Annotated in this window: 40 protein-coding genes; 27 read left to right on the plus strand and 13 right to left on the minus strand. The window is 47.1% G+C overall.

The window, feature by feature from the left end; translation table 11 throughout:
* The first annotated feature begins 352 nt into the window (after positions 1-352).
* On the plus strand, positions 353-1,255 hold the full coding sequence (locus ACXAH1_RS22530) for a hypothetical protein (protein ID WP_475199821.1): 903 nt from the start codon (positions 353-355) through the stop codon (positions 1,253-1,255).
* Between the two features lie 463 nt (positions 1,256-1,718).
* On the opposite strand, the gene ACXAH1_RS22535 is transcribed toward ACXAH1_RS22530, so the two are convergent.
* A complete protein-coding gene (locus ACXAH1_RS22535) occupies positions 1,719-1,964 on the minus strand; it encodes a hypothetical protein (RefSeq protein WP_475199823.1) in 246 nt (81 codons plus the stop codon).
* A gap of 570 nt (positions 1,965-2,534) precedes the next feature.
* Between ACXAH1_RS22535 and ACXAH1_RS22540 the strand changes: the two genes are divergently transcribed.
* The 5 genes from ACXAH1_RS22540 to ACXAH1_RS22560 all read left to right on the plus strand — a co-directional run bounded on the left by ACXAH1_RS22540 (position 2,535) and on the right by ACXAH1_RS22560 (position 11,519).
* Positions 2,535-3,845, plus strand: a complete 1,311-nt coding sequence (locus ACXAH1_RS22540) for an ABC1 kinase family protein (RefSeq protein ID WP_475199825.1) — start codon at positions 2,535-2,537, stop codon at positions 3,843-3,845.
* A gap of 316 nt (positions 3,846-4,161) precedes the next feature.
* Positions 4,162-4,824 (plus strand): ABC transporter ATP-binding protein, encoded by a 663-nt coding sequence (locus tag ACXAH1_RS22545; RefSeq protein ID WP_475199827.1) that lies wholly within the window; start codon positions 4,162-4,164, stop codon positions 4,822-4,824.
* Entirely contained in the window at positions 4,815-7,346 is a 2,532-nt protein-coding gene (locus ACXAH1_RS22550) for an ABC transporter permease (RefSeq protein WP_475199829.1), read from the plus strand. The genes ACXAH1_RS22545 and ACXAH1_RS22550 overlap by 10 nt, the downstream gene beginning before the upstream one ends.
* Before the next feature lie 2 nt (positions 7,347-7,348).
* A complete protein-coding gene (locus ACXAH1_RS22555; protein WP_475199832.1) occupies positions 7,349-8,737 on the plus strand; it encodes an FG-GAP repeat domain-containing protein in 1,389 nt (462 codons plus the stop codon).
* Positions 8,738-8,912: 175 nt separating this feature from the next.
* Positions 8,913-11,519 (plus strand): serine hydrolase, encoded by a 2,607-nt coding sequence (locus tag ACXAH1_RS22560; protein ID WP_475199835.1) that lies wholly within the window; start codon positions 8,913-8,915, stop codon positions 11,517-11,519.
* A 47-nt stretch (positions 11,520-11,566) separates the two neighbouring features.
* Here ACXAH1_RS22560 and ACXAH1_RS22565 read toward each other — a convergent pair whose 3' ends face one another.
* Genes ACXAH1_RS22565 through ACXAH1_RS22575 form a run of 3 tightly spaced genes read right to left on the minus strand, consistent with a single transcriptional unit; the run spans position 11,567 to position 12,711 of the window.
* On the minus strand, positions 11,567-11,971 hold the full coding sequence (locus ACXAH1_RS22565; RefSeq protein WP_475199837.1) for a hypothetical protein: 405 nt from the start codon (positions 11,969-11,971) through the stop codon (positions 11,567-11,569).
* A 10-nt stretch (positions 11,972-11,981) separates the two neighbouring features.
* Positions 11,982-12,494 (minus strand): N-acetyltransferase family protein, encoded by a 513-nt coding sequence (locus ACXAH1_RS22570; protein ID WP_475199840.1) that lies wholly within the window; start codon positions 12,492-12,494, stop codon positions 11,982-11,984.
* Entirely contained in the window at positions 12,487-12,711 is a 225-nt protein-coding gene (locus ACXAH1_RS22575; RefSeq protein ID WP_475199843.1) for a DoxX-like family protein, read from the minus strand. Before ACXAH1_RS22575 ends, ACXAH1_RS22570 begins: the two co-directional genes overlap by 8 nt.
* A 22-nt stretch (positions 12,712-12,733) precedes the next feature.
* Between ACXAH1_RS22575 and ACXAH1_RS22580 the strand changes: the two genes are divergently transcribed.
* Entirely contained in the window at positions 12,734-13,951 is a 1,218-nt protein-coding gene (locus ACXAH1_RS22580) for a serine hydrolase domain-containing protein (RefSeq protein WP_475199846.1), read from the plus strand.
* Here the strand turns inward: ACXAH1_RS22580 and ACXAH1_RS22585 are convergent.
* Both ACXAH1_RS22585 and ACXAH1_RS22590 read right to left on the minus strand, forming a co-directional pair.
* Positions 13,935-14,510 (minus strand): FMN-binding negative transcriptional regulator, encoded by a 576-nt coding sequence (locus ACXAH1_RS22585; RefSeq protein WP_253047446.1) that lies wholly within the window; start codon positions 14,508-14,510, stop codon positions 13,935-13,937. The genes ACXAH1_RS22580 and ACXAH1_RS22585 overlap by 17 nt on opposite strands.
* Complete coding sequence (locus tag ACXAH1_RS22590; protein WP_475199848.1) at positions 14,507-15,082, minus strand: GNAT family N-acetyltransferase; 576 nt, start codon at positions 15,080-15,082, stop codon at positions 14,507-14,509. Before ACXAH1_RS22590 ends, ACXAH1_RS22585 begins: the two co-directional genes overlap by 4 nt.
* Before the next feature lie 129 nt (positions 15,083-15,211).
* Between ACXAH1_RS22590 and pdxR the strand changes: the two genes are divergently transcribed.
* The 3 genes from pdxR to ACXAH1_RS22605 all read left to right on the plus strand — a co-directional run bounded on the left by pdxR (position 15,212) and on the right by ACXAH1_RS22605 (position 17,838).
* A complete protein-coding gene (gene pdxR / locus ACXAH1_RS22595) occupies positions 15,212-16,651 on the plus strand; it encodes a MocR-like pyridoxine biosynthesis transcription factor PdxR (RefSeq protein ID WP_475199880.1) in 1,440 nt (479 codons plus the stop codon).
* A 327-nt stretch (positions 16,652-16,978) separates the two neighbouring features.
* A complete protein-coding gene (locus tag ACXAH1_RS22600; RefSeq protein WP_138551624.1) occupies positions 16,979-17,347 on the plus strand; it encodes a hypothetical protein in 369 nt (122 codons plus the stop codon).
* Positions 17,348-17,466: 119 nt separating this feature from the next.
* The gene (locus tag ACXAH1_RS22605) at positions 17,467-17,838 is read left to right on the plus strand and encodes a hypothetical protein (RefSeq protein WP_475199850.1); all 372 of its coding nucleotides are present in this window, start codon (positions 17,467-17,469) and stop codon (positions 17,836-17,838) included.
* A 66-nt stretch (positions 17,839-17,904) separates the two neighbouring features.
* Here the strand turns inward: ACXAH1_RS22605 and ACXAH1_RS22610 are convergent, their stop codons facing one another.
* A complete protein-coding gene (locus ACXAH1_RS22610) occupies positions 17,905-18,378 on the minus strand; it encodes a SixA phosphatase family protein (RefSeq protein WP_475199852.1) in 474 nt (157 codons plus the stop codon).
* A 432-nt stretch (positions 18,379-18,810) separates the two neighbouring features.
* Between ACXAH1_RS22610 and ACXAH1_RS22615 the strand changes: the two genes are divergently transcribed.
* The 6 genes from ACXAH1_RS22615 (at position 18,811) to ACXAH1_RS22640 (ending at position 26,186) form a co-directional block, all read left to right on the plus strand.
* Positions 18,811-20,067 carry an efflux RND transporter periplasmic adaptor subunit gene (locus ACXAH1_RS22615; protein ID WP_475199854.1) on the plus strand — a complete coding sequence of 419 codons (1,257 nt, stop codon included), beginning with the start codon at positions 18,811-18,813 and terminating at the stop codon, positions 20,065-20,067.
* A gap of 14 nt (positions 20,068-20,081) precedes the next feature.
* Positions 20,082-20,795 carry an ABC transporter ATP-binding protein gene (locus tag ACXAH1_RS22620; RefSeq protein WP_253047456.1) on the plus strand — a complete coding sequence of 238 codons (714 nt, stop codon included), beginning with the start codon at positions 20,082-20,084 and terminating at the stop codon, positions 20,793-20,795.
* A gap of 1 nt (position 20,796) precedes the next feature.
* Positions 20,797-22,110: an ABC transporter permease gene (locus tag ACXAH1_RS22625; RefSeq protein WP_475199855.1), complete on the plus strand. Its 1,314-nt coding sequence runs from the start codon at positions 20,797-20,799 to the stop codon at positions 22,108-22,110.
* 12 nt (positions 22,111-22,122) lie between these two features.
* Entirely contained in the window at positions 22,123-23,328 is a 1,206-nt protein-coding gene (locus ACXAH1_RS22630) for an ABC transporter permease (protein WP_475199857.1), read from the plus strand.
* 197 nt (positions 23,329-23,525) lie between these two features.
* Positions 23,526-24,869 (plus strand): sigma-54-dependent transcriptional regulator, encoded by a 1,344-nt coding sequence (locus tag ACXAH1_RS22635; RefSeq protein WP_475199881.1) that lies wholly within the window; start codon positions 23,526-23,528, stop codon positions 24,867-24,869.
* Positions 24,870-26,186, plus strand: a complete 1,317-nt coding sequence (locus ACXAH1_RS22640; RefSeq protein WP_475199858.1) for a sensor histidine kinase — start codon at positions 24,870-24,872, stop codon at positions 26,184-26,186.
* Here the strand turns inward: ACXAH1_RS22640 and ACXAH1_RS22645 are convergent.
* Positions 26,138-26,488 (minus strand): hypothetical protein, encoded by a 351-nt coding sequence (locus tag ACXAH1_RS22645; protein ID WP_475199859.1) that lies wholly within the window; start codon positions 26,486-26,488, stop codon positions 26,138-26,140. The genes ACXAH1_RS22640 and ACXAH1_RS22645 overlap by 49 nt on opposite strands.
* 115 nt (positions 26,489-26,603) lie before the next feature.
* Here ACXAH1_RS22645 and ACXAH1_RS22650 point away from each other — a divergent pair, with 115 nt between their 5' ends.
* Positions 26,604-28,424 (plus strand): ATP-binding protein, encoded by a 1,821-nt coding sequence (locus ACXAH1_RS22650; RefSeq protein WP_475199860.1) that lies wholly within the window; start codon positions 26,604-26,606, stop codon positions 28,422-28,424.
* 87 nt (positions 28,425-28,511) lie between these two features.
* Here the strand turns inward: ACXAH1_RS22650 and ACXAH1_RS22655 are convergent, their stop codons facing one another.
* The 4 genes from ACXAH1_RS22655 to ACXAH1_RS22670 form a co-directional block, all read right to left on the minus strand.
* Positions 28,512-29,000, minus strand: coding sequence for a low molecular weight protein-tyrosine-phosphatase (locus ACXAH1_RS22655; RefSeq protein WP_475199862.1), 489 nt, complete (start codon positions 28,998-29,000; stop codon positions 28,512-28,514).
* Positions 29,001-29,097: 97 nt separating this feature from the next.
* Entirely contained in the window at positions 29,098-30,276 is a 1,179-nt protein-coding gene (hmpA, locus tag ACXAH1_RS22660; RefSeq protein WP_475199863.1) for an NO-inducible flavohemoprotein, read from the minus strand.
* 82 nt (positions 30,277-30,358) lie between these two features.
* Complete coding sequence (locus tag ACXAH1_RS22665) at positions 30,359-31,576, minus strand: NnrS family protein (RefSeq protein WP_475199865.1); 1,218 nt, start codon at positions 31,574-31,576, stop codon at positions 30,359-30,361.
* A complete protein-coding gene (locus tag ACXAH1_RS22670; RefSeq protein WP_253047469.1) occupies positions 31,576-31,800 on the minus strand; it encodes a hypothetical protein in 225 nt (74 codons plus the stop codon). Before ACXAH1_RS22670 ends, ACXAH1_RS22665 begins: the two co-directional genes overlap by 1 nt.
* Before the next feature lie 130 nt (positions 31,801-31,930).
* Between ACXAH1_RS22670 and norR the strand changes: the two genes are divergently transcribed.
* The 9 genes from norR to ACXAH1_RS22715 all read left to right on the plus strand — a co-directional run bounded on the left by norR (position 31,931) and on the right by ACXAH1_RS22715 (position 44,790).
* Entirely contained in the window at positions 31,931-33,553 is a 1,623-nt protein-coding gene (norR, locus tag ACXAH1_RS22675) for a nitric oxide reductase transcriptional regulator NorR (protein ID WP_475199867.1), read from the plus strand.
* A 301-nt stretch (positions 33,554-33,854) separates the two neighbouring features.
* A complete protein-coding gene (bfr, locus tag ACXAH1_RS22680) occupies positions 33,855-34,325 on the plus strand; it encodes a bacterioferritin (protein ID WP_475199868.1) in 471 nt (156 codons plus the stop codon).
* Positions 34,326-34,328: 3 nt separating this feature from the next.
* Complete coding sequence (gene bfr / locus ACXAH1_RS22685) at positions 34,329-34,814, plus strand: bacterioferritin (protein ID WP_253047475.1); 486 nt, start codon at positions 34,329-34,331, stop codon at positions 34,812-34,814.
* Positions 34,815-34,960: 146 nt separating this feature from the next.
* On the plus strand, positions 34,961-35,797 hold the full coding sequence (locus ACXAH1_RS22690) for an ATP-grasp domain-containing protein (RefSeq protein ID WP_475199870.1): 837 nt from the start codon (positions 34,961-34,963) through the stop codon (positions 35,795-35,797).
* 40 nt (positions 35,798-35,837) lie between these two features.
* Positions 35,838-37,094, plus strand: a complete 1,257-nt coding sequence (locus ACXAH1_RS22695; RefSeq protein WP_253047480.1) for an adenylate/guanylate cyclase domain-containing protein — start codon at positions 35,838-35,840, stop codon at positions 37,092-37,094.
* Positions 37,095-37,172: 78 nt separating this feature from the next.
* The gene (locus ACXAH1_RS22700; RefSeq protein WP_475199871.1) at positions 37,173-38,393 is read left to right on the plus strand and encodes an ABC transporter substrate-binding protein; all 1,221 of its coding nucleotides are present in this window, start codon (positions 37,173-37,175) and stop codon (positions 38,391-38,393) included.
* Positions 38,390-41,713 (plus strand): response regulator, encoded by a 3,324-nt coding sequence (locus ACXAH1_RS22705; RefSeq protein WP_475199873.1) that lies wholly within the window; start codon positions 38,390-38,392, stop codon positions 41,711-41,713. The genes ACXAH1_RS22700 and ACXAH1_RS22705 overlap by 4 nt, the downstream gene beginning before the upstream one ends.
* A 142-nt stretch (positions 41,714-41,855) precedes the next feature.
* Positions 41,856-42,548, plus strand: coding sequence for a hypothetical protein (locus ACXAH1_RS22710; RefSeq protein WP_475199875.1), 693 nt, complete (start codon positions 41,856-41,858; stop codon positions 42,546-42,548).
* 70 nt (positions 42,549-42,618) lie between these two features.
* Positions 42,619-44,790, plus strand: a complete 2,172-nt coding sequence (locus ACXAH1_RS22715; RefSeq protein WP_475199876.1) for an exonuclease domain-containing protein — start codon at positions 42,619-42,621, stop codon at positions 44,788-44,790.
* Positions 44,791-44,896: 106 nt separating this feature from the next.
* Here the strand turns inward: ACXAH1_RS22715 and ACXAH1_RS22720 are convergent, their stop codons facing one another.
* Entirely contained in the window at positions 44,897-45,106 is a 210-nt protein-coding gene (locus ACXAH1_RS22720) for a hypothetical protein (RefSeq protein ID WP_054013308.1), read from the minus strand.
* Positions 45,107-45,165: 59 nt separating this feature from the next.
* Between ACXAH1_RS22720 and ACXAH1_RS22725 the strand changes: the two genes are divergently transcribed.
* Positions 45,166-45,564: a DUF1294 domain-containing protein gene (locus ACXAH1_RS22725; RefSeq protein ID WP_475199878.1), complete on the plus strand. Its 399-nt coding sequence runs from the start codon at positions 45,166-45,168 to the stop codon at positions 45,562-45,564.
* The last annotated feature ends 92 nt before the right edge of the window (positions 45,565-45,656 follow it).

Genomic DNA, 45,656 nt, shown 5'->3' on the forward strand with positions numbered 1-45,656 from the left:
CTCACGATGCGCTGGAAGACATGACTCCAGTTGGCTACCTTGAGGCAGCATAATTCTACTAATGAGCTGTACTAGGTTGGGTGGAGTTACAGATGTACAGAGTAGTTTGTATAAATGTATGACGGCTGGTTAGATTTCATCGAACGCTGTGCCGCATGATCTTCTTGCATTTGCTTTGGAGAGAGGATAGCCTTGATGTCGGAATGGCGCTTTTAGTTAGCGTCGGCAGGCAGGTAAAACTGGCTTGGTTGTGGCCGACCATCAACAAACATATACCCTCATGAAGTTTCATTCATTTTTTGAATGCATTGGAGTTTAAACGGCCACCGGAACTGATGCAGAGGAACAAAAAATGAAATTCGATAACGTATCTCTAAAAACGACCGCTCATGCTTTTCATGCATATACAGAAGAGAAATCTTTATCCCTGAAGTCAAAGTGCAGAACTTTTGATTTGTGGGCACAGATACTTGCTGGTAAAAATTACTCTTCACTTATGGCGCAATTGGCAGAATCCCCTGTGGAGCTCGAGCTATCTGTAGAAAGCGCTATCTGTATGTTTAAGGCTAGAAACCGTGTCATAGATGAAGGTTTGGCTACAGAAGTTTTCGCTAACACGATACAAACCTGTTTATATGATTTGTGTCCAGTTTCGTCGGCAGTTGTTGATGTGTTGAAGAACCAGTCTGACATGAGCCTAATGTGTGTCGATACTAACAGAGTTGCATTTATTAAAGAGAATAACCCAGGTTACGGACCTATAAGAGATTTGGAGTTCTCGGGTTATATTGCGGCAAGCGATCATCGAAACATTCTTTTGAAATTAGCGTCACAATCATTTGAGCGACAACTTACAATTTTCGGTTCAAATTTGCAGCAAAGAGCTCTAATAAATGAGCAAAGGTTCGAAAGCCGTGTTCGTGAAGATCGAGTTGGTTTCAGTGAGTTTTTATCTGGATATTTGTACAAAGAGCTTAAGTTAGACATGGAGTACGCAATTGTTGAAGCGTACGTATATGACGGTACTGTAGCATATTTCAATATGTTGCCAGAGGAATCGAGACCATTCGATTTTGAATTAATCAAAATTGCTGACTTTATTGAAAGTATTGCTGGTTCAGCTGCTTCTACCTTAGATGATTATTTAAGTTTTATGGAAGAACCTTTGGAAGCCAAAGATTTTGAAAATTTAATCATGAGAAAGCTCGATATTTACTTCCCGGACAATGTAAGTAACATCACCCCGAGTAAATAGGAGCGATGCGAGATAGTCACAGGGCGGCTTCCCAATCGTCAACTTCTTGTCGAAGGTAATGATTGGGTCTGCTCTGTATTTTAACCTTTGGGAATAATGCTCTGTTACCCTGCTTTTTAGTTTGCCAACGGTACAAGGTGATAGCGGTAATATCAAAGCGTTCCAGTATCTCTGGAGTTGTCATATATTTTTTATTAAACTCGCTTTTCTAAATTTTATGCTGCTATTTTGATGGCGTTTAGCCTCCAAAGGGTAAGCAAACAGGTTATTGGACCTTGAACTGTGGCATGGATGGACAACATGAAAGATCCTTCTATATTGCATGTTGGGTTCCATAAGCCAATGTTGGAATAGAGGCAGGCGCTCAACTCTGAACGCCTGTTGAGTATTTAAGCCAGGCGAGGGCGCCCACCCTGATCACCAGTCCCTGTTGTCGCGAGTGTTTCAGTCGTCGGCTTAATGATTATGCCGCCACTGTTTGAGATGCGAGGGCCAGGCCCTTGCTACCAGTCGATGCAACCATATTTGATGCAGGATCGCCGCCTTGGTTTCCACCGCCAGTTGTGGCTATTAAGTGTGTATCAGGTTTAATGATAACCCCACCCGTTGCGATAAGCACTGGAGGGCCGCCTTGAACGCCTCCGCCTGTTGTTGCAACTGCTGGGGTGATCATAACTGAAGCAGCAATAGCTAAAATCGTACGTTTCATTTATTTGCTTTTCCCTAAAATACGAATTATGAAATTTTACATATTGGTTACCATAACGCAAGTATAATAGCTGCTTGGCCTAGTGTAGGGCGGATTTACTCACAGCAAAGTCACAGAAACGGTGGATAACATCACATAAATTCTTTAGGTGTCTGGTGCATTGACCGTCCAGACTTTAATATCAAGCTTCTTGTCTTCGAAGGTTTTTCAATTCTACGTTAGTATCGCTATTTGGTGCTTTTCTTAACAATCAATAAAACGCCTGAGCCTTGTTGAGCGACTTACAGCCCGTAAGGTCAAGCTGGCCTCAATCGACAGCTTAGAGGAATGGCTAGATCGCTCTTTTCCGCCGTGATGTTACGTCTGGCGATAAGGGCTTTGTTTAATCACGCCAGTTAATGATACGCTTTTCTTTCAAAGTTCAGTCTTTTGCGATCTAATCAGACAAGGCTAAATGAGTTCAATGAGTTAGGAAATAATGCCAGGCGGTATACTCATTAGTTGCACCATCTGAACAAAATGTCGGTATCGTACGTAAAAAGAGTTACACCAAGACACAGGAGTGGAAATTTGAATAATAAATCGCGGCGCGTTCCATCGGGCAGGTTAAGCAGGCTCGCACATTTTGGCGGTCTGGCGGGTAAAGTTGCTTCTAATGTGATGATTGCAGGTGCCAAGCAGGCATTAAGTGGTCAAAAAGCAAGCCGCTCTGAATTACTGCTACAGCCAGGTAATATCCATGCGGTAGCTGAGAAGTTATCTCACCTGCGCGGTGCGGCTATGAAATTAGGCCAGTTATTGTCTATGGATGCCGGTGAGCTGTTACCTGCTGAGCTGTCTGTGTTACTTGAACGACTCCGCTCTGATGCGGCCCCGATGCCACACAAGCAATTGGTTGCGACCCTGGAAAAAGAGCTGGGCCCCGACTGGCTGGATAAGTTTAGCCATATTGAGTTAAATAGTTTTGCCCGTGCGTCAATTGGTCAGGTCCATAAGGCAACTTCTGAACAGGGTTTGCCGCTAGCGATTAAAGTACAATATCCGGGTGTCGCCGACAGTATCCACAGTGATGTAGACAATGTGGTTAGCCTGATCAAGCTCTCAGGTTTGTTGCCAAAAACTCTGAACATAACGCCGCTGGTTGAAGAGGCAAAGCAGCAGCTGCTGGTGGAGACCGACTATCATCAGGAGGCAAAAGCGCTGAGTGCATTTGAGCAGGCGCTTGCGCATAACCCACATTTTAAGGTACCGAAGAGCTATCCTGCGCTGAGTTCAAAACACCTGTTAACGATGGAGTTTGTTCAGGGTGAGCCGCTTGAAGCTATGACGTCTTTACCGCAGGCAAAGCGCAACCAATTAGCTTATCGCTTGATAGCCTTGTTTTTCACCGAACTGTTTGAGTTAAGAATGGTCCAGACAGATCCTAACCTGGCCAATTACCAGTACAACCGTGACACAGATCAGATTGTACTGCTCGACTTTGGTGCCACCAGGACCATTTCTTCCTCACTGTGCCTGGGTTACAAAAAGCTCCTTCAGGCCGGCGCTGAGCAGAACCGACAGAAACTAAAAGAGGCCGCTTGTGAGATAGGCTATTTTTCTGATGATATAGATCCACACTACCAAAATGCCGTGTTGTCTTTGTTTGAGCTGGCTATTTCACCGCTCAGAGCAAGTGGACCCTTTGATTTTGCCTCCAGTGGCCTGGCAAAGCAGATCAGTGAACAGGGTAGAGCGTTGAGCACTCAGTCCCGGCAGTGGCACACCCCACCGGTAGATGCCCTGTTTATTCATCGTAAGCTGGCTGGCTTATATTTGATAGCCTCGAGACTCAAGGCGAAAGTTGAGCTCAGTCCATTACTCAATGAAATTCAGGATTAACCGTATTATAAATTAGACTGTAATCGCAAACAGGAAGGTAAAAATTAACCACTCAGCTTATGGTTGGATAAAGCGTTGTACCAATGGTAGGGGGCAAGCGTGCAGCGCATTTTGCCTGTCACACAGGGACAGGTGCACTTGATTATGCTGATGAAACAGCTGACTGGGCAGGCTTGTCTTCCAAAGAGTATTGACTACTAAACGGGTATGAACCTTCGCACTGTGAGCGTGTAAAAAAGCGCGGTTGCAATTTCACGTTCCTTTCACACCTGAGGGCGCATGCTGGGTCCACGATTAATGATTCAAGGATTCAGGCATGGCTCTGTCACTCGAGGTCAGCGACCTAACCCACACCATACAGTTACATAATGGTACTCAGCTACCACTGATCAATGCATTGTCACTGCGCGTTGAAGCCGCAGAGCATATTGCTATTGTTGGTGCTTCCGGATGCGGCAAATCAACTTTGTTGTCCTTGCTTGCCGGTCTGGAAGCAACGCAATCGGGCCACGTATGCTACCGCTTTGAAAATCAGACTTTTAAAGCCTCCGAGATACTGTCCCGGTGTGGCTTTGTGTTCCAGCAATTTCATTTGTTGCCTGAGCTAAATGCCCTCGATAATGTCGCATTACCGCTACAGCTAAGAGGCCATAAAGATGCCACCAAGCAGGCCGCTCATTGGCTAACGCAGATGGGCCTGGCAAAGCGGCAGGATCAGGGGGTGAATCAGTTAAGCGGGGGAGAACAGCAAAGGGTTGCGATTGCACGCGCTCTGTGTGTCCAGCCGCGAATATTATTTGCAGACGAGCCAACCGGCAATCTGGATGAGACAACCGCAGAACAGGTGATCACGCTCATGCTGGCAGGCGCCAGGCAAAGCGGCGCGTCATTAATTTTAGTGACGCATGATATGGCTCTGGCAAGGCGAATGGACAGAGCTTATCGTCTCAGCCACGGGAGGCTGACACCATGTCACTAGCACAGACGATGACATCTGATCCCGCTGTTCGCAACCAGGCAATGTCTCCGATACATGCGCTCAGGGTGTTCAACACCTTGCTCTGGAGGCAGATTGTACAAGGTAAATATTGGCTAACGCTCGCTGCCCTGTGTGTTTTATTTGTTTATTTGCTACTCAGCAGCTTACTGGGACAGGGCGTCGAGCGGTTTTTAGCGCAAAATCTGCAATCGACGCTCGGTGCAGACACGCAGGTGACAGTAAGGCGGTCTTGGCAAAAGGCGGAGCTGGACTGGATAACAACACATGCGACTAAATACAGTATGCAGTCTCAGTACCGTGTGACGCTCAGCAATCACGCTCAGCATCAGAGCGCCATTCTAAAGGCCGTGGATAGCAGCTATCCGATTCAGGGAGACATTCACATCAGTGATAGTAAAGGGCTTGATGCGCGGCTTATGCAGCAAGGCCCGGGACTGGGGGAAATCTGGCTTGAGCCAAGGTTAGCAGCAGCTTTGGCGGTAGAGCTGGGAGATTCGCTTGAACTAAACGGCGTGCCGCTGCGTGTTTCTGCTCTACTGCTGCTTGAACCTGACAGGATCCTTGAGGGCCTTGGTAGTGATATGCGTGCTATGGTGTCTCAGTTAAGTCTGCCCGATGGCGAACTGACGCCGCATCTAAGCAGAGCACTGATGCTGCATGACAACGGGCTGCACGCTGCTATCAGGCAATTTCAGTCTAGCGCACCTAGCGTGCAGGTGATCAGTAAATCTTTGAACAATTATCCGCTTGCCAAAGTCTGGGAGCGGGTTCAGAACTTTCTTGGGTTACTCAGTTTGCTTATTGTGCTTTTGACCGTGTTGATCCTGTGGCTATGCAGCCAGGTACAGATCCAGCCACTCAAAAAAAGCGTCTCTGTACTGCTGGCCTGTGGTATGGAGCGTCGTATGTTGCCTGCTTTAGCAATCAGTGCTGGTGCAATCATTCTTATACTCAGTGTGGTCCCCGCACTCTTGCTCGCCTTGCTGGCAAGCTATGGTGTGAGCCATCTGGCGCAACTTTATGTTGACGGGTTCGCGCTGAACTGGCATTGGCAAGATCTGCTTAGTGCCCTTGCATTGGCGACCGCCGTGTACTTTTTCATAGCACTGCCTATGTGGCTGGTGTTGCTCAGAGGTGATATTCGTTCACTGATTGAACAGTGCACTGAGGAAAAGCATATGCGCTGGTTAGCGGTGTGCAGCCCGGCAGGACTGCTGGTTGCACTGATCCTGATTTATACCGACAACTGGCTACTCAGTGGCATGCTGTTGGGTGGATTGGGTTTGTGTGTGGTATTGGTCTTGTTTGTCACCTGGCTGGTGCTGAAATTCAGTGGCTATCTGATGCCAAAACGTTGGGTATTGGCGCATTTTAGCATGTTGCTGTTACGTAAGCGGATGTCGGTCAAGTTGGTACAAATCACGGCGCTAGGCCTAAGTGTGACTTTATTACTGCTGTGTATCAATATGGGCCGGGATGTGACCAATATGCTGGAGCTCTACCTTTATCAGAATCAGGGCAATGTGTTTGTCAGTCGTGCCAATGAGGAACAAAAAACAGCGCTCGAAGCGTTTGTTGATCGGTATCAGGGCAGTATCAAAGAAATGCAGCCCTTTCAGCTGGCTCAGGTGACCCACTTTAACGACGTTGCGGTGGCTGAACGAGATGTGCAGCCCAGTGATACACAGCGCCGTCTGGAACAGCCAATCAATTTGCACTGGCATGCTGATATGCCTGAAAACATCACTCTGACAGAGGGAAGCTGGGATACGACCCCTTCACAGGCGAGTGTTTCTGTTGATCATGAGGTATTCATTGAGTTGGCACTGTCGCTTGGTGACACTGTCTATTTCGATGTCGCTGGTGAGCGGGTTTCAGCCACAATTAACTCTGTACATCAATTTAAACCAGGTGGAAGCTCGGTGACCTTTTGGTTTGTCTTGCAACAAAGCAGAGCACCTCTGTCGAGTGGGCCTGTTTATCATATGGGTAGCATTGAGCTCAATACTGCGGGCACTTCGGCGATTGGGGAGTTATGGCGTGAACATCCTCAGCTCCGTCTTGTCACACTGGATGCGTTACTGGGTAAAATACGCAGTCAGGTCAGGGCACTGATTGCACTGGTCATGAGTTACAGCGTGTTTATTGCCTTACTTAGTAATCTTCTGATGGTTGCGGCCATTCGGACTCATATGGAAAAAGATCAGACCCGTAACGGATTGTTATTGAGCTTTGGCTTAACACCTGGCCAGGGCTTTAGGATCCTTTTGATTGAGTGGCTAACGGTCACTTTGATCCCCACCTTGTGTGCTGTCGCAGCGATATACAGCTTTGTTGATGCATTTTATCGGCAGAATCTGGCGATGTCCTATCAGGGCAGTGTATTGATGATGCTGGTGGAAGCGCTCTCCATCGCACTGGCCATTGCTGCCAGCGGTATCTTGCTTAGTCGCAAACAACTATGCCGCAGTCCCATTGGATTACTCAAAGAAGGACAATGAAAATGAACTTACCACTTTGGTTTTACTGGTTGTTGTTATTGCTTGCAGGTGCTCTGGGGTTCCCATGCCTGGCACAGGCACACATGCTGGGTAGTGCACTGCCGTTACAGTGGCAGCAGGGAGAATCCCGGCATTTGTGGGTAGCAGGGGAAGCGGGTGATGTTGAAACCTATCAATATGATAAAGCAGGCTACCAGTTTGTGAAAACACTCAGGACATCCGATATTAGCGCTGTGGCGATGGACTTAGCGATACTGGCCGGTGAATCTGCCCCTGTCCCTGTGGTGCTGGCACAAGATGGCATCTATCAATATACAAAAAACGGCATAACACCGCTTGTAAAAGCACCGCATTTATATCAGCAAAGTCCCCACTGGTTGCTGAGTACGCTGCGAGATATTCGTTTCAGTATGGATCTGGATGACAACGGCCTGAGTGATTTTATCCTGCCGCATTTTGGTCAGTTAACTTTGTTACTACAACAACAGGATGGCCGTTTTCAGCGGCAGCAGGTGAAGCTTGATCACACTTACGCCCTGAGTACACATCAGTCTGAAAATTACGCGCTGACGATTTCGTTGCCAGGACATTTTGCCCTACTGGATATCAATCAGGATAAGCTGGCGGATCTGACGTTTGCCATCGATGAACAAATATTTGCGCTCAGGCGCACCGAGACCGGATTTTCGGACAGCTTACTGAGCTGGTCATTTGCTACTGCAGATGAAGATAAATCTCGTCAGTTTGGTGCTCTGGTGGATGCCACTGGCGACGGAGTTATTGATTTACTCATTAAGGAATTGGGCGAAGGAGATCCCCACCGGATGCTGATATTGCCTGGGCTTTTTAATCCGGCAACCCGAGTTTGGCAAGTCTCAGATACAACCTCCACGATGTTAAAGATGGATGATGAGCTACTTCACTTTGGGTATGGAGATTTCAATGGTGACGGGCGTACAGATCTATATAGTGTCAGTGCATCGGTGGGACTTGGCAGTGTGTTGTCTCTGATGTCCAATAGAACGCTTGAGTTAGACTTTGCGCTTTATTTACAAGGACATGACGGGCAGTTTAAACGACAGCGCCGTGCCAATAAAACACTGCATATGGCATTGGACTTACAACAAATGTCACAAGATTGGTTATTCAGCGTGACCGATATCAACGGTGATGGGCTCAGTGACTTAATTTTCTTCGATGATGACCAAAAACTCATGCTCTCACTGGGTGAGCGTAAAAATGGTTTGTCACGGCGCAGCCAGCCACTGGCGCTACCTGTCAAAGGTAAACCACGAAAAGTCGTTTTACTCAATAGCACCGACAAGACATCGGTCTGGTTTTTACAGCGTAATGAACAGCGCGAGAAAGTTTATATAAAATACCAACTTTAAAACGGTAAATACCACATTAAGGCACACTTGCTGACAGTTAGCTACAGAGTTGAACAACCTTAGCTAAGCATTCTACAGAATTGTGCACCTCGTTCATTTAGCCTTAAGTCTCCTCATTAGGACCAGCCTGAATTAGCCGGGCTGGAAGACAATTAAAATGGTAAAGGACGAAGGTATGCTTAATTTGATGGGTAATAAGGTGACAGGATGGATGCCACTGAGTCTGGTAAGTGCGGCGTTACTGTTGGCCGGGTGTGGTAACAGCAATGATGATCACGCGCTTACAAAGCACAAGGGCATCTGGGTGCAACAGGGCACGGGTAACTTGTGGCAGTTTGATAGCGACAATTTACGGCGCTTTCAGTATAACCGTTTTGGATGTGTGCTGATTGAGACGCACCCCTACAAAGCGCTGGATGACCTCGACGAGTATATTAAGAGCGACAAAAGTACACTGACGCTTACCACCCATGCGACCAATGACTGGGTGTTTACAAAACAAACTGACATGCGTGAGCAATGTAAACCCAAACAGCGTCTCAGCGGTGTTGATCCGGTGGCAAACTTTGAGTACTTCTGGCACACATTTAACGACTATTATGCGTTTTTTGAGCTCAGAGACATTGACTGGCAGGCAGCCTATACGGCGTACCGGCCGCAGATCAGTGCCGACACATCACCAGAACAGCTTGCGAACGTGTTTGAGGCCATGCTTGAAGATTTCGACGACACGCATGTGTCACTCACAGATGACAAGCGTTTTGAGATCTCAGGTGAAGGTGGCACTGAGTTGTATGAAGATTTAGCCTGGCTTATGCAGCAACGTCATGGCGATGAGTGGGAAGATCATGTCGACGAAGCTTATGACGGACAGCTGAGTGCATTTGCCAGAATGACTGGCTTGTATCTTCTAGATAAAAAGCTGACCCGATACAAAGACAGTAATGCGCTGGGGTGGGGCAAACTGGAAGGCAATTTAGGTTATATTCGGATAGAGCGTGAGGCTGCGATGCTGGCGAACGAAGAGACTGAGGTTGATGAGTTCTTTGCGGTTATTCCGCATGCAAAGCAAGACATCGAAGATACCCGCACTTTAATGGCCGAAGTGATGAAAGACTTGGCTGACAGCGATGGGATCATCATCGATCTGCGAGTAAATGATGGCGGATTTGATGGTGTGTCATTGGAAATTGCGCGATTCTTTAATGACAAAGCACAGACGGTGGCATACAAGCAGATCCTTAATGCCGATTATCAGCAGGATAAGCAGGCGTTAACGCTCAAAGCGGCGCCCGACCAGGCTTATACTAAACCTGTGTATGTGCTGACCGGCGAGCTGGCCTACAGCGCAGGTGAAGTGCTGACTCAAACCCTAAAATCCCTGCCACATGTGACTTTGATCGGCGGTGCGACTAATGGCGCTGTGTCAGATGCACTGGACTTTAAGCTCCCCAATGGCTGGACGGGTTCATTGAGCCATCAAACCTATTCAGACCTTAACAACCAGGTGCTTGAAGTCGCAGGCGTGACGCCTGATATCTCTGTGCCCGTTTATGCGACCAAAGAAGTCGAATGGATGTCTGATAACGTGCTTGATTATGCAATGCAAACCTCGGGTGTGGTACCGAGTCGCGGCTTTGACTTTACCGGCGTAGACCAGATCTTCACTCAGAGCCTTACTGAGATGGACATTCCGGGTGTGGCTGTGGCTGTGATTAAAGATGGCCAGGTCATTTTCGAAAAGGGTTATGGTGTGTCGAACCTTGAGACCAATCAACCCATGACAGCCCATGCGCCAATGAATGTGGGTTCAACCAGTAAAGCGGTAATGGGCACTGGCCTGATGCAGTTGATAGAGCATGGTCAACTCAATTTGGACACTCCGCTGTCTCAAATGAATTTGCCGTTTGAGGTAGGTCATCCAAACTCAGAGCGCGATATCACGCTGAGACATTTGGTGACACATACCTCAGGCATCCGGGATACGTCGCAATACAACTGTAGCTACTATATTCACGGTACCAACTTGTCTTTATATGCTCAGGGAGGTCATGAAAGTTGTGAAGAGACCACACTGACAGATTCGACAGAGTTCTATCAGGCTTATTTATTACCAGATGGTCAGTACTATAGTGAGGATGTATATATAGGTGAAGGCAGTGTGCCAGCAGGTAGTATTCATAATTACAGCAATGTGGGCGCTGGCCTGGCGGGGTATGCCGTTGAGAAGCTACTCAATATCAGTTTGGTAGAGCATATGCAGCAGAACCTGTTTGCCCCGCTGGGAATGAATAATACCCACTGGGATCATACTCAGTTGCCAGAAGAAAATCCAAAATCACCTCAATACACCATAGATATCGAAGGTGTTGCGCATTATGTGCCTGAATTCAGCTACCCGACTTTTTTTGACGGAGACCTGAATTCCACCGCGCACGATCTGGCTCGTTTCTTAATTGCCATCAGTCAGGGAGGCACACTGGACAATGCCAGCGTATTGAGTGAGCAAAGTATTGCGACTATGCTGTCTGTGCAAACTGATGTGCCCACCTACTGGATGGACACACAAGGGCTGTTCTGGTTCTGGCAAGGCCCATTTGTGGGTCATGACGGCGGAGACCCTGGCACCCATACCATTATGAGCTACAACCCCTACACGAAGACGGGCATAGTTGCGCTTGCCAATGCGGAGGATGGTACCTTGGGCAATGGGTCAAACATGCAGCGTTTACAAACACACCTGGCTGCATTCTATCGTGCCGGTGTGGCGCATCAGGATTAACTTATCCTTGTGATACAGCAGAAGGAGGGCTTATGCCCTCCTTTTTGCTATAATAAAGTGAAGCCTTGTGGTGCTTTAGGTGCTTCAAATTGATACAAGTTTACATAAATCGTGACGGGCTTTTTCTGGCCCTCATAGCTAAGTTCATACTGATCCAGCATACCACCACCAAAAAGCATAGATTTATCTTCAAACGGGCAGCAGCTGCCTAGTCGTTTTACCTCGACGGGCTCGCCATTAGGGCCGGTCAGGCTCTGAAAATAGTCAATATGGCTGCCTTCATACTTGGAGCCACGCAAAAAGCCGCCCAGTTTGATTGGTTTGTGTGGCACAAAGCCATACTCAGGGTCGCTTGCGGTAAACTCGGCGTTGCCTGTAATACCTCGCTCAGATGATGTGGCCTGACAGCCGCTTAGCAGCGCGAAAAAGAAAATCAGGAGTATGTACTTCATTATATGTTCCTTATAGGGAAATTTTATAAACGTTGTTATTGATTGTACTACCGAATGCCTCGAAACTAAGAGTACCAATTTGCTGTGCGCCCAGCCGACGATAAAACTGATTGGCTGCATTTTCTGTCCAGGTGTAAAGCCACATAGGCTTGCCAAACTGCCGCGCGACCTGGTTTAGCAAAGCACGACCCAGCCCTGAGCCCTGAAATGGCTTGTCTACGTAAAGTTTTTCGACTTCATAGCCATTGTCTGATGTCTGATAGTGAGCGCTAAGGTTGAGTAGTACAAAACCTTGTAACACGCCAGCCTGCTCACTGACAAGCAGCCGGTAGTCAGGCCGCTCAAGCAAAGACCGAAAATAGTCAGGGGTGAAGGTGTTGTTCGCATACTCGATATATTCAGGCTTAACTTGGTCTTTGGCGTAAGTGTCCAGCCAGACCCGAGCAGCCAATAGAGCCAGGCTTTGACAGTCCTGGGTTTTTGCATGTCGGATCTCATAATTGTGTTTTTTATTTTTATTCACGAGAAGTTGTCTTTTTTAACGGCACTTTGGGCAATAATAAAGCGCTTAGCATTATCAGGGGAAGGTTGGTGGTGAGCGGATTAAATGCTTCAAACAAAATCACAGGATGCAATACGTCTACCGCCAGTAATAAGCCAACCAATGCAATAATATTCAAATGGATATATTGCTTAGTGTATGTATTTGTACCGAAATTTAAAGTAGTTTGTAGGCACAATAATAGACAAGGAAATCAACTGATGGGTATTAAAACGGGGCAACCAGGTGTGTGGCTTGCCATGCTGATCTGGTTAGTCAGCAGTTGTGGCGGGACGCAACGCGCTGTATACAGTGAAGTCAGGCAGCCTGAAAACGGTCTTCACAGGCAGATAGACCCCTTGCTGGTAGATTTAGTATCGGACTTTATCCCGGGTGTAAGCGTGTATATTGAAACATCAGGTGAGCGCTATTATGGAAGCGCCGGATATGCCGACCTCCAGACTCAGGCGCCCATGACCAGCCAGACCCGGATCCCCAATGGCAGTGCAGGCAAAAAGCTAGTGGGCTTGCTGGTGGCCATACTGGATGATAAAAAGTTGCTGAGTCTCGATGAGCCTGTATTGCCCTGGGTGCCGAAATATATGGTGGGCCGCATCCAGAATCTTGAAACCATGACATTGCGTCAGCTGCTAAATCACAGCGCCGGGATCGTTGAATACAATGATGTGGGTGAGCTGGATTTTATTCGAGCGCAACTGGCAGACGAGGCGCACCGTAAGGGCAACCGTTTTGCATTGCAGTTTGTTCTGGGACAGCCTGCTTATTTTGAACCAGGCCGTGGGTTTGCCTATTCAAATTCGGGGTATGTATTGGCGGGCGTGGTTATAGAAAACAAGTTAAAACAACCTCTTGGTCGACTATTGCACGAGCATGTCCTTGAGCCGCTGGGTTTGACTGAGACCTTTGTAAAAGGGTATGACGTCGCGGCAGATGACGTGGCATCCGGCTATTTCTTTAACATGGAGGAGCCCGACTTTGTGCTGCCATACCGTGAGCGTTACAACACAAAACAGCTGATTGTGAATACGGCACTGGCCGATGCGCCGGTTTCATCCAGTGCACGGGATATGGCAACGTTACTCAAAGCCATCGTTGTTAAAAAGCCCCCTGTTAATGAGCGCATTTATCGCAATATGGTCGGCGATGCACATTTACAAACAGCTCGTTGGTTGCCGAACTTTTTGCATGCTGAGCTGTATTATGGCTTAGGGGTGATGGTTGAAAAGCACGATGACGGTGTCTTGTATCATCATGGCGGCAATGAGTTTGGCTATATTACACAAAGTGTCTACCTGGCCGAGCAGGATGTGGCGATCGGATTGATCGCCAATTGTGGGGCTCAGGATGAGTGTGATGAACCGATTATTGCACTGACACAAACACTGATCGCGCATTTTGCTGCTAATAATAGCGACTAAGTGGGTTGCCCTGAGCTTCAAGCAGGTGCGCTATAGCTTGGCGGATGTCGCTATTTTTATTCTGGCTAAGTTTAAATGTGCCTGTAATTGACTCTATCTCTATTTTGAAAAAAAACAGCTGCGAGAATAGCTTAGCAATCTGACTTTCACTGAGTACCGACATATCCCAGGGATTAACGGGCGACTCAAATTGCTTTAGCTGGTGCAGTAACGCTGAACGTTTCTCCTCCGGATGTGTGATTTCCGAGAGTTGTCCGTGGACATGAACTGTGGCGTAATCCCAGGTTGGCAGCGGCAACCCCGTTACCTGACTGGGGGATAAATAAGCATCCGGTCCTCTGAACAAAACATGCAAGTGTGTTTTGTCCAGTCTGGTAAGTGGGTTCGCCGGGTTTGCATGCCCCAGCAGGTGGGTTTTTTCATTGTTCAGGCTTAAAGACATATGCACAAAAGGCGTGTCAGACTCCCCAACAACCAAAGTTGCGAGGGGATGCTCCGCTATCAGTTGCCACAGGCGCTCTGTGTTGTGTTCAGAAAATGCGGTACGTGGATAACTCATAACCAACCCTCCAGTTTGTTTTTTACCTGAGGCCACATGTCATCGGTGATAACGAACTGGGCGGTATTGCGAAATGCATCAGTTGCAATGCGTTGATCCTTCAAGATTAAACCTTCAAATTGCGCACCCAAACGGGCGATAGCCGACCGTGACTTTTGATTGTGTTCATGTGTACGCAGCTGCACGCGCACCAGGCCCAGAGTTTCAAAAGCATGCTTGAGTAGTAAGTACTTTGTATGTGTATTTATGTGGCTGCGCTGCCACTGTTCGCCAATAAAAGTATGGCCAATTTCAGCACTTAGGTTCGTCTGGTGCAGTCTGAATAAACGTGTGCTGCCCGCTATACTGTTAGTTGCTTTGTCGACAATCACCAGAGGTAACTGGGCATTGGGATCGAACTGAGCAGACTGTTCAAACCACTGTGTAAGTTTATCATTTGACTGACAATAATTATCCAGCACCCAGGTCCAGAGCGCGGTTTGTTCGCCAAAATTACGCAAGTGTGGCAGGTGAGCTCGTGTAAGTGGTTCCAGACGTACTTTTTCTGATGACAGAGTTATCAATTTCAACATCCGCTTTTCCTTTATTCACTGCTAACTATGTGTGATCAGAGTAGTGTTTTCTGGTAGGTTATAAACAACCAGAATTTTATTTTTGATTAGACCAGATGGGATTTCTCATACCTGGTGGGGAGTATGACTATGTTGACCGGACAGCCTCTGACGCAGGATAAACCCAAGCATTTACAATTGGCTGAGCAGATCCGGGTAGCCATCAGGCTGGGCCAGTTGCAACCGGATGATCCTCTGCCATCAGCCAGAAAACTCGCTCAGCTATATGGTATAAATCGTCATACAGTGATGACCGCTTTACAGAATTTGGTTGCTCAGGGGTGGTTATGTTCAGAGCAAAGACGGGGGTATCGGGTCAATCAGGCACTGCCGATTGAGTCCAGTCAGCATGTTGCTCTGCCTGCTCAGCATAGCATGCATATCGAGCCAGACTTTGCGTTATCTCTGACCTTGTCAGAGCCTGACATCAGGGGAGCTGTCAGTTATCAATATAGCTTTGCTGGTGGACTGGCAGACCTGTCCGATTTCCCCTACGATGAGTTTCGTCGCCATCTCAGTCAGGCCTGCCGTACCGTTAATATACCAAGTTTGCACTACAGCCACAGCACAGGGGAGCCAGCTCTGAAAAGCCAGCTACAGCGCTATCTGCGCCGTGCCCGTGCTCTGGATTGTGATGATTTGCTGGTGTGCAATGGGTCTCAGGAAGCATTGTTTTTAATCGCCAAAGCGTTTATCAGGCCAGGAGAAGGCATTGCCGTTGAATCTCTGGGTTATCCACCGGCACACCGAGCGTTTGAGGCATGTGGTGCAACGCTCTACGGTATCGCCCAGGATGAAGAGGGACTGAGCATTGACAGCCTGCGTGAACGCCTGCAGCAAACTCATATTAAATTGCTTTACTTAACACCGCTTCATCAGTACCCGACAACGGTTACTCTGTCTGTTGCACGGCGCATGGCAATATATCAATTGTGTGCTGAGCATGGTGTGTTTATTGTTGAAGACGATTATGACCATGAGTTTCACTATCGCTGCCCTGCGCTCCAACCAATGGCCGCCAGTGATCCGCATGGTATTGTGATCTATGTTTCTACTTTTTCAAAAATCATGTTTGCTGGTGCCCGGATGGGATATCTGGTTGCCAGAGCAGATGTGCTTGCTCAGCTGAGTGCGCTGAAACAGCTGATAAACTATAAGAATGACATTGTGTTACAACTGGCGCTGGCCAGCTGGATGGGATCCGGTGAGTTTGAGCGTCACTTAAGGCGCATGACAAAGCGCTATCATTTGCGCTGCGATGCTATGGCAGATGCGCTCACGCATTATCAGAGTGCAGGGCATCATCTGACATTTAATGTACCCGATGGTGGAATGGCTTTTTGGGTTAATACACATAGGGATGTATCTGGCCTTAGCGCTCAAGCTGCCGCGCAGGGCGTGTACGTTCAAACCGAAAATGCTTTCTGGCGTTTTCCGCAATCTCGCTACACACATATTCGTCTTGGCTTTGCAGGACAAAGTGAAGAAAAAATGCGCGAAGGGTTAGCAATAATTATGTCACTTCTGTAACCATTCTTAACCCTGAACGTTCTTTTTTAGGTGTCTAAGGTCGAGCAAATATTCAAAATCCTAATGTGCGAAATATTGCTATTTCTTACAGTGTGTTAGCTTTTTCCTATGATTTTTTTGGCATGTTTTTCAATCTGTTGTGCGAAATGAAGACGCCTCATAAAATAAATAATTTGTGACTTTTTGGTTTTTTATTTGTGTTTTTTTATTTCTTTAGTGTTGACATTGATCTTTTTAACTGGGTAGTTTAGTTAACAAATGTTGCATCGATAGCATCATTTGATTGTTGGTTTTTTTACATTTTTTGTATGTATAAGGATAATAACGATGAAAACTACATTAAAAGCTTTTGCTCTAATCGCGGGCACTTTTTTCGCGGGATCTGCATTTTCTGCTGAGATGGTATGTGATGTTTATCCCAAAAGTAACGGCTCTAGCTGGGGGAACGGTACAGCCAACTGTATGGGCTTTGACTTCTCATTCGGGCGCTCAACGAGCGGACGCTTCTATCTGAAAAATGTTAGCAAGCCAATCCAGGAAGTTCACTGGAGTGGTGCGAATTGCTCAGGTGGGACCAGCTGCAGTGTCACAATCAGAGCTTACACAACAAATTCTGCGTCTGCGCTGATCCTATATAAAGACGGAACATGGGAAAGGACGAACACAGCAAATGCTGAATACGAAACTGGTCACTAGTGAGCAGTCTAAGCCTTTTGAAAACCAAGAACTAAACACCAGCATATTTAACCTTAACAAGATTAATATGCAGCCTTTTATTGAAAATTTCTCTGAAAAGAGTGATAAGGATTATAACGATGAAAACACTAAAAGCACTGACTCTGGTAGCAGGTACACTATTCGCTGGCTCTGCATTCTCTGCACAAATGGTCTGCGATATCTACCCCAAAAGCGGTGGTCAAAGCTGGGGTAATGGCACCGCCTATTGTAGTGCAATTGACTTCTCATTTGGTAACTCTACAAGTGGGCGATTCTACATTAATAATATCACCAAGCCTGTTGAGGAAGTGCGTTGGAGTGGTATTGCCAACTGTAGCGGTGGCACAAGTTGTGGTGTGACAATCCGCGCATACTCGCCAAACAATAAAGCGTCTGCGCTAATTCTCTATAAAGACGGCACTTGGGAAAGAACCAATACTGCTCAGGCAGAATACGAAACGGGTCACTAACTTGCGACTCTGAGGCCTGCCTGCTGGCAGGCCTGCTGACTCTGAAATCCCATATACAGGTGCGCTTTAGTTTGAAACCAGTTCTTGCACTGACGCCTTACCATCACCCCGCCAGCTTACGATAAACACCTTGTGAAATTCTTTCTCACTGATGCTGACTGCCTGCCCGCTTAAGTGCTTAACCAGTTCAGGCGTTGTATTACTGTGGCCTGCAACAACTAAGGTACCGGAATAGCCTTTAAGCTGCTGAGCAAAACTCGCCAGCTTACTTGGATCATATACTTCTACAGACATTGAAGTAGCTTTGCTCAATGGGGCCAGTGTCTGCTTAGTACGGTAATAGTCTGTTGAAAACAAAGCGGTTGGTTTGTAAGGAATAAGTAGCGTTGCGAGCCGTTGTGCTCTTTTATGTCCTTGCTCGGTTAGCTCTGGGTCCGGGCCGGTCATTTTTTCTGCGTGACGGATCAGCACAATACGCTCAGGTAATGCATAGGAGGAAAGAGAGACCAGGGCTAAGAGCATCAGGATAATTGATTTCATTTTGTTTGTTATCATTATGATTTAAAACGGCAGTGTGTCTAAACTTGGGCCGGAATTCAAGCTATCTCGATGCCGGGTGTATTTCCTTAGCTCACTTATCTCGAAGCAACAGCTCGCCACCACTATCAGTTACACAAGACAAAAAGCACTGTTCAAGCGCGTGCAACCTGTCCGACACGACAAGGTGAGCGGACACTTTTTCTGTCCGCGGACACTTTTCACTCTATCATTAAAAAATAAAATCAATATAAAACAAAAGCTTAAAAGTTGGCACGAGTCTGGTATTCATTCTGTCAAACAGATAACAGGACACTTCAATATGTTGATGTTTTTCGGTTTTGTCATTTCACCCTGTCTGATGCTGTTAGCCGGGATAGTGATAAAACAATATGAAGTGAGAAATGAGATGGAATCCAATAGATAGGAGTACTCATGATTAAAGACACCAGTAAGCAGGACTCAGAGGTTAAGCCACAGATATTGAACTGGAAGAAAGTGGTTGGTGTGATTGCTTTATGTGGCACGTTGGCGATCACAGCACAAGCACTCTCAGTGGCCGACAATACAGGCCGCTCTTTTGAACGCGATACACTGCAATTTGCAACTGTATCCCGCGGCGATTTTGTCCGTGATATTCTTGCCAGTGGCCGGATAGTTGCGGCAAATGCACCTCAGGTCTACAGCCCCGAAGCCGGGTTTGTTGACCTGCTGGTTAAGGCGGGAGACACAGTGGCTGCGGGCGACGTGATTGCGAGAGTTGTCAGCCCGACGCTCACCAATGAACTTAAGCAACAACAAGCTGAGCTTGCCCGTTTGCAAGATGGACTAGCCCGAGAGCAGCTTGAAGTCAGACGCGAAACTTTGACACTAAATCGCAGCCTGGAGCTGGCCAAGGTGACACTAGATGCCGCTGAGCGGGAAAACCGCCGGGCACAACTTTCCATCAAGAAAAACCTGATCAGTCAGATAGACCTGGAAGAAGCGGTAGACGATTTGGCCCGAGCCAAACTGAACTATCAACACGCTCAGCAAGAAGTTGCATTGGGTAAAGATACATTGGCGTTTGAGCTGGCCGCTGCGAGTAACCTGGTCGAGCGCCAGCAGTTAGTTGTTGATGAACTACAGCGCAAGGTGAACGCGCTTGAGATCAATGCGCCTGTGAGTGGACTGGTTGGCAATCTGATGGTGCAAACTAAGGCTGCAGTGGTTGCTCAACAGGCATTGATGACACTGGTTGATTTATCAGCTTATGAAGCACAGTTACAAGTACCCGAAAGTTACGCCAATGAGCTCGGGCTGGGTATGCAGGTTGTGCTCAAGGTCGGCGCCAGTGAACTTTATGGTAAGCTCTCTGCGATTTCTCCTGAGGTCAGTAATCGGGAGGTCACAGCGAGGGTACGTTTTGAACACAGTGATATTGATGGCATTCGACAAAATCAACGCTTATCTGCCCGTATCTTATTGGATCAAAAAGAGAATGTGTTAAAGGTCCGCCGCGGTTCATTTATGAACGCCGGTGGTTCAGTGGTTTATCGAATACAAGGCGAAGTCGCAACGCGGATGGATATTCGTACGGGCGCCTCCAGTGTCAACGAAGTCGAAATTTTAGATGGTTTGTCTCCCGGCGATCAGATCATCGTGTCTAATTATGAACAATTTGAAAATGCACCCCTAGTGCAACTGAGATAAAAAGGATAACGATAATGCTAGATATGAAAGCAATCAGTAAAGTCTATCAGACTGAAATGGTACAGACTCACGCACTGCGGGATTTTAACCTTCATGTGGCCGAAGGAGAGTTCGTGGCTGTGACAGGCCCATCCGGCTCAGGTAAAACCACCTTTCTGAATATTGCGGGTATGCTGGAGCCCTTTAGTGGCGGGCAATATTGCCTGGATGGCGTTGATATTGGCAAGCTCAACGACAACGCCAGAGCCGATCTGAGGAACCAGAAAATTGGCTTTATTTTCCAGGGGTTCAATCTTATTCCGGATTTAAACTTGTATGAGAATGTAGAGGTTCCGTTACGTTATCGAGGCATTAAATCGGCAGAGCGCAAACGCCGGGTTGAAGAATGCCTTGAACTGGTGGGGCTGGCAGGACGCGCCAAACATTTACCACAACAATTGTCTGGGGGCCAGCAACAGCGCGTTGCTATTGCCAGAGCACTTGCCGGGCGTCCGCGCTTTTTGCTGGCGGATGAGCCCACTGGTAACCTGGATAGTCTGATGGCACGTCAGGTGATGGAGTTGCTGGAGCAGATAAACCGTGAAGGTGCAACCATTGTGATGGTAACCCATGATCCTGAATTGGCGCGCCGTGCGCCACGTAACATTCAGATTGTCGACGGCAGAGTTACCGATTTTACTTTGTATCAGGGTCGCTCGGCTGAAACGCCGTTAGCAGCGGGAGGTTAATATGTTTATACATTATATTGACTTAGCCTGGCGTAGCCTGCGCCAGACACCCTTGGTGACGTTTTTGATGATTCTGGCCATTGCCATCGGCATTGGGGTGACGATGACAACTTTGTCTGTTTACCACATGATGTCTATGGACCCTATTCCGCACAAAAGTGAACGTTTGTTTGCGGTACAACTACAAACGATGGATGACGGAGAAACCTGGCGAACACCAGATGATATCCCATATCAGCTGACCTATACAGATGCCATTAACCTTGATGCATTGCCCGGAGATTACCTTCGTGCACCTATGTTGCGCTCTGGCTTTTCGGTTCACCTGAACACGGCATCCAGTAAGCCTTTTATAGAAAATACCCGGGTGACCGGACGTGACTTTTTTACCATGTTTGATTTGACCTTTTTACATGGCAATGTCTGGACTGAAGAGCAAGAGCGTGATGCTGCCCCCGTTGTGGTGATTGATGAGGAAATGGCTAAACAACTCTTTGGTAAGACCGATGTAGTAGGGGAGTCGGTGTTCCTTGGTGAGCGTCGTCATGAGGTAGTAGGTGTTACACAAAAGTGGCGCCCCACAATAAAATTCTATGATTTGAACAATGGTAGCTTTGGCAAGGCCGAGAGAATGTTTGCACCGTTTAGCCATGTTAAAGCCTATGATGTCGACACTTGGGGCAACACCAATGGTTGGAAGTTTGAGGAAACCAGAGACTTTAACGATAAAATGAATTCGGAAATGCTTTGGGTTCAATTCTGGGTGCAGCTCGACACGCCACAACAGCGTCAAGTCTATGGCGATATGCTGATGGCCTACATGCAACAACAACAAAAACTGGGTCGTTTTAACCGAGAAACACTTCAGTACTCGCTACAAGATGTCAACGCCTGGATGAATTACAACGATGTGATCAGTGAAGACAATAAAATTCTGGTTGGCTTGAGCTTTATGTTCCTGGCAGTGTGTGTCGCCAATATTCTTGGGCTACTACTGGCCAAGTTTATGCGCCGAGCCCCTGATGTGGGTGTCAGAAGAGCGCTGGGGGCCAGCAAACGACAGGTATTCTATCAGCACCTGGTCGAGGTTGGTGTACTGGGTTTGTTAGGGGGCAGTTTGGGTGTGTTGTTTGCACAACTTGGCCTGCTTGGGGTACGTCAGACTTACAATTACTACGCCGGGTTAGCCAATATGGATTGGATGATGCTATTGAGTGCACCAGTACTTGCAATTTCTGCCTGTATTTTGGCTGGGCTTTATCCAGCATGGCTCGTTTGTCGAACCACCCCAGCCACACACTTGAAAGTGCAATAGAAGGAACGCTATATGTTTGAATTAAAACCAACTATTAACGCGCTGATGCGTTCAAAATTGGGTGCTGTATTGCTGATCCTTCAGCTCGCTATTACCCTGGCCATTGTTAGTAATGCCGTTTCTATTATCCAGGACAGGTTAACCTATTTGAATAAAGATACAGGCTACCCGGAAGCTGAGATCTTTAAATTTAATGCGCTGAACTTTGATAAAAACCTTAATTTACTTCAGCAAGTTGAGCTGGATGAGCAAATACTACGTGACCTCGATGGGGTTATAGATGCAGCAGCAGTGAGCTCCGTTGTGCTATCTGGTAGTGGCAGCTCAGGTGGCATGCAGCTCAAACCTGAGCCGCAAGAAAGTAAAAGAGTCAACATGGGCTATGTTACCGGTGACGAACATTTGCTAAACACGTTAGGTGTCAAAGTGTCTGAAGGGCGCGATTTTACAGAAGCGGATGTTGTTGTGATTGACGAAAGTGATGCTCGCCCGTCCGTTATTATTGTCAGTCGCTCGTTATCTGATGAGTTGTTTGGTCAAGGCAAGGGGTTGGGAGAGACGCTCTATTGGGGCGCCGATCCTCTGACAATTGTAGGGATTGTTGACACTATGGCAAACCAATGGCCAAAAAGCAGCTTTGGTACAAAAACGGCGATGATCCCCATGATCAGGGTCGGTAATTTTCAGAAGTTTCTTGTTCGCACTGCGCCACAAGCTAGGGCACAGGTGATGCGTCAGATTGAGGAGCTTATGCTTGCCAGCCACCGTGAGCGAGTAATTAGCGATGTGACCGGCCTGGATCAGAAAAAAGCCCGTTATGATGCTAAGGATGTACTGATGATGCGCATGCTGATGACGCTGATTGTGGTATTGGTTGTCGTGACCGCACTGGGTGTGTTTGGGTTATCCACCTTTAATATCAGTAAGCGCACCAAACAAATAGGTACGCGTCGCGCTCTGGGCGCCAGAAAGTCTGCCATTGTACGCTATTTTGTAGTCGAGAACGCGCTCATATGTAGTGTTGGATTGGTATTGGGCGGGGCAGCGGCGGTTCTGCTTGGACAAAAGCTGATGAATTGGTATTCCGTGCCTGCGCTGGGCTATCACTTCATAGCGACGACTGCCGGATTACTGTTGTTGATGAGTTTACTGTCGGTACTGATGCCTGCGCTGCGAGCGGCCAATATATCTCCGAGTATTGCGACACGCAGCGTGTAAAGCACGCCTTCATACGACCAACCAAGGTCCCGGCAATGGCAATTTTGTTGCCGGGACTTGTGTAAAAGCAGGTATTACGCTTTTTGTATGGCCATTACCGACTGATAATTAAGGGAAACATGTTACACTCAAAGGTACGAGGTCGAAAGTAATGGGTATGACAGACCCCCGCATATAACACGAGCACAATAATAATGATGAATAAGATACTCGTTGTCGATGATAACCAGGCTGTGCTGGATGCACTTTCATTGCTGCTGGAACTCCATGACTACCAGGTTGAAACGGCTTTAACACCTTTTGAAGCGTTGCAGATCGTGCGTTACCAGCGTATTTCGTTGGTGATTCAGGACATGAACTTTACGGCTGATACGACCTCAGGAGAGGAAGGCAAAGCCTTGTTCCGGGAATTACGATCCCTTAACCCTCACTTACCGGTGATCCTGATCACTGCCTGGACCGAGCTGGAAATGGCCATTGAGCTGGTCAAAGCGGGTGCCGCGGACTATCTGGCCAAACCCTGGGACGATCAGAAATTGCTCACCTCTGTCGCCAACCTGATTGCGCTGGGACAAGCAAAACAACAAAATGAACAACATGAGCGCATTGCCCAGCAGCGTGAAGCATTGAACGCTGGCGCTGATCTGCGAGGTCTGGTTTATCGCAGCGGCGCGATGCAACGGGTCGTGGATATGGCTGTGCAGGTTGCCCGGTCGGATGTTGCAGTGCTAATAACCGGAGACAATGGCAGTGGCAAAGAAAAAATTGCCGAGATCATTCAGGCAAATTCCCCGCTCAGAGATGCGCCTTTTATAAAGGTCAATGCGGGTGCATTGCCACAGGAGCTGATTGAAGCAGAACTATTTGGTGCAGAAGCGGGGGCGTATACTGGTGCAAACAAACAGCGTATTGGACGCTTTGAAGCAGCCCATGGTGGCACTTTGTTTCTCGACGAGATAGGGAATTTACCTTTATCCGGACAAATGAAACTACTGAGGGTGTTGCAAACCGGGGAGTTCGAGCGCCTCGGTTCAGTCGAAACAAGACGGGTAAATGTCCGCGTTATTTCAGCCACCAATGCGGATTTGCCGGAAGACATTCGGTGTGGTCGTTTTCGTCAGGATTTGTACTATCGGCTAAACGTGATTGAGCTCAATTTACCGCCACTTAAGGCTCGTAATGATGATATTTTGCCTTTGACTTCTCACTTTCTGCCCGGCAGAGAACTGGCTTTGAATGCAGAAAATGCACTACTAGGCTATGACTGGCCCGGGAATGTTCGCGAATTAGAAAATGCCTGTAAGCGCGCCGCGGTGCTGAATCCTTCTGGCACGATTGAAGCGGAAGATTTTGGTCTTCAACCGGGCACACAGTTTGGTGTAAAGTCGTCTCCCGCTCAGGACAGACAAGAGCCGGAGAAGGCTGAACTGGAAGCAGCTATGCGGCAGTTCCATGGCGTCATAGCGAAAGTAGCCCGACACTTTGGCATGAGTCGTCAGGCACTTTATCGAAGGTTGCAAAAATACGGTATTGATTACTAAATGAAAATTCCCGGATTGTCGATTGCTCAAAAGCTTCATTTAGCGCTATTTGTTGCTGTGGCGACTGTGAGTGCGCCCATATTTTTCTTTGTACAGTGGCAAACCGGGGTACTGGTTGCTCTGTCTGCGCTGTGTGTCGGCGTGATTGTACTGCGTATGCTGACGCGAAAATTATTTGCTGGATTACAGGCACTTGAGAGCGGTTTACTCAACTTTAAAGACAGCGATTTTTCAACTCTACTTGCTTATCAGAAAGAGGATGAGTTGGGCAGGTTATGTCGTTTGTATAATGAGGCAGCGCAACAACTCAGAGATGAGAAACAGTGGATTTACCAGCGAGAGCTAATGCTGGATAAGGTGCTGCATAGCGCGCCTCAGGCACTGCTGCTGACAGATGATAAGGGCATAGTGGTGTTTTCAAATCACAGCGCAAAAACACTGTTAAACTGTGAGCACAATCTTGAAGGCATGAAGCTCGACAGCCTGGCGCAACAAGCCAGCCCTGCTTTATATAATGCACTGTCAGGTGAAATGGATGGACTGTTTGAACTACCAGGTGAGGGAGAAGACAAGCAGACCTGGCATTTGTCCAATGGGGAACTTCTGCTCAATAACCAGTTTCACCGTTTGTATATTTTTAAACAACTGACCAGAGAGCTGAACCGCCAGGAAGTGGCGGTATGGAAAAAAGTTATTCGCATCATCAGCCACGAGCTAAACAACTCACTGGGACCGATTTCCTCTATGCTTCACAGTGGTAAAATTTTGGCGAACAAACTTGAGGACACCCGGCTGGAGCGGGTGTTTTCGACCATAGATGAACGGATCCGTCATTTGACCGAATTTGTACAAGGATATGGAAAGTTTGCCAAACTGCCTGCGCCCAGGTTACAGCCAGTTGTGTTGCCCGAACTGCTTACACAGCTGCAGACTCAATGGCAATTTAACCATACTCAATCGGGTGAATTGCTGGCGCACAAACAGCTACTTGCAGATGCCCCTCAACTAGAACAACTGCTGATCAATCTACTTAAAAACGCCCATGAGTCGGGTGGTGACGTGGCTGCAATAAAAATTGAAGTGACTTTTCAGGCGAAACACGTTTTGCTGAGTGTGAACGATGCCGGACAAGGAATGAGCGAGCATATTATGGCGAATGCCTTGATCCCATTTTACTCCACTAAATCCAGTGGCACCGGGCTTGGGCTTGCGCTGTGCCGTGAAATCGTTGAAGCACATCATGGCGATATTCATCTGAAAAATCGTCCTCAGGGAGGGCTATGTGTTGAGGTTAGGTTGCCGCTCACGACCGTTTGACTGAGGGGCGGGCAGCCTTGGGCCCTTTCCAGCCAGGAAACCGTATTGGAGGCAACCACAATGGTGCCGGATACGACCAGACTGGCAGCACTGACCAGACCTGAACCGGCCAATATCAGTGCGCAAGCCTCTCCCCGACATTGACTGACTGTTTGCATCTGTGCGCTGCTGAGCGTCTTTTTTTTGAGAATCATTTTGCACTTAGGATCGTAATACTGCACCTCTTGAGGAGCAAATAAGCACCCATTTAACAGTGGCAGGCTAAACAGCACGGTACTCACTGTGGTCCGGATTGTTTTCATATCGTCCTCTGGTTATCACGCCACTGTGAGTAGGGATCTGCCGGGATGGCTTGAACTAGGTAAAAAAATGCACATACTCAATATATTATAGTATCCACAATTTTTAGACTTGATTATGGCCGATCCACTGGGGCAGGTAAAGCAACTAAGAGTTAAGCTACTGTTATTGTTAGTCATTGTTTTCATTGCATTGGCTGCTTTGGTGCCGTTTGTGATTTCCAGCTTAAATGAACGTAATGCGCTAAATTCGCACATACAGTCGATCAAGAAGATCACCAGCGATATTATTTACTACGATGAAGTGCTGACCATGTCTTCACGTATGTTTACCTTCACTCAGGAAGAAAAATGGTCCAGACGGTATCTTAACATCGCTAACACTCTGGATCAGACGCTGTTAGAAGCTGAAGCATTGGACCCTATCATAGCGGATGCAATCGCTGCAACGGCTCAGGTAAACACTAAGCTGATTGAAATTGAATCAAAAGCATTTGCGCTTGCGCGAGCTGGGAAATTGGAGCTGGCGCAGCGTATTCTGCTGGATGATACCTACTTTGCGCTCAAATCTCAGTATCAGGCAACCGTGTTTAAAGCGCTTGATAACACCAGAGCAGTTAACGAAACTAACATGATCCGGCAAAATGAGTTTAAAACCCATGTTTTGCTCTTATCTTTGCTTGGGCTGGCACTGTTATTTATGGCGTTTATCGCGTACCTGTTCCGCCATAACAGGCAGGCCGACAGATATATGGGGGAATTACTAAAGTCACGCAATGACTCTATCGCTAAATTGAATGCCACCTCCAAGGATTTAGAGCAGGCCAGCAAGGCAAAATCCCAGTTACTTGCCAATATGTCTCATGAACTGAGAACACCGATCAATGGCCTGTATGGCGCACTGCAATTACTACGTAAAGAACCCCAGTCGAACGAAAGCGTATCGCTACTTGATACGGCAACTATGTGTAGCGAGATGCTGTCGACTTTGGTGAATGATATTTTAGATTTTACACAGATAGAAAAGGGTAAGTTGCAACTTGAGGTGCGTGAATTTGACTTGCGTAGAGTGAGCAAAACTGTTGAACATATTTTTCGTCAGGAGTGTGAGCAGAAAAAGCTCAGGTTTAATTGCGCATTTAACGTTGAACATCCGTTGAGACTGGGCGACGAGTTGCGACTTAAGCAAGTACTAGTCAATCTACTCAGTAATGCCGTTAAATTTACAGAGCGGGGGCGTATTTCGCTGTCTTTTACTGCTGCTTCAGATTCACAGTGGCTAGCCATTGTAATAAGTGACACAGGGGCGGGCATCAAAGAAGAGGTGCTTAGTAAGTTGTTTACTCATTTTGAACAGGGAGATGCTTCTGCAACCCGGCTTTACAGTGGTGTTGGACTGGGTCTGGCAATCGTCAAATCTTTGGTCGATGCGATGCACGGAACAATTAATATCACCAGTCAACCTGGAAGTGGCACCAGTGTCGAGCTGTCCTTGCCTTTGGCATTGCCTGAAAAAACCACGAAGGAGGCTGACGAAGAGGGTGAGTCAGAGCCACAAAAAACAGACGATGCCACTTTGTTACAAGGCTTATCCATTCTGATTGTAGAAGACAACGCTGTAAACCAGATTATCCTGCAGAAGATGCTGGTTAGTCAGGGGGCTAAAACGGCGCTGGCTGTGAACGGCCAGGAAGCAATAGATAAAATGAGCGCAGATATTCAGTTAATATTGATGGATATTCAAATGCCTGTGATGGGAGGCGTTGAGGCATTTCAGGAGATAAGGTCACAATGGCCAGTTGTTCCCGTGATTGCCGTGACTGCGAATGTGTTTGAGAGCGATATATCCCAGTATATCAGGTTAGGGTTTGACGGGGTGGTTGCAAAGCCCATATCGCAGTCGGTATTAACAGACACGATTCTGACCAATTGTGCCTAATCATTTATTTAAATCAATGAGTTTAGGTCAGATATGACCCAAAGGCAGCAGCAAAGTCCCCGAGGACAGGACTTTGCTGATAGCGCTTTAATTCTGTTTGCTTAGTTTTGTGATGATGATGTCACTGGCGTGCTCAACCAGATCTAACACCAGTTCAAACCCGTCTGTACCGCCGTAATATGGATCGGGCACTTCGTCTTGTTGCTGCTCGCCAAAGCGTAAAAAAAGCGCCAGTTTATGCTGGTACTGTTCAGGGCATCTGGACTGAAGATCTGCCAGGTTTTGCTCATCAGCGCACAAGATCAAATCAAAGTGTTCAAAGTCCTGTGACTGCACCTGTCTGGCTTTGACAGATGACAGGTCATACCCTCGTTTACGGGCGGCTGCTGCGCTGCGTTTGTCAGGTGGATTGCCCTGATGATAGGCGATGGTGCCCGCTGAGTCGACCTCCAGACTCAGACCTCGCTGGGCTGCAGTCTGTGCCAATACAGCCTCCATGGTAGGAGAGCGGCAAATGTTGCCCATGCAAACAACTAACACTTTGGCGGGCTTACTGAAAATTAGAGAGTCACTCATAGAGGGGTCCTTTTGCTGTAAGTCAGGGTTGCCTGATATAAGCAACCTCAGGAGACTCTCATCTTATCAGACTTTTTAAGTCGATTTTTGGTCGATATTACAGAGTCTCATGAGGCCCGAATACTTCATACAAAATACGTGATTCGTCTACCCCCAGAGAGAGCAATTGTTGCTTAATGTCAGCCATAAAAGGCGTCGGTCCGCATAGGTAGAACTCACCATTTCCAAGCGGCAGAGAGGTACTCAGTGGCGCTAACAACATGCGTCCTGTGTTGGATTTTTCTGAGATTGCACCGGTAGCCCCTTCTTCAATCCAGGTCCAGGTTGTCAGAGCGGGCAGACTACTGGCAGCCTGCGTAAGTTCTGTGCTAAAACTCAGTTGCGAGGGTGAGCGACAAGCATGCAGGAAATGCAGCTCCCCGGAGAAACTGCGCTCAGCCAGCGTGTGCAGCATGGCCATCATGGGAGTGATACCCACCCCGGCACTGATAAGTACTTTAGGCATCTCGGTGTGTTTAAGGACGAAATCTCCTGCCACAGGCATGATGTCAAGCTCAGCGCCTTCTGGCAGCGAGTGAAGAAAACCTGATACCAGATTGTCTCGTTTAACACTGATACGATAAGTGCGGCTATTTGACGCGTGAGACAGGGAATACTGGCGGATCTGTTGATGATGCTCTGCTGGAATGGAACAACAAATAGCCAGGTATTGTCCTGCCTGATAAGGCATTACAGCCTGCTCATCGCACGGAGCCAGATAAAAGCTTTTTACCAGCTCTGATTCCGTTACAATTTTGCTGATATAGAAACGACGTGTACCCCGCCAGCCGCCCCGCAATTGCTCGGCCTGTTGATAGATACCTTCCTCTTGTGTAATAAACAGATCGGCAAGGAAGGCGTAGGCCTCAGCCCAGGCTTTTTCTATGTCGGTATTGAATTGCTCAGGGAACTTTTCTCGTAAGGTTGCAAGCAGGTGTTCTCCGACAATGGGATAGTGATGTGGCGCAATCCCCAAACTGGCATGCTTGTGATTGATCCGGGCTATTGCACTGGTCAGTACTTCGGGCTGATCGATATAGGTTGCGTAGGCCGCCAGTGCATTGAACAGGGCGAACTGCTGTTTGCCCGAGCGTTGATTACTGAGATTAAAGACATCAAGTAATTCAGGGTTATGAGCGAACATACGCTGATAAAAATGCTCAGTGACTTCAACTCCGGCATCAGCCAGTAGTGGCAGAGATTGTTTAACCAGGGTGATTGTTCGTTGAGAAAGCATAAAAAACTCCTAATGGTGCCGCTCCACTCAGGAGCGGTAAAAATGACGCCAGATGGCGTGAAAAGCACGAGAATTAAAGGTATTAACCGCGACGACCATCCAGACGTTTGCGTACCAGTATGGGCGCATAAATAAAGGCGAACAGTGCGAAGCTGACAGACCAAATGAGTGCGCTGATTTGCCAGGCCAGATGCGGTCCGATATACGCAGGTAACAGGCTTCTGATCAGGGCGCTGATCAGGCACAGGATAAAAGCGACAGAAATGAGCGGATGAGGCGTTAAAGGGCGAGCAGTATGGCCAAGTGCTACCCGTGCCATCATGGCCAGGATCATCATCCCCATACCACCTATGGTAATCAGATGTAGTGCGTCTTTGGCCTGCCAGCTGCTACCCAGATAGGCCGCACCAAAACCAATCAGGCCCATTGCCATCAAAAGATAAGCCAAATACAAAGACCATAATAAGGGCACGGTAAACATGCGTGCCTGAAACCAAAAACTTGCCCGCAACACATGAAGTAAACCCGCCAGTATTAAAAGGTATCCGGGGACCAGGGGCTGTTGAAGAAAGTGGTGTGCAAAAAAAACGCACATCCCAAGTACAGAAACAAGCAATAGTGCCTTGTCCAGCCGGGGAGTGCGCTGTTGATGTGACAGCCCCAGACCGCGAGAAAGAAAGAAAGGCACGACGCGGCCGCCCAGTATACTGATCAGCAACGTAAAGCCGAGTACTGCCATCTGGCTGAGCAGGCCTGCCAGTTCATAAGCGTGCTGGTCCAGTACCACAATAAACACCATGTTCAGGGTTGCCAAAAGTGCAAGTACGGGTACAAACAAGTAGTTTTTACTGTTATGAACCTGCAGGACAACCCAGGTAAAGTGACAGATACTGATCAACCAAAATAAGCCCTGAAAGATTATCAGCCACAACAGTGGTTGTGCAGACCAGATCCCTGCTACTCTGGCACTGGCCCAAACCACGCATAGCCCAAGTAAAGGCCAGCTATTTAGGGTATTGACTCCGGTCCAGTTCCTGGCGGCGGTAAATAAAAAGCCGATGGCGATTGCACTGGCAAAGCCGAATAGCATCTCATGGGCGTGCCAGAGCGTCGCCGGGAAAGTGCCTGGCCAGCTCAAATAACCACTCAGAATTGCAAACCAGGCGATCATCGCCGCACAGGCCCACAGACTGCCAAGTAAAAATAACGGTCTGAATGCCAGCATGAGTAACGGCGTATGTTTTGGTTGATACCATTTTGCTGATTGCTGCACGGGCTCTTCAAGGTTAAGCAAGCTCATCAGCGCACCTCCTGACCAAGGTTGTATTGGCAAAAACAGCGAACGACGTAGCTCACTTTCAGGGTTGTTGCGAAAATAATGGTGCTGATGTGTGCGGCAATTTGTGTCGACAAGGACAAGTATTGGTCAAAGCTATAACTGGCCATAATGGCAAACATAAAGCCAATCAGGCTCAATAGCAGACATTGGTTGGCATAAGGAAGTGCACGGCGATAGTGTTTCATAATTACCCTTACAAGCTCAGTGAATCGAACTAACTGATACAGAGATACCTATAAGGGCACAAAACATGCCAATATTAATTTTGTTTAAAAACAATAAGATAAGTATTTTTCGTTGTATGGGCAAGTCAAAATGACCTACACTGTTGGAGTCTTAAAAACTTTTATAGGTCATTTTGACTTGGATCAGAGAACGCTATCACATTTACTCGGTATCAGTACTGAACTGACTCACCAACTTCCCAGGCTGGATGAAGGGGATTTAGGGGCATTTAGTCAGTCGCTTGTCCTCGCGCTCCAGAGTATCATAACGGCAGATGCCACAGCTGTGTTGCGGTGTGAGCAAGGTGTGGCTTATCCACTGGCGTGCTCAGGTCTCGCGCCCGAAGCCATGGGCAGACGGTTTGTAATAGAAGACCACCCAAGGCTGGCTGCAATCGCAGCGGCTAACCAGCCGCAGATTTTTGCAGCGGATTGTCAGCTGCCAGATCCTTATGATGGTTTACTGATGGCCAGAGCCGGTACTTTGCCTGTACATGCCTGTATGGGGTTCTCACTCTATCAGGGTGACTCCTTGCTTGGTATGGTCACCTTTGACAGTCTCACCCCGAGTGCATTTGAGCAAGTCGCAGTGCCTGTGTTGGGTATGTTGCAGTCTTTAGTGGCTGCACATTTTGCAACGGCACTGACCCTGTCCACGTTAGCCGAGCGGGCTCGTCATGGCATGGCAATGCTCAGAGAGATCAGCCATCAAAGTTATACTATGGTGGGTGAGAGTGCCGTTATGCAGCGACTAAAACAGGACATCGATTTGGTTGCTAACTCAGAGTTAAGCGTACTCATTCAGGGAGAAACAGGCACAGGTAAGGAGCTGGTTGCACGGCGTATTCATGAGCATTCGTCGCGTTGTCAGGGGCCATTTGTACAGGTTAACTGTGCCTCTTTGAGCGAAAATCTGGCTGAGAGTGAATTCTTTGGCCATCGAAAAGGGGCGTTTACCGGCGCAGACAGACACCGGGAAGGTAAGTTTCTGGTTGCCCATGGCGGCACCTTGTTTCTCGATGAAATTGGCGAACTCCCCTTGAGTATGCAAAGTAAATTACTCAGGGCGTTACAAAGTGGTGAAATCCAGCCGGTTGGTACAGACAAGCCGCAATATGTTGATGTGAGGATTGTGGCCGCAACGAACCGAAACTTGCGCCATGAGGTTGAGATGGGGCGCTTTCGTGCTGACTTGTATCACCGCTTAAGCGTGTTTCCAATACAAGTTCCTCCATTAAGAGAGCGTGCGCAGGATATCGCGTCGCTTGCCGGCTTTTTTGTTGAGCAACTGCGCAAAAAGCTGGGTGTGCGCCAGCTGGTTTTGTCTGATGCTTTTATGAATCAACTTAATCAGCATGACTGGCCGGGAAATGTGCGCGAACTCGAGCATGTGCTGAGCCGGGCTGCGTTGAAAGCTAAGCATGCAGCCTGGGACCAGGATATCGTACTGGTTGATGTCGTGCATGGTGTGCAACGCGAGAGTGACGCACCAGACCCGAATAGCGTCAGTAATGAGCGAGTATCTTTGCAGCTGTCCAAAGAGCAAACGTTAAAGGCGGCGACCGAGTCATTTCAGAAGCAACTGATCACAGCCAGACTACAAGCCAATGACCTCAACTGGGCTGCTACGGCACGCGAATTAGCCGTTGATCGGGCTAACCTGGTGCGCCTTGCAAAACGTTTGGGCATCAAAACGGTGAAAACGCTCAATTAAGCCGCTCAGCTTTTCTTGTTAAATTATAACAGGCTGAGGTGCTGGTGGCTTAGTGCCATTGCTGCGTTCATGCAATTAGAGTCGCAATTTACCTGAGCACGATGCAATAGCCGGGATTTGTCAAAATGAAGTATTCAAATAAATACTGTTATTCGCAATGAAAATTGTTCTTACTAAGCTTATAAGTTGTTTATTTTAAAAGGATATATCAAGAAATTTATTAGTTTTAATCGGTCTTGCTAAGTTGCAATTTTGTTCTAGGGTTATAGAGCGTCTAACTATTCCTTATTGAGGGGGCCCTATGCAGGGTAGCAAGCAAGTAATAGCAGCACTAAATCAGGTATTAACACTCGAGCTGACGTCCATTAACCAGTATTTTCTGCATGCACGCATGTGGAAAAACTGGGGCATTGAGGAGCTGAACGAGAAAGCTTATAAAAAATCAATAAAAGACATGAAACAGGCCGATGACTTAATCGAGCGGCTCTTATTTTTGGAAGGCCTGCCAAATCTTCAACACCTCGAAAAGCTTCGTATTGGTGAACACACAGAAGAAATGCTCAGTTGCGATATGGCGTTTGAAATGGAGCAGCTGCCAGTGTTACGCGGTGCGATTGAACTGTGTGAAAAAGAGCAAGACTATGTCAGTCGCGAGTTGCTCGAGGATATCCTTGAATATGAGGAAGAGTATGTTGACTGGCTTGAAACTCAGCAATTCCTCATCAAAAACTGCGGCATAGAAAACTATCTGCAATCGCAAATTGAGGAGTAAAACATGCAAGGTTCTCAAAAAGTAATCGATTTACTCAACAAGCAGCTGACCTTAGAATTATCGTCAATGGATCAGTATCTGGCTCATTCAAAAATGTACGAAGACTGGGGGCTATCAAGGTTGCACCATAAATTGGCGCATGAATACGAAGAAGAGCTGGATCACGCAAAACGCATTACAGAACGCATTCTGTTTTTAGAGGGCACACCAGATACCGCATCCAGAGCACCTATCAAAGTAGGTGAAAATGTGCAGGAAATGCTGGAAAACGACCTGGCCGCAGAGATCACCGTTAAGGACCATTTGAAAAAGGTCATCGCAGTGTGTGAAGAAGAGCAAGACTATGTATCTCGCGAAATGCTGGAGGCGCTGCTTGATGATACAGAAATGGATCACATCTATTGGCTGGAGCAGCATCTGGGGCTTATTAAGTTAGTGGGTCTGCCCAACTATATCCAGAGCCAGATGTCTGGTGGTGAGTCAACCTGATAAAATAATAGTAAATCACTTCAAAGGAGGCATCGCCTCCTTTTTTAATGTATGTGTCTGGTATCCGTAGGCTTGCCAAAGCAATAATTCGCATAGATACTTGCCGCCATCATGTATTAGCAAGATCACCGGTACGGAGAAACATAATGGAAAGACAGGTTGCCTGTTTGATTGAAGCATGCCAACAGTTGGGGTTAAAACACGAGTGCATTGATCGTGAGCAGAACCTGGTGCGGGTTTATTTTAATCACGGGGTTGAGTATTTTGAACTAAACAAAACTCCCTTTAACTCCGAATCTATTTACGGCATATGCAGGGATAAAATGCACTCTTATCAGGCTTTTAATCAAGCCGTGACTATGCCTGAAACTCTGTCTTTTCTGGACCCGAATGTACCACAGGAATACCGACATTATCTGGAATACCAAAGCATGGATGAAATCCTTGATGCCACAGAGGCCAAATTTGGCTATCCGGTGGTTGTGAAAAGCAACAGCGGGGCGTTGGGGATCAATGTGTATTTGTGTGACGATAGAGCATCGCTCAGTGTTGCTTATAATGAAATATTCAATGCCCAGTCGAAGCATTATGACTACCTGGCACTGGCACAGGCTTATGTTAAAAACAAAGCTGAGTACCGCCTTGTTTGTGGATTTGGAGAACCATTACTGGCCTACAAAAGAGGTATGGCTCAGACGTTTAATGTACGGTACTGGGAAAAGAATGAAGTGGCGACACTGAAACAGGATGAGGCCCTGCTCAAAACCTTGTTTGAGTTTGTTAAACCTGTCTTTGAGTTAGCTAATCTTGGGTTTGTTGGCTTTGACATTATCCTGGGCCAGGACGATTGTTTTTATCTGATTGAGCTGAATTCTTCGCCTAAGTTCAATCATCTGATTATAGATAATCCGGTACAGGGAACCGATGCTGTCACTGGCATGTACAAAAAAATGCTACAAAAGCTGAATAACCGACCAGCTTGAGGCTAAACTGGTGGTAACTCCATAATCTGGTGAAGCGACAATGAAATGGTTAAAGGACATTGATAGCAGTTTTGACAAGTTACTGACCGATTGTTATCAAAGGCGTGAAATGGAGATGGAACTCCATGTCAATAAACTCCGTTTTTATGGACTAATGGCTTTGTTTGTCACAGAGCTTGTTATTGGTTTATACAGTATTGGGTGGGATAGTACGCTGATAGCTGTTGACCTGGGTACACTTGCGATTGTTGCCTTGTGGTGTGCGCTGGTGATGCGCTGGGCAATGTCAGACAGTTATAAACCCTGGCTTAAGTACGTCTCTATCCTATTTGATTATGCGATCATTCTGGCGGTTTCTTTTGAAATTGAATCACTGGATTTGGTCAAACACCTGTTGCAGGATCTTCACAAAACCGAATTCGAACTCATGTTGGTGAGTGTGTTACTGTTGTTCAACATCATGAGTGCGTTCCGTCAGGGCAAATTAATTATCTACTTTTCCACTTTGTGCTGCCTGCTAACTGGAACTTTGGTACTGGAACACAGCCACACCGCGCGCGCTATCGAGATCCATGAACAAGTTATTATTGTTTGCTCCGGGTTTCTTGCCTGGTCATTGTCGAGCTATATTACGGGAACTTATACCAAATTGCGTCACCGAGAACGCTTGCTGCGTTACTTGCCTGAGCAGTTGGTGAAAGCGGTCGAGCGAGGGGAGGTGGACATTGAGCCCGGAGGCGAAAAACGGGATGTCACGGTGCTGATGGCTGATATTCGCGGGTTCACCAGAATGTGCGAGCAGCATGATCCGGAAGTGATAACACGATTGCTGAATCGTTATTTTTCACGCATGAGCAGCGTTATTTTTTCTCATCAGGGGATGATAGATAAATTTATCGGTGATGCCATTATGGCTGTGTTCGGCACCCCTCAGAAAGAAGAGAATAATGCGCGAAATGCAATAGAAGCGGCGCGCGAAATGTTAAAGGCTCTGAAGCAGTTAAACCAAGAGTTCAGTGCTGATGGTCTGCCGGAAATCAAGATTGGGATTGGTATTCATAGCGGCGATGCAATCGCTGGTAATGTAGGAAGCAGCAGCTGTATGGACTATACCGTCATCGGTGACACGGTAAATGTGGCAGCGCGCATTGAGAGCAAAACAAAGGAGTTGCAACATCCCATCTTAGTTAGTGAGCAAAGCGTTCAGCAGTCTAAGCTGACACAACTAAAGCGTGTTGCTATGGTTGAACTTAGTGGACGCAGTCAGCCCATCGAGGTGTATCATTATCCTGACTAAAAAAGATTAACACGGTGTTGCGCTAAGCAATCTTTTTGAAATAGTCTAACTTTAAATAATCAGGTACTTAACGCGCTTATGAATATGAAACGGACGCTGCTTGCTGTTTTTCTTTTCATTGTAACTTTCAGTGTGCTGGCCACTGCCGCCGAGCGGCCTGTGCTGTATATATATCACGACTCTGATTATAGCAGTCATAGCGAGTCGGCCGAAGCCATGAAAATGGGCTTTAATAGCGCGTTAAGTGAGCGTAATTTTGAGGTTCAGGGATTTCGGCTGCAGCTCCTTGAAAAGGACCACAGAGGCAACAGTAATCGCAGTTTACTGACCATGCGACGCTTTTTGCAAGATGAACGTGCTTTACTGGTGTTAGGTGGGTTACATTCGCCGCCTTATATAAAACATCGCGAGTTTATTAATCAACAGGGCATTCTACTCTTAGTACCCTGGGCAGCCGGTGGACCGGTAACACGTTACCCGGATGCTAACAATTGGGTGTTCAGGTTGTCTATTGATGACACCAAAGCCGGGTTGAGGCTGGTGGAATTCGCCAGACAAAAACAGTGTCGTTCGCCGCATATGCTACTAGAGCGCACGCCCTGGGGGAAATCAAATTATCAGACTATAACTCAGGCACTCGACGAGCCTGAGGCCCCCGTGACCTGGTTCAACTGGAATATGAAAATGAATGCCACCAAAATCATGCTACGAGAGATTGTCAGTAATGGGCATGACTGCGTGATTTTTGTGGGGAATGCACTGGAGGGCAAACAGTTGGTAAAGGCGGTTGGACAGGCGCCTGACACTCAGCGCCCTGCGATTATCAGTCACTGGGGCATAACGGGTGGTAACTTTTTCGCTCAGGTGGCTGATGAGTTGCGTGCCGGAATAGATTTACACTTTTTGCAAAGTTGTTTCTCATTTCAGCAACGGCCACATGCTGAATTTGTAGCCCGGGTGTGGCAACAGTTAACAACCGCTTACCCAGAAAAAATCGTTGATGGACAATTTATACAGTCTCCGGCCGGTTTTATCCATGGTTATGACTTGGGTCGACTGTTTTTGGCTTCGCTCGATCAAATCTCTCTGAGCGGCAACGTAAAACAAGACAGAGCCGCATTGCGTCGTGCACTTGAAAACCTCAAGCAACCAGTCCAGGGGTTGATCAAAGTCTACAAGCAACCGTTTTCGCCCTGGTCAGAGTCGCAACCCGATGCCCATGAAGCTCTGGGTCTGGAAGACATATGTATGGCCAGTTATAAAGCTGATGGCAGTATCAAGGTGCTAAAAAATCAATGAATAACAACGCTGAGAAGTCGCTATTTAAAATGAGCTCCGACAAGGCATTCTACGCATTTTTGTTGTGTAGCCTGATATTGTCCGTTTCTCTGAGCCTTGTGATGTTGAGTAACCACGCAGATACTGCCATTCGTCAGGTACAAACGGAAGTGCGTCAGACCGAGGCGCGTTTGGGCGTTAGCAACCTCGGTCAGTTTTTGCGTACCCGTCTGGTACTGCTCAAAGATCTGGCGCAATACCCGGTTTTGGCCAATGGGGTTATGGGCTCAGATATTTCCCGTGCTTCTTTGTCTGATTTCCTGGGGGAATATCGGATCCTCGGGAAAAAGGAACCGCTGTCCCTGTACAATGTCCTTGGCGAGCCGGTTTATCGCAGTGGTCAGGTGTCATTGGTACCTGGCGAAGAAGACGACTGGCTGGAATTGCTGTTGGATGGGCGATTATCGCATGCAGTGATTTTACAGCGTAATGCTCAGTTGTTTAGTTTTGTTATCGCGGTGCCTATAGAGTACAACGGATTTACTGAGGGCGTGTTAGTTGCTGAATTTGATGCTGATTTGGCTAACCTTCTGGCAATGGATCTGAGTAATCAGGCTCTGGCGGTCGAATTGTCCGGACAGTGGGTCGATCACAGTAATGCTGCTCCAAATGCGGAGTACGTTGTATTGCACAACACACAGATGCCTGGCACGGATATTCATGTCAGCCTGATGATAAGTCAGTCAACCATAGATGATAGTGTCTTTGCTTTTATTGTTGAGCTTGGCCAGGCAATTTTTATCGGTCTGTCATTGTCCTTTTTGTTGCTGCTGTTTTTTGGTCGTCAATTGCTCCTTAATCCATTTAAACGTTTGCAAACTTCTGAGCAAAGGATTAAAAAAAGCGAAGAGCGCTTCAAGCTGGCCATTGAAGGGAGCCATGACGGAATTTGGGATTGGGATATCGAAAGCGGAGATGTATTCTACTCGCCAAGATACAGAGAATTGCTGGGCTATAATCCATCTGATCATAAGGGGTTTCCTGACCGTTTTGAAGTGCTTGAACATCACTTACATCCAAAAGACAGAAGTGCGACGTTTTCTGCACTACAAGACCATTTGAATGGTAAAGGTGGGTTCGACGTAGAGTTTCGTTTGCGTACCCGACAAAACGATTACCGCTATTTTCGTTCAAAGGGCCTTGCCCTGCGTAATGAGTCAGGAAAAGCTATCCGCATGTCTGGCTCTCTCACTGACATTACAGATCAGAAAATGTACCAGGAAGCATTAAGCCAGGCAAAGGAACACAACGACCTGCTGGCATATGCAATAGAATCGTGTGATGTTGGCATTATCATTTCAGATGCCAAAGTACATGGGTTGCCGCTGACCTTCATTAACAGTGCCTTTACAACTATTACGGGTTATGGCGAAGAAGTATTGGGGACCAACTGTAAGTTTCTGCAGGGCAAGGATACGGCACAGGAAGCGGTGGACAGTATGGTTGAGGCCATTAACAACCGTAAAGCACATCGTACTGTGATCCTTAATTATACGAAGCTGGGCAAATCTTTTTGGAACAATCTACATATTGCGCCCGTAAGTAATGACCGGGGAGAGTTGGTTGCTTATGTCGGCATTATACAGGATATCTCTGAGGAAATAGCCCAAGAGAGAGCATTGGCAGATGCCAAAAGTCAGGCTGAGCAGGCAAGTCGGGCGAAAAGCGAATTCCTGGCATCAATGAGCCATGAGATACGTACTCCAATGAATGGGGTCCTTGGTATGCTTAATCTATTGCTGAGCAACGAATTGGATGAGCAACAAACGCACCGGGTTAAACTGGCCATGAGTAGCGCAAACTCACTCCTTAATCTGATCAATGACATACTGGACTTTTCAAAAGTCGATGCCGGAAAGCTGGAGCTTGAGATGCTCGACTTTGATTTACGAGGTATGTTTGAAGACTTTGCCGAGTCAGCAGCTTTGCAAGCACAGTGTAAAGGGCTTGAGCTCGTGCTGGATACACTGGACATTGAACAAAGCATGGCTAAAGGTGATCCAAGCCGGATCAGGCAAATTCTCGCCAACCTGGTAGGTAATGCAATTAAATTTACAGAGCAAGGTGAAGTCATTATTCAGGGCAAGCTGACCGAATTAGATAATAATGGCCTGTGCCTGGAGTGTGCCATCACAGATACCGGGATTGGCATCCCAAAAGCGAAAAGTGCAACTCTATTCGACTCTTTTTCTCAGGTTGACTCGTCAACAACGCGCAAATATGGCGGGACAGGCCTTGGTCTTGCGATTGTCAGAAAGCTGTGCCAGCTAATGGGAGGCGATGTCTGGGTTGAGAGTGTTGAGGGAGAAGGGAGCACGTTTAAGTTTCGGGTGTTGCTGGAGAAAAGCGCCCAGTCAAAGCAGATACTACCCGATCTGGATATGTCCAAGCTTGAGTTATTGGTGGTAGATGACAACCAGACCAATCGCACTGTTCTTGGGCAGCAGTTGCGGCATTGGGGCGCACAAGTCTTTGAATCTTCATCTGGTATAGCTGCATTGGCTGAGTGCGAGAAACGATTTCATGACGGACAGCGTAAAATGTTTGATATTGCGTTGCTGGATATGCAGATGCCCAATATGGATGGTGCACAGTTGGGCAAAACCATCAAAGAGGACAAGCGCTTTAAAGGAGTCAAGCTTATTATGATGACCTCAATCGGTCATCAGGGCGATGCGTCTTATTTCGCAGACTTAGGGTTCTCTGGGTACTTTCCTAAGCCTGCAACGACAGAAGATCTGTTCAATGCCCTGTCTGTGGTTGCAGATGACGGAGAGGCATTGGCAAATGCCAAACCGCTGGTAACTACGCATTACCTTAAGAGTATGAAAGATCCCCATCAGGATACGACAAGGGTGAAGTGGGCGCCAAAACCGCGTATCTTGTTGGCCGAGGATAATCAGGTCAATCAGATAGTAACGGTAAGCATGTTGCAGAAGCTGGACATTGAGTATGTTGATGTTGTGAGTGATGGTAACGAGGCACTACGCAACCTGAGAGAATATCAACATTCGGAGGGGTATTCACTGGTATTGATGGATTGTCAGATGCCAGAAATGGACGGTTTTCATGCGACCAAAGCCATTCGAAAAGGGCAGGCGGGTAAGTCAAATATGGATATTACCATAGTGGCACTTACGGCCAATGCCATGGTTGGCGATGAGAAAAAATGCCTTGAAGCCGGTATGAATGATTATCTGAGCAAACCAGTATCCATTGAGGCGCTGCTGAGCTGCCTGAAAAAGCACCTAAGCTATGAGCAGATCGTAGTCGAAGAATAATAAAAATATGCGGCCCATTGCCGCATTTGAGAGAGTAAACAAGGCTACGCTGAAGCCTTGATAATTTAATGACATAGCTCAAGCAAATGCGACAACCAGAACATAATGCTAATTGGGTTGACTATATACTGTTGGACTATTAATGAAGAGATTTAAAATATATACCTTTGCTTTGATTGCATTTTTAATGCTTCCCTTTGGTTACTTTCAAAAAGAAGCAATTGTTTGCGAACTGATCGGTGCTTCTCAATTTGATGAAGTGTCGCCAAACCTATATGTTGATCAAAGTATGAGTCATCTGCAGCAAGTTAACCTCGTCAATACTATTGAGGCTGCCGTAACAAGAGTTACCGATACCTATGGTGCACCAGCTTCAAACCCCAGAATTATTGCCACTGCTGATGCGAAATATGCAAAGTTTGGATTCAACCCGACAGGCATGCAGAGGTCCGGTTTTTTTAGAGAATGTATATTTCTAGGTCCGAAGGGCCTGAATACGGACGTTGTTGCCCATGAGCTTGTTCATGCCGAGGTCAGGCACCGAACAAATTTGATGGCTGAACTGACTCAAATACCAGCCTGGTTCATCGAAGGAACAGGGATCCGGGTAGACCATAGAGTACCATTTCTATTAGAAAACATAGATGTGACAAATGAGGATGTTACTAAGATTAAGTCGGTATTTTATCTCCGTGACTTCCCTAACACTCATGTCAAATACTATCAGGCTTCGTTCATAGCTGTTAAACCGATGAACCCAAAGAAGATGTACAGCGGCCTGGAAAGGTTGAATAATGGAGAGCAGTTTGAGGATGTTTTCAGCGAGCTGTTATAGTTGTTATCTGGATTTGAACTGCTCAACGTAGTAAAGGGTCCACGCCGTTATTATTCAGCGTAGAGTGTGTATGTTAAAAGCGTTACCAGAGAAGTATTATCTCTCCCACTTTCATGAATTGCAGGGATTTGTTTCAAAAACCAGCTTTCATCTTCTTACTTTATCACAGCAGGCTCTGTTCACTGAACTTGGGTCTCTTGATGAAGAGTGCCTGTGTTTATTGTTGCGTATTATCAATCGCAAACGTGTGTATGTCACCAGAGCACAGCTAAACTACGCAGAAATTAAGGACACAGATGCTGCCCTGAATGAGCTGCGTAGTAAAGGGCTGGTTCAAACAGCGCAAGATAAGGATGCTGATGTACTATTGGGGGAGTTGACTAAGGAGCAGTTACAGTCCATAGCGTCTGAGCTGATAGCGTCAGGCAAAGTGTCTTCCACACCCCCAACAAAATCTGCAAAAAAAGCACTATGGAATGAATTTGTTTACGCCCAATGCACTCACGTTGCGCTGGCAGATACCTCGGTATTTCGTGCTCACTTGTCAGCGCCAGTCAAAGCAGACTTTGAATACTGGTTGTTTTTATTCTTTGGTAAACTGGGCGGCACTTTGCAGCAGTTCTCGTTGCGCGATCTGGGTGTAATGCAAACACGTCAGGGCGTATCAACGGGTAATGCACACTTTTCCGAGTTGGCTGAGGCGCAAAGTGCCTATTTTTATGTTAGTCAAAGTAAACTCCTGAATAATCTGAGCTTAGACGACAAAGTGTTGCTAGCAACACGGATCTATCAAGAACAAGTACCAGCTGCAGAGGGACCGATGGCACAAACTAAGCGTGATGATTTGACGCATAAGCTGGCTTGTCAGTTGGACCGGGAAGAACCAGCACTTGCGACGGTGATGCTGAAGATCAGCAACCACCCAAAGGCACAGGAGAAGTATATTCGTGCTCTGTACGCAGCTGGGGACCATGATGCTTGCCTGACTCAGCTTGAAGAGGTGCTGGCTTGCCCACAAAACGAAGAGTTATTGATATTTGCCGAAGATTTTTCAGCGCTGAAATTCACCACCAAGCGTACCTCTGTATTGACAGACATGCTACGTCAAAGCGGCTCTCCTATCGCACTGGACGAAGCCTATGTTGGTTATCCTGAAATGGGGGCAATTGCCTGGTATCACCGCCAGGGTAGTAAAGCCTATCATGGAGAAAACCAGTTCTGGCGCATGCTATTTGTTTTGGTTTTTTGGCCAGCGCTTTACGAATCGACAACCGGTGCACCCAGCAATGAATTTGATTTAACGCCACGGAGCCTGAAATATAATCAATTTTATGAAGTACATAGCGATCATATTGAACAGATCCTTGGAAAAATTACAGATAATCAAAGTTTATTCGACTGGCTGCTGCGTCAGGCCAGTGCACATTTCGGTAAACCGAATCGATTGGTCTTCTGGCACAGGTCTACACTGGACCTGTTATTCATGGTGGCTCGGTTAATTCCCGTCACGGCCCTAAAAACACACCTGGTCGCCATGTGTAAAGATTTTAAAATGCTTAAAGATGGCTATCCTGACCTGGTATGCATTCATGGTAGCGATGTGTCATTTGTTGAGATAAAAGCTCCAGGAGATAGTCTTAGGCGTAATCAGCTGGTGACAATTAGGCGTCTGATTGAATCGGGTTTTAAGGTCGACATTCAGCAAGTGTGTTGGCAGATTGCACCACAACAGGCTTATGTTGTAATTGATGTGGAAACCACAGGAGGCAAAAAGGAGTTTGATCGTATTACAGAAATAGCGATGGTCAGGGTCGTTGATGGCAAAGTGGTAAAACGCTGGCAAAGCCTCATCAACCCAATGCGGCGGATCCCTAAATACATCACAGAGCTAACCGGCATTAGCAACGAAATGGTGGCGAATGCGCCCCTCTTTTCTGACGTTGCTCAGCAAGTCGAAGACTTTATGCAGGATGCCATTTTTGTCGCGCATAATGTCAACTTTGATATGGGGTTTGTTAAAGCTGAATTTGCCCGAATTGATCAAGTTTTTCAAAAGCCAAAACTATGTACCGTGCAGCTGGGCAGAAAATGGTTGCCAGGTTTGAAATCTTATGCACTAAACAAGGTCTGTGCAGAGCTGGGAATTACGTTGACTCAGCACCACAGAGCGATGGCTGACGCAGAGGCCACGGCACAGTTATTTATATTGATCAATGAAGTCAGACTGGAAAATCAAAAATAATGGCTCGATGAGCAGGCATTATGTGAGTGAGCTGTTAGTTCAACAGGGGCGATATGCGTGTTTTGTTTGTCGCCCGGTTCAAACGAGCGACAAAGACTAAATGTGATTAGTCACAGTTGTACCAGCGGTTTGTGAAAACACAATCACGGCCGTTGTAGCATGAGATCACACCAGTCTGACAATCATTTCGATTAGTTGGTGCGCAATCAAGGTAAGAAGGTTCATAACCGCCGCCTACATTAGGCGTTGCCTTGGCATTCAGCTGTTGGTTTGAAGATAAGGTTTTTAGTTTTTTCTTGTTTAGTGTAAATTTCATTTTCATTTCCTTTGTGATTTACAATTGCCTGAATAGGCCGTACCGAAAATAACAAATAAATGGCGAAAGTCAAAGGTCAGTATCAAAAATACTTAGTCAACACTTTACTCGATGTACTGTGGATATTGTCCGCCGTGCTACTTACATTTGTGCTCTTTCCGTGCCTGATTGCAGCCGCAATACCTGACTGGTCAATTGTTGCTTATCTGCTGCTAACCAGTGCCATTGTATTTGGTGTTTATGCAAAAGATAAAAAGTTATCAAAGCAAGGGACAGAGCGGATCTCTGAGCGACAGTTACTCTTGGTATCTGCCTTCTCATTGCATATTTCAACCCTGTTCTGTATGCAAATTGTAAAGCATAAAACCGCTAAACTATCATTCCTTTTAAAGCTTCTGATGCTCTTGTTCATTCAGGTTGTTGGGTTGCTAAGTATGCTAATACGGCTGTACATGTAGCGGGGGGGGGGGGGGGGGGGGGGGGGGGGGGGGGGGGGGGGGGGGGGGGGGGGGGGGGGGGGGGGGGGGGGGGGGGGGGGGGGGGGGGGGGG

This window comes from Pseudoalteromonas sp. AWH4_217, from assembly GCF_056161105.1.

Bases quoted from the DNA above. Each gene is read 5' to 3' on its own strand.
- ACXAH1_RS22645 (WP_475199859.1), bottom strand. From the start codon at position 26,488: ATGAAAACAATCCGGACCACAGTGAGTACCGTGCTGTTTAGCCTGCCA.
- ACXAH1_RS22555 (WP_475199832.1), top strand. From the start codon at position 7,349: ATGAACTTACCACTTTGGTTTTACTGGTTGTTGTTATTGCTTGCAGGT.
- pdxR (WP_475199880.1), top strand. From the start codon at position 15,212: ATGTTGACCGGACAGCCTCTGACGCAGGATAAACCCAAGCATTTACAA.
- ACXAH1_RS22600 (WP_138551624.1), top strand. From the start codon at position 16,979: ATGAAAACTACATTAAAAGCTTTTGCTCTAATCGCGGGCACTTTTTTC.
- ACXAH1_RS22590 (WP_475199848.1), bottom strand. From the start codon at position 15,082: ATGTTGAAATTGATAACTCTGTCATCAGAAAAAGTACGTCTGGAACCA.
- bfr (WP_475199868.1), top strand. From the start codon at position 33,855: ATGCAGGGTAGCAAGCAAGTAATAGCAGCACTAAATCAGGTATTAACA.
- hmpA (WP_475199863.1), bottom strand. From the start codon at position 30,276: ATGCTTTCTCAACGAACAATCACCCTGGTTAAACAATCTCTGCCACTA.
- ACXAH1_RS22640 (WP_475199858.1), top strand. From the start codon at position 24,870: ATGAAAATTCCCGGATTGTCGATTGCTCAAAAGCTTCATTTAGCGCTA.
- ACXAH1_RS22725 (WP_475199878.1), top strand. From the start codon at position 45,166: ATGGCGAAAGTCAAAGGTCAGTATCAAAAATACTTAGTCAACACTTTA.
- ACXAH1_RS22705 (WP_475199873.1), top strand. From the start codon at position 38,390: ATGAATAACAACGCTGAGAAGTCGCTATTTAAAATGAGCTCCGACAAG.
- ACXAH1_RS22720 (WP_054013308.1), bottom strand. From the start codon at position 45,106: ATGAAATTTACACTAAACAAGAAAAAACTAAAAACCTTATCTTCAAAC.
- ACXAH1_RS22665 (WP_475199865.1), bottom strand. From the start codon at position 31,576: ATGAGCTTGCTTAACCTTGAAGAGCCCGTGCAGCAATCAGCAAAATGG.
- ACXAH1_RS22650 (WP_475199860.1), top strand. From the start codon at position 26,604: ATGGCCGATCCACTGGGGCAGGTAAAGCAACTAAGAGTTAAGCTACTG.
- ACXAH1_RS22610 (WP_475199852.1), bottom strand. From the start codon at position 18,378: ATGAAATCAATTATCCTGATGCTCTTAGCCCTGGTCTCTCTTTCCTCC.
- ACXAH1_RS22580 (WP_475199846.1), top strand. From the start codon at position 12,734: ATGGGTATTAAAACGGGGCAACCAGGTGTGTGGCTTGCCATGCTGATC.
- ACXAH1_RS22710 (WP_475199875.1), top strand. From the start codon at position 41,856: ATGAAGAGATTTAAAATATATACCTTTGCTTTGATTGCATTTTTAATG.
- ACXAH1_RS22700 (WP_475199871.1), top strand. From the start codon at position 37,173: ATGAATATGAAACGGACGCTGCTTGCTGTTTTTCTTTTCATTGTAACT.
- ACXAH1_RS22560 (WP_475199835.1), top strand. From the start codon at position 8,913: ATGCTTAATTTGATGGGTAATAAGGTGACAGGATGGATGCCACTGAGT.
- ACXAH1_RS22530 (WP_475199821.1), top strand. From the start codon at position 353: ATGAAATTCGATAACGTATCTCTAAAAACGACCGCTCATGCTTTTCAT.
- ACXAH1_RS22695 (WP_253047480.1), top strand. From the start codon at position 35,838: ATGAAATGGTTAAAGGACATTGATAGCAGTTTTGACAAGTTACTGACC.
- ACXAH1_RS22635 (WP_475199881.1), top strand. From the start codon at position 23,526: ATGAATAAGATACTCGTTGTCGATGATAACCAGGCTGTGCTGGATGCA.
- ACXAH1_RS22545 (WP_475199827.1), top strand. From the start codon at position 4,162: ATGGCTCTGTCACTCGAGGTCAGCGACCTAACCCACACCATACAGTTA.
- ACXAH1_RS22625 (WP_475199855.1), top strand. From the start codon at position 20,797: ATGTTTATACATTATATTGACTTAGCCTGGCGTAGCCTGCGCCAGACA.
- ACXAH1_RS22655 (WP_475199862.1), bottom strand. From the start codon at position 29,000: ATGAGTGACTCTCTAATTTTCAGTAAGCCCGCCAAAGTGTTAGTTGTT.
- ACXAH1_RS22535 (WP_475199823.1), bottom strand. From the start codon at position 1,964: ATGAAACGTACGATTTTAGCTATTGCTGCTTCAGTTATGATCACCCCA.
- ACXAH1_RS22550 (WP_475199829.1), top strand. From the start codon at position 4,815: ATGTCACTAGCACAGACGATGACATCTGATCCCGCTGTTCGCAACCAG.
- ACXAH1_RS22690 (WP_475199870.1), top strand. From the start codon at position 34,961: ATGGAAAGACAGGTTGCCTGTTTGATTGAAGCATGCCAACAGTTGGGG.
- ACXAH1_RS22620 (WP_253047456.1), top strand. From the start codon at position 20,082: ATGCTAGATATGAAAGCAATCAGTAAAGTCTATCAGACTGAAATGGTA.
- ACXAH1_RS22670 (WP_253047469.1), bottom strand. From the start codon at position 31,800: ATGAAACACTATCGCCGTGCACTTCCTTATGCCAACCAATGTCTGCTA.
- ACXAH1_RS22585 (WP_253047446.1), bottom strand. From the start codon at position 14,510: ATGAGTTATCCACGTACCGCATTTTCTGAACACAACACAGAGCGCCTG.
- bfr (WP_253047475.1), top strand. From the start codon at position 34,329: ATGCAAGGTTCTCAAAAAGTAATCGATTTACTCAACAAGCAGCTGACC.
- ACXAH1_RS22715 (WP_475199876.1), top strand. From the start codon at position 42,619: ATGTTAAAAGCGTTACCAGAGAAGTATTATCTCTCCCACTTTCATGAA.
- ACXAH1_RS22630 (WP_475199857.1), top strand. From the start codon at position 22,123: ATGTTTGAATTAAAACCAACTATTAACGCGCTGATGCGTTCAAAATTG.
- ACXAH1_RS22605 (WP_475199850.1), top strand. From the start codon at position 17,467: ATGAAAACACTAAAAGCACTGACTCTGGTAGCAGGTACACTATTCGCT.
- ACXAH1_RS22565 (WP_475199837.1), bottom strand. From the start codon at position 11,971: ATGAAGTACATACTCCTGATTTTCTTTTTCGCGCTGCTAAGCGGCTGT.
- ACXAH1_RS22615 (WP_475199854.1), top strand. From the start codon at position 18,811: ATGATTAAAGACACCAGTAAGCAGGACTCAGAGGTTAAGCCACAGATA.
- norR (WP_475199867.1), top strand. From the start codon at position 31,931: ATGACCTACACTGTTGGAGTCTTAAAAACTTTTATAGGTCATTTTGAC.